Annotated in this window: 51 protein-coding genes and 1 tRNA gene (1 of these 52 cut by a window edge); 24 read left to right on the forward strand and 28 right to left on the reverse strand. The window is 70.2% G+C overall.

The annotated features are described in order from the left end of the window. Positions 1-314 precede the first annotated feature (314 nt). The gene (gene secA / locus ASF71_RS03030; RefSeq protein ID WP_056294568.1) at positions 315-2924 is read right to left on the reverse strand and encodes a preprotein translocase subunit SecA; all 2610 of its coding nucleotides are present in this window, start codon (positions 2922-2924) and stop codon (positions 315-317) included. A gap of 212 nt (positions 2925-3136) precedes the next feature. Between secA and ASF71_RS24465 the strand changes: the two genes are divergently transcribed. Then, positions 3137-4945, forward strand: coding sequence for an N-acetylmuramoyl-L-alanine amidase (locus ASF71_RS24465; protein ID WP_056294571.1), 1809 nt, complete (start codon positions 3137-3139; stop codon positions 4943-4945). A 48-nt stretch (positions 4946-4993) separates the two neighbouring features. Here ASF71_RS24465 and ASF71_RS03040 read toward each other — a convergent pair whose 3' ends face one another. The 3 genes from ASF71_RS03040 to rsmA form a co-directional block, all read right to left on the reverse strand. Beyond that, positions 4994-6541, reverse strand: coding sequence for a gamma-glutamyltransferase family protein (locus ASF71_RS03040; protein WP_082505467.1), 1548 nt, complete (start codon positions 6539-6541; stop codon positions 4994-4996). A 196-nt stretch (positions 6542-6737) separates the two neighbouring features. After that, a complete protein-coding gene (locus ASF71_RS03045; RefSeq protein ID WP_056294576.1) occupies positions 6738-7670 on the reverse strand; it encodes a carbohydrate kinase family protein in 933 nt (310 codons plus the stop codon). A gap of 97 nt (positions 7671-7767) precedes the next feature. Then, positions 7768-8634, reverse strand: coding sequence for a 16S rRNA (adenine(1518)-N(6)/adenine(1519)-N(6))-dimethyltransferase RsmA (rsmA, locus tag ASF71_RS03050; RefSeq protein WP_056294578.1), 867 nt, complete (start codon positions 8632-8634; stop codon positions 7768-7770). A 95-nt stretch (positions 8635-8729) separates the two neighbouring features. On the opposite strand from rsmA, the gene ASF71_RS03055 reads away from it, so the two are divergent. The 3 genes from ASF71_RS03055 (at position 8730) to ASF71_RS03065 (ending at position 12055) form a co-directional block, all read left to right on the forward strand. After that, the gene (locus tag ASF71_RS03055; protein ID WP_056294580.1) at positions 8730-9623 is read left to right on the forward strand and encodes a tetratricopeptide repeat protein; all 894 of its coding nucleotides are present in this window, start codon (positions 8730-8732) and stop codon (positions 9621-9623) included. Between the two features lie 132 nt (positions 9624-9755). Then, positions 9756-11150 (forward strand): NAD(P)H-hydrate dehydratase, encoded by a 1395-nt coding sequence (locus ASF71_RS03060; RefSeq protein ID WP_235514116.1) that lies wholly within the window; start codon positions 9756-9758, stop codon positions 11148-11150. Between the two features lie 182 nt (positions 11151-11332). Then, the gene (locus ASF71_RS03065; protein ID WP_056294583.1) at positions 11333-12055 is read left to right on the forward strand and encodes a DUF4388 domain-containing protein; all 723 of its coding nucleotides are present in this window, start codon (positions 11333-11335) and stop codon (positions 12053-12055) included. A gap of 74 nt (positions 12056-12129) precedes the next feature. On the opposite strand, the gene ASF71_RS03070 is transcribed toward ASF71_RS03065, so the two are convergent. Beyond that, entirely contained in the window at positions 12130-12633 is a 504-nt protein-coding gene (locus ASF71_RS03070; RefSeq protein WP_056294587.1) for a DUF456 domain-containing protein, read from the reverse strand. Positions 12634-12723: 90 nt separating this feature from the next. Between ASF71_RS03070 and ASF71_RS03075 the strand changes: the two genes are divergently transcribed. The 3 genes from ASF71_RS03075 to ASF71_RS03085 all read left to right on the forward strand — a co-directional run bounded on the left by ASF71_RS03075 (position 12724) and on the right by ASF71_RS03085 (position 15405). After that, complete coding sequence (locus ASF71_RS03075; RefSeq protein ID WP_056294590.1) at positions 12724-13905, forward strand: thiolase family protein; 1182 nt, start codon at positions 12724-12726, stop codon at positions 13903-13905. Between the two features lie 4 nt (positions 13906-13909). After that, the gene (locus ASF71_RS03080) at positions 13910-14236 is read left to right on the forward strand and encodes a YciI family protein (protein WP_056294592.1); all 327 of its coding nucleotides are present in this window, start codon (positions 13910-13912) and stop codon (positions 14234-14236) included. 332 nt (positions 14237-14568) lie between these two features. Next, positions 14569-15405, forward strand: coding sequence for a 3-hydroxyacyl-CoA dehydrogenase family protein (locus ASF71_RS03085; protein ID WP_056294595.1), 837 nt, complete (start codon positions 14569-14571; stop codon positions 15403-15405). 94 nt (positions 15406-15499) lie between these two features. Here the strand turns inward: ASF71_RS03085 and ASF71_RS03090 are convergent. Then, positions 15500-15576: transfer RNA gene (locus ASF71_RS03090), tRNA-Met, on the reverse strand. Positions 15577-15768: 192 nt separating this feature from the next. On the opposite strand from ASF71_RS03090, the gene ASF71_RS03095 reads away from it, so the two are divergent. Both ASF71_RS03095 and ASF71_RS03100 read left to right on the forward strand, forming a co-directional pair. Next, positions 15769-16398, forward strand: coding sequence for a molybdenum cofactor biosynthesis protein B (locus ASF71_RS03095; protein WP_056294597.1), 630 nt, complete (start codon positions 15769-15771; stop codon positions 16396-16398). After that, a complete protein-coding gene (locus ASF71_RS03100; RefSeq protein ID WP_056294601.1) occupies positions 16399-17178 on the forward strand; it encodes a hypothetical protein in 780 nt (259 codons plus the stop codon). A 79-nt stretch (positions 17179-17257) separates the two neighbouring features. Here the strand turns inward: ASF71_RS03100 and rpsP are convergent, their stop codons facing one another. The 4 genes from rpsP to ftsE form a co-directional block, all read right to left on the reverse strand. Beyond that, a complete protein-coding gene (rpsP, locus tag ASF71_RS03105; protein WP_056294605.1) occupies positions 17258-17506 on the reverse strand; it encodes a 30S ribosomal protein S16 in 249 nt (82 codons plus the stop codon). A 206-nt stretch (positions 17507-17712) separates the two neighbouring features. Further along, complete coding sequence (locus ASF71_RS25590; RefSeq protein WP_304437944.1) at positions 17713-19251, reverse strand: murein hydrolase activator EnvC; 1539 nt, start codon at positions 19249-19251, stop codon at positions 17713-17715. After that, positions 19248-20111 carry an ABC transporter permease gene (locus ASF71_RS03115; protein ID WP_235514099.1) on the reverse strand — a complete coding sequence of 288 codons (864 nt, stop codon included), beginning with the start codon at positions 20109-20111 and terminating at the stop codon, positions 19248-19250. The genes ASF71_RS25590 and ASF71_RS03115 overlap by 4 nt, the downstream gene beginning before the upstream one ends. Further along, positions 20108-20791, reverse strand: coding sequence for a cell division ATP-binding protein FtsE (gene ftsE, locus ASF71_RS03120; protein ID WP_056294609.1), 684 nt, complete (start codon positions 20789-20791; stop codon positions 20108-20110). Before ftsE ends, ASF71_RS03115 begins: the two co-directional genes overlap by 4 nt. Before the next feature lie 195 nt (positions 20792-20986). Between ftsE and ASF71_RS03125 the strand changes: the two genes are divergently transcribed. Together ASF71_RS03125 and ASF71_RS03130 are read left to right on the forward strand one after the other, a co-directional pair. Further along, positions 20987-22303 carry a S41 family peptidase gene (locus ASF71_RS03125; protein ID WP_056294612.1) on the forward strand — a complete coding sequence of 439 codons (1317 nt, stop codon included), beginning with the start codon at positions 20987-20989 and terminating at the stop codon, positions 22301-22303. Between the two features lie 153 nt (positions 22304-22456). Then, positions 22457-23182, forward strand: coding sequence for a hypothetical protein (locus ASF71_RS03130; protein WP_156372563.1), 726 nt, complete (start codon positions 22457-22459; stop codon positions 23180-23182). A gap of 47 nt (positions 23183-23229) precedes the next feature. On the opposite strand, the gene ASF71_RS03135 is transcribed toward ASF71_RS03130, so the two are convergent. The 3 genes from ASF71_RS03135 to ASF71_RS03145 all read right to left on the reverse strand — a co-directional run bounded on the left by ASF71_RS03135 (position 23230) and on the right by ASF71_RS03145 (position 26715). Further along, positions 23230-23805, reverse strand: a complete 576-nt coding sequence (locus ASF71_RS03135) for a C39 family peptidase (RefSeq protein WP_235514100.1) — start codon at positions 23803-23805, stop codon at positions 23230-23232. A 67-nt stretch (positions 23806-23872) separates the two neighbouring features. Then, entirely contained in the window at positions 23873-25462 is a 1590-nt protein-coding gene (locus ASF71_RS03140) for a peptide chain release factor 3 (protein ID WP_056294617.1), read from the reverse strand. A 335-nt stretch (positions 25463-25797) separates the two neighbouring features. Next, entirely contained in the window at positions 25798-26715 is a 918-nt protein-coding gene (locus tag ASF71_RS03145) for a histone deacetylase (protein ID WP_056294620.1), read from the reverse strand. An 88-nt stretch (positions 26716-26803) separates the two neighbouring features. Here ASF71_RS03145 and ASF71_RS03150 point away from each other — a divergent pair, with 88 nt between their 5' ends. From ASF71_RS03150 to ASF71_RS03160, 3 genes are read left to right on the forward strand one after another with little or no spacing between them, the layout of a single operon-like run. Further along, positions 26804-27274: a hypothetical protein gene (locus ASF71_RS03150; RefSeq protein WP_056294623.1), complete on the forward strand. Its 471-nt coding sequence runs from the start codon at positions 26804-26806 to the stop codon at positions 27272-27274. Next, positions 27271-28329 carry a nitronate monooxygenase family protein gene (locus ASF71_RS03155; protein WP_200939649.1) on the forward strand — a complete coding sequence of 353 codons (1059 nt, stop codon included), beginning with the start codon at positions 27271-27273 and terminating at the stop codon, positions 28327-28329. Before ASF71_RS03150 ends, ASF71_RS03155 begins: the two co-directional genes overlap by 4 nt. After that, positions 28317-28823 (forward strand): GNAT family N-acetyltransferase, encoded by a 507-nt coding sequence (locus ASF71_RS03160; RefSeq protein ID WP_056294626.1) that lies wholly within the window; start codon positions 28317-28319, stop codon positions 28821-28823. The genes ASF71_RS03155 and ASF71_RS03160 overlap by 13 nt, the downstream gene beginning before the upstream one ends. On the opposite strand, the gene ASF71_RS03165 is transcribed toward ASF71_RS03160, so the two are convergent. Then, the gene (locus tag ASF71_RS03165) at positions 28813-29193 is read right to left on the reverse strand and encodes an ACT domain-containing protein (RefSeq protein ID WP_056294630.1); all 381 of its coding nucleotides are present in this window, start codon (positions 29191-29193) and stop codon (positions 28813-28815) included. The two genes, ASF71_RS03160 and ASF71_RS03165, sit on opposite strands and share 11 nt — an antisense overlap. A 96-nt stretch (positions 29194-29289) precedes the next feature. Between ASF71_RS03165 and ASF71_RS03170 the strand changes: the two genes are divergently transcribed. The 3 genes from ASF71_RS03170 to ASF71_RS03180 all read left to right on the forward strand — a co-directional run bounded on the left by ASF71_RS03170 (position 29290) and on the right by ASF71_RS03180 (position 31763). After that, positions 29290-30396: a S1C family serine protease gene (locus tag ASF71_RS03170; protein ID WP_056294632.1), complete on the forward strand. Its 1107-nt coding sequence runs from the start codon at positions 29290-29292 to the stop codon at positions 30394-30396. Between the two features lie 61 nt (positions 30397-30457). Continuing rightward, on the forward strand, positions 30458-31090 hold the full coding sequence (locus tag ASF71_RS03175) for a response regulator transcription factor (RefSeq protein ID WP_235514101.1): 633 nt from the start codon (positions 30458-30460) through the stop codon (positions 31088-31090). A 67-nt stretch (positions 31091-31157) separates the two neighbouring features. After that, positions 31158-31763 (forward strand): HAD family phosphatase, encoded by a 606-nt coding sequence (locus tag ASF71_RS03180; protein ID WP_056294635.1) that lies wholly within the window; start codon positions 31158-31160, stop codon positions 31761-31763. A gap of 3 nt (positions 31764-31766) precedes the next feature. Here the strand turns inward: ASF71_RS03180 and ASF71_RS03185 are convergent, their stop codons facing one another. From ASF71_RS03185 to ASF71_RS03195, 3 genes are all read right to left on the reverse strand, one after another. Continuing rightward, positions 31767-32663 (reverse strand): alpha/beta hydrolase, encoded by an 897-nt coding sequence (locus ASF71_RS03185; RefSeq protein ID WP_235514102.1) that lies wholly within the window; start codon positions 32661-32663, stop codon positions 31767-31769. A 103-nt stretch (positions 32664-32766) separates the two neighbouring features. Beyond that, positions 32767-33885, reverse strand: coding sequence for an acyltransferase (locus ASF71_RS03190; protein ID WP_369814950.1), 1119 nt, complete (start codon positions 33883-33885; stop codon positions 32767-32769). Between the two features lie 214 nt (positions 33886-34099). Further along, positions 34100-34690 (reverse strand): DUF402 domain-containing protein, encoded by a 591-nt coding sequence (locus ASF71_RS03195; protein ID WP_235514103.1) that lies wholly within the window; start codon positions 34688-34690, stop codon positions 34100-34102. A gap of 364 nt (positions 34691-35054) precedes the next feature. On the opposite strand from ASF71_RS03195, the gene ASF71_RS03200 reads away from it, so the two are divergent. Then, positions 35055-36896: an alpha-amylase family glycosyl hydrolase gene (locus tag ASF71_RS03200; RefSeq protein ID WP_056294641.1), complete on the forward strand. Its 1842-nt coding sequence runs from the start codon at positions 35055-35057 to the stop codon at positions 36894-36896. 38 nt (positions 36897-36934) lie between these two features. Further along, positions 36935-37306, forward strand: coding sequence for an NADH-quinone oxidoreductase subunit 15 (locus ASF71_RS03205; RefSeq protein ID WP_056294645.1), 372 nt, complete (start codon positions 36935-36937; stop codon positions 37304-37306). Between the two features lie 41 nt (positions 37307-37347). Here the strand turns inward: ASF71_RS03205 and ASF71_RS03210 are convergent, their stop codons facing one another. The 4 genes from ASF71_RS03210 to ligA form a co-directional block, all read right to left on the reverse strand. Continuing rightward, a complete protein-coding gene (locus ASF71_RS03210; protein WP_056294649.1) occupies positions 37348-37806 on the reverse strand; it encodes a divergent PAP2 family protein in 459 nt (152 codons plus the stop codon). A gap of 143 nt (positions 37807-37949) precedes the next feature. Beyond that, the gene (gene nusB, locus ASF71_RS03215; RefSeq protein WP_056294652.1) at positions 37950-38429 is read right to left on the reverse strand and encodes a transcription antitermination factor NusB; all 480 of its coding nucleotides are present in this window, start codon (positions 38427-38429) and stop codon (positions 37950-37952) included. Next, positions 38426-38776, reverse strand: coding sequence for an Asp23/Gls24 family envelope stress response protein (locus ASF71_RS03220; RefSeq protein ID WP_056294655.1), 351 nt, complete (start codon positions 38774-38776; stop codon positions 38426-38428). The genes nusB and ASF71_RS03220 overlap by 4 nt, the downstream gene beginning before the upstream one ends. Positions 38777-38847: 71 nt before the next feature. Continuing rightward, positions 38848-40935 carry an NAD-dependent DNA ligase LigA gene (gene ligA, locus ASF71_RS03225; RefSeq protein WP_056294658.1) on the reverse strand — a complete coding sequence of 696 codons (2088 nt, stop codon included), beginning with the start codon at positions 40933-40935 and terminating at the stop codon, positions 38848-38850. Between the two features lie 222 nt (positions 40936-41157). Between ligA and ASF71_RS03230 the strand changes: the two genes are divergently transcribed. Together ASF71_RS03230 and ASF71_RS03235 are read left to right on the forward strand one after the other, a co-directional pair. Further along, positions 41158-42255, forward strand: a complete 1098-nt coding sequence (locus tag ASF71_RS03230) for a BMP family protein (RefSeq protein WP_056294661.1) — start codon at positions 41158-41160, stop codon at positions 42253-42255. Positions 42256-42341: 86 nt separating this feature from the next. Further along, positions 42342-43289 (forward strand): nucleoside hydrolase, encoded by a 948-nt coding sequence (locus tag ASF71_RS03235; protein ID WP_056294664.1) that lies wholly within the window; start codon positions 42342-42344, stop codon positions 43287-43289. 15 nt (positions 43290-43304) lie between these two features. Here ASF71_RS03235 and ASF71_RS03240 read toward each other — a convergent pair whose 3' ends face one another. Further along, entirely contained in the window at positions 43305-43751 is a 447-nt protein-coding gene (locus tag ASF71_RS03240) for a Mov34/MPN/PAD-1 family protein (RefSeq protein WP_369814951.1), read from the reverse strand. Positions 43752-43850: 99 nt separating this feature from the next. Here ASF71_RS03240 and ASF71_RS03245 point away from each other — a divergent pair, with 99 nt between their 5' ends. Further along, complete coding sequence (locus tag ASF71_RS03245; protein WP_056294670.1) at positions 43851-47081, forward strand: DNA translocase FtsK; 3231 nt, start codon at positions 43851-43853, stop codon at positions 47079-47081. Between the two features lie 181 nt (positions 47082-47262). Then, on the forward strand, positions 47263-49041 hold the full coding sequence (locus ASF71_RS03250) for a fasciclin domain-containing protein (RefSeq protein WP_056294674.1): 1779 nt from the start codon (positions 47263-47265) through the stop codon (positions 49039-49041). A 190-nt stretch (positions 49042-49231) separates the two neighbouring features. Here the strand turns inward: ASF71_RS03250 and thrS are convergent, their stop codons facing one another. The 6 genes from thrS to ASF71_RS03280 all read right to left on the reverse strand — a co-directional run bounded on the left by thrS (position 49232) and on the right by ASF71_RS03280 (position 54694). After that, positions 49232-51181, reverse strand: a complete 1950-nt coding sequence (gene thrS, locus ASF71_RS03255) for a threonine--tRNA ligase (RefSeq protein WP_056294677.1) — start codon at positions 51179-51181, stop codon at positions 49232-49234. A 248-nt stretch (positions 51182-51429) separates the two neighbouring features. Further along, positions 51430-51822 carry a lysozyme inhibitor LprI family protein gene (locus ASF71_RS03260; protein WP_056294680.1) on the reverse strand — a complete coding sequence of 131 codons (393 nt, stop codon included), beginning with the start codon at positions 51820-51822 and terminating at the stop codon, positions 51430-51432. A 126-nt stretch (positions 51823-51948) separates the two neighbouring features. Continuing rightward, positions 51949-52452, reverse strand: a complete 504-nt coding sequence (locus ASF71_RS03265; RefSeq protein WP_082505336.1) for a DUF805 domain-containing protein — start codon at positions 52450-52452, stop codon at positions 51949-51951. Between the two features lie 31 nt (positions 52453-52483). Further along, the gene (locus tag ASF71_RS03270; RefSeq protein WP_056294686.1) at positions 52484-53569 is read right to left on the reverse strand and encodes a quinone-dependent dihydroorotate dehydrogenase; all 1086 of its coding nucleotides are present in this window, start codon (positions 53567-53569) and stop codon (positions 52484-52486) included. A gap of 95 nt (positions 53570-53664) precedes the next feature. Continuing rightward, positions 53665-54129 carry an Rrf2 family transcriptional regulator gene (locus ASF71_RS03275; protein ID WP_056294690.1) on the reverse strand — a complete coding sequence of 155 codons (465 nt, stop codon included), beginning with the start codon at positions 54127-54129 and terminating at the stop codon, positions 53665-53667. 226 nt (positions 54130-54355) lie between these two features. Then, positions 54356-54694, reverse strand: coding sequence for a hypothetical protein (locus ASF71_RS03280; protein ID WP_056294693.1), 339 nt, complete (start codon positions 54692-54694; stop codon positions 54356-54358). 182 nt (positions 54695-54876) lie between these two features. On the opposite strand from ASF71_RS03280, the gene ASF71_RS03285 reads away from it, so the two are divergent. Next, a protein-coding gene (locus ASF71_RS03285; RefSeq protein WP_056294696.1) for a cytochrome c crosses the window boundary here: on the forward strand, positions 54877-55433 show its 5' portion. Its footprint extends 142 nt past the window's final position; 557 of the gene's 699 nt are visible here — the first part of the coding sequence; the start codon lies at positions 54877-54879; the stop codon falls past the right edge of the window.

A 55433-nucleotide genomic window follows, 5' to 3' on the forward strand; every position in this document is an offset into this window, starting at 1 on the left:
TTGATCCGGGCTGCATACCGCGCTATACTTCCCGTTATCAAGGTCGCTCAGGCGGCCTGTTTTCGTTTGTAATTCGCGTCGGCGACGGCTAAAAACCCGGCAGCTGGGCCAGATGCGTCGCCCACCAGACGATGGTGCTCAGAAAGGCCGCCGCGACGATATACAGCAACAGGGTGTAGAGGTCGCGCTTCATGGCCTCATTGTGAGCATCCACCGCCGGGCGCGTGACCGCATCTGCGGCGCGGCGGCCCCGCCTACGTAAAGCGCCGGACGATCCCACACAGGGAGATCGTCCGGCGCTCCAGGTCCATGGCTCAGCCGGTCTGGCCGAACTGCATCCGGAAGATGAACTTGGTCACGTCGCTCTTGAGATTGTCGATCATCTCGTTGAACATGTTCGTGGCCTCGAACTTGTACTCGGTAAAGGGATCGCGCTGGCCGTAGCCGCGCAGACCGATGCCCTGCCGGAGCACGTCCATACCGTGCAGGTGCTCCTTCCAGTGCTGATCCACGGTCTGCAGCAGCACGTAGCGCGCCAGGCTGTTGAGCATGGTGGGGCTGAGCTCGTCCCGGCGGGCGTCGAACACGTCGGCCACTGCCGCGAGCATCCGGTCCTGCAGCTCGGCCGGCGACACACCGCGCAGCGACTCGAAATCGTAGCCCTCGAGCTGCGGGATGGCGTCGAGCATGGCCGTCTGCAACGCCTCGATATCCCAGGTGTCGGGGCTCTGGTCGGCGGGGGCGTGCGTCGAGAGCTGGAGATCCACGAAATCCGCGATCATGCCCTCGGTCGACTCCTCGACGTCGGCGTCCGGCCCGAGCAGTACCTCGCGGCGCTGAGCGTACACGGTGTCGCGCTGCTTGCTCATGACGTTGTCGAACTCCAGCAGTTGCTTGCGCGTGCTGAAGTTGCGGTCCTCGACACGCGCCTGCGCCCGCTCGATGGCTCCCGTGACCATCTTGGCCTCAATGGGCTGCGAGTCGTCCATGCCCAGGCGGTCCATCATGCCGACCACCCGCTCGTTGGCGAACAGGCGCATGAGGTCGTCCTCGAACGACACGTAGAACCGGCTGCTGCCGGGATCGCCCTGACGGCCCGCGCGGCCGCGCAACTGGTTGTCGATCCGGCGCGACTCGTGGCGCTCGGTCCCCACGATGTGCAGCCCGCCCAGGTCACGGACCCGCTGGCGGTCCTCGACGGTGGCCGCCTGCAGCGCCAGCGCCTGCTGGACGAACTCGGCCGTCACACCCGGAATCTGCAGGCCCAGCGCCTCGGCCTCGGGGTCCTGACGGCTGACCGCCTTGATGAAGTTCTCGACCACCTCGTCGTACCGGCTCAGGCCGAGCTGCGTCTGGATGCTCTCGCCGATGATGTACTCGGCGTTGCCGCCCAGCATGATGTCGGTCCCGCGGCCGGCCATGTTGGTGGCGATGGTCACGGTCCCCGACCGGCCCGCCTGCGCGACGATGCTCGCTTCCTGGGCCTCGAACTTGGCGTTCAGGACCGAGTGCTGGATGCCCGCCTGCGTGAGCAGCTCGCTGAGCTGCTCGCTCGTGTCGATGCTGGCCGTGCCGATGAGGATGGGCCGCCCGGTCGCGTGGATTTCGGCGACCTCGTTCACCACGGCGTTGTACTTGCCCAGGCGCGAGCGGTACACGAGGTCCTCGCCGTCCTTGCGCAAAATCGCCTTGTTGGTCGGGATGACGAGCACGTCGCTGCCGTAGATGTCGAGGAATTCCTTCTCCTCGGTCTTGGCCGTGCCGGTCATGCCCGAGAACTTGCCGTACAAACGGAAGAAGTTCTGGTAGGTGATGGTGGCGAGCGTCTGGTTCTCGTTCTCGATCTTGACGCCTTCCTTGGCTTCGATGGCCTGGTGCAGCCCCTCACCGTAGCGGCGGCCCGGCATTGAGCGGCCCGTGAACTCGTCGATGATAATGACCTCGCCCTCTTTGTTGACGATGTAATCCTTCTCGCGCTGGTACAACTCGCGCGCACGGATCGCCTGGGTGATCATGTGCGCCTTGTCCATGTTCTCGGGGCTGTAGAGGTCGGGCAGCGAGAGCAGACGCTCGATCTTGCTGATACCCGACTCGTTGAGATGAACCTGCTTGCCCTTCTCGTCGATGGTGTAGTCACCGGTCGCCTCGGTCCGCTTGCCGGGTTCGGCCGCTTCGCCCTTCTGGAGGCGGCGGATGAGCTTGGCGTACACGTAGTAGAGGTCGGTGGCCTTCTCGGCCGCGCCCGAGATGATGAGCGGGGTACGGGCCTCGTCGATCAGGATGCTGTCCACCTCATCCACGATGGCGAAGTTCAGCGGGGTGTCGGCGCGCAGCACGAGCGCCTCGCGGCTCTGGGCCATGTTGTCACGCAGGTAGTCGAAGCCCAGCTCCGAGTTGGTGACGTAGGTGATGTCACAGGCGTAGGCGGCCTGCTTCTCGTGCGGCTGGAGCTCGCGGCTCGCCAAGCCCACCGTGAGGCCCAGGGTGCGGTACAGCAGGCTCATCTCCTCCATCCCGACGCGGGCGAGGTAGTCGTTGACCGTCACGAGGTGGCAGCCCTTGCCCTCCAGAGCATTGAGGGCCAGCGCCAGCGTGGCGACCAGCGTCTTGCCCTCGCCCGTGCGCATCTCCGCGATACGGCCCTGGTGCAGCGCCGTGCCGCCGATGAGCTGCACGTCGTAGTGCCGCTTGCCGATGGAGCGCCGCCCCGCCTCGCGGATCAGGGCAAAGGCCGGCACGATCACGTCGTCGAGCGTCTCGCCGCCTTCCATGACGCGGCGGCGCAGGTCCATGAAGGCGGCGGCGAGGTCGGACACCGCCTTCATCTCCTCTTCGAGCGCGTTGACGGGCTGCACCACCGTCTTGACGATGCGCTCGACATCACGCTTGTTGTTGTCGAACATCTGATTCAGCACACGGAACATATGGGCCCGAGTATACCGCGCGTCCATGACAGGCGTCTGGCAAGCTCAGCCGGGCGCGCACAATCAAGTTGAGTGCGCCCGACTCAAGCCGTAGGGCCGGAATCCAGCAGGCGTAGGCAGCGCGGCGGATACACTGCGGCCCATCCCCATCTGCGCCGTGCCGGGCAGCGTGCGCGCCGTGCCCGCACCTCGCCCACCCAGGAGGCCCCACCATGAAGCGACTGCTCCTCACCGCCCTGCTGCTCGCGCCCGCCCCGGCGCTGGCCCAGACGGCGTCCCCCGTCTCCGTGTTCACCCCGGCCCCTGTCAGTGACGAGGCGATCTATGTGGCCTACCCGCCCGCGACCTACGCGGTCGCCTTCGACCACGTGCTGCTGGAGGGCAGCGTGAAGCCTGGCGCGACCCTGAGCATCGGCGGGCGCGCGGTGGAGGTGGGCGCCGACGGCCTGTTCATTGAGTGGGTGCCGCTGACCCGCGGCGAAAACGTGCTGCGGCTGGAGAGCACTCTGGCCGGCGTGACGAGCGCGCGCGAGTTGAAGGTCACGAGCACCCCGCCCACCGCCCTGAGCGGCGCGGCCCAGATCGTCCCTGGGGGCGCGCTGCCCACCGCCGACCGGGTGGCCTACCTGCTGCCCCAGACGCCCGAGGCGCGCGCGGTCCCCCTGGCCTTCAGCGGTACGCCGGGCGCTCAGGCGAGCTTCCGGGTGGGCGACCTCGGCCCCTTCCCGATGGCCGAGACCGCGCCGGGACGCTACGAGGGCACCTTCCTGCTGCCCGAGCGCCTGGCCGCCGCGCCGGTCACGTACACCCTCACGGCTCCGGACGGCAGTACGGCCACAGCCAGCAGCGCGGGCAGGCTGAGCGTGACCGGCACCGGCCCGCGTGTGGCGGAGGTCACAGCGGCCATTCCGGGACGCGGCGTGCAGGCGGGCACCTCCGTGTGGCGCAACGGCGCGGGGCGCAACTACGTGGTCTACCCCCGCACGGGAGCGCGGACGGTCGTGGTGGGCGAGGACGGCAACACCTTCGTGGTACAGGCGAGCGGCACGCTGACCCTCAACGCCCCCAAAACCACGCTGACCCTGCTGCCGGAGGGCACGCCACTGCCCCGCGCGGTGTCCACCAACATCGACGTGAAGCGCTCCGGCGACCACAGCGAGGTCCGGATCGGCCTGCCGCAGAAGGTGCCTTTCACAGTCGAGCAGAACGCCGCGCCGGGCGGTTCGGCCAGCCTTGACCTGCGCCTCTTTCATAGCGTCGCGGACGTGGATTATATCGTCTCGGCCTTTCCGGACCCGGCCGTCCGGGACGTGCGCTGGACCCAGGACGCCGACGGCGTGGCGCGGGTTCACGTGGACCTCGTGGGCCGGCCCTGGGGCTACGACGCCACCTACGAGGGCAATACGCTCGTGCTGCGCGTGCGGCAGGCCCCGGCCGTGGACGACCGGCAGCCGCTGCGGGGGCGCACGGTGGTCATCGACCCCGGCCACGGCGGCGACGAACTCGGGGGCGCGGGGCCGCTGCGGGTGCCCGAGAAGGGAATGACCCTGCCCATCGCGCTGCGGGTGGCCGAGCTGCTAAGGGAAAAGGGCGCGGCCGTCATCCTGACCCGCGAAACCGACGTGACGGTGCCCATCTACAACCGGCCCCTGCTGGCCGAGGAGAAGAATGCCGAGCTGCTGGTGAGCATCCACGCCAACGCGCTGCCGGACGGCGTGGACCCGGCTACCCGGCGCGGCAGCGGCGTGTACTACTACCAGCCGCAAGCCCGCGCGCTGGCCGACGCCCTGCAGGGCAGCCTGGTCGAGAAGCTTCCAGACATCGGCAACGACGGCGTGCATTATCAGAACCTCGCCCTGACGCGGCCGACCACACAACTGAGCGTGCTCGTCGAGACGGCCTACCTGACCGACAAGGGCAACCTCCGGCAACTCATGAGCGGCGCAGGCCGTGAGCGCTTTGCCCAGGCCATCGCGCAGGGCATCGAGCGCTTTTACCGCGGCGCGGCGACCGGACGCTGAACTGTGGGGAGGGCCGGGCAGTTCACGCTACCCCGGTCCTCCCTGCGCTCACCACACCGCGATATGGCCGTCCGTGCGGCTCTCGGTACCGCCTTCCAGCACGCCCGTCTCGGGGTCGCGGCGGATCATCTGGCCCCGGCCGAAGCTGCCGGGGTCGAGCTGCACACTGACCTCGTGCCCCCGGGCGGCGAGCGCCCGGGCGACCGGCGCGCCCAGTCCGGGCTCGACCTCCACGCGGCGGCCCGCGAGCCACTGCCAGCGCGGGGCGTCGAGGGCCTGCTGCGGGTTCATGCCGTAGTGCACCGTGTTCAGGACGACCTGCAGATGTCCCTGCGGCTGCATGAAGCCCCCCATGACCCCGAACGGCCCGACCGGCGTGCCGTCGGCGCGGCCCAAAAAGCCGGGAATGATGGTGTGGTAGGGCCGTTTGCCCGGCGCCAGGACGTTGGGATGCCCGGCGTCGAGATTGAAGTTGTGGCCCCGGTTGTGCAGCGCGATGCCCGTCCCCGGCACGACCACGCCGCTGCCGAAGCCCATGTAGTTGCTCTGGATCAGGCTGACCATGCCGCCCTCGCCGTCGGCGGTCGCCAGGTACACGGTGCCCCCGGTACTCGGCGCCGTGGTGGCAGGGTCGTGGGCCTCGGCGCCCAGGTGCGCGCGGTGGGCCTGCGCGTTGGCGCGCGACAGCATTCTTTCCACATCCACCGGGGCGTGGCGGGGGTCGCCCACATAGCGGTGCGCGTCGTGAAAGCCGCGCTTCATCGCCTCAATCTGGAGGTGCAGGCCCGCCGGGTCGTCACGCAGGGGTGGCAGCTCGCCCGCGTCCAGCACGTTCAGCGCCACCAATGCGGCGATGCCCTGCCCGTTCGGTGGAATCTCGTAGACGCGGTGGCCGCCGTACTCGGCCCAGATCGGCGTGACCCACTCAGAGGCGTGGGCGGCGAGGTCGGAGGCGCGCAGCAGTCCGCCCGTCGCCCGCGCGTGGGCGTCTACCTGCGCGGCGAGGTCGCCGGTATAGAAGGCCTCTCCTCCACTTGCGGCGATGTGTTCCAGCGTTCGGGCGTGGGCCTCGCTGCGCCACAGGGCGCCGGGCCGGGGCGTGAAGCCGTCCGGGGCAAAGACGCGGAACCATTCCTCCATGATTGGCAGCTCCAGCCCACTGTAGATGCGTGTGGCCCGCGCCCAGCCCGCCGCCAGCACGGGCGAGAGCGGGTAGCCCTCCCGCGCGAGGCGGATGGCCGGGGCGAGGACCTGCGCGAAGTCCAGCCGCCCGAACCGCCCGTGCAGGTCGGCCCAGCCGCGCACCGCGCCCGGCACCGTCACCGGAGTCCAGCCGTGGCGGGGCATCTCGCCGCCGTGGCGCTCCTGCAAGGCGTCCAGGCTCAGGGCCGCCGGGGCCGCGCCGCTGGCGTTCAGGCCGTGAAGCTCGCCGCCGGCCCACACGAGGGCGAACAGGTCGCCGCCGATGCCGTTGCTGGTCGGTTCGACAACTGTCAGGGCCGCCGCCGTGGCGATGGCCGCGTCCACGGCGTTGCCGCCCGCCTCCAGCACGCTCAGGCCCGCCTGCGCCGCGAGAGGTTGCCCGGTCGCCACCATGCCCCGGCGCGCGTAGATCGGGCGGCGCACGGTTGGATATTCAGGTTGGAAGGTCACGGGGGACAGGGTAAGCCGCGGGGCGCGAGGAGGGTGTGCGAAAGCTGGCCTGCGGCGTGCCGGCAGCCCAGTTCAGGCGCCGGCCCCGGCCCAAAACGAGGCGTCCCAGCCGAAGCCGGGGCGCGCGGGTCAGCTCGCCTCAGCGGCCGAGTGCCCGTTCCAGGTCGGCGGCCGTGATCTCGCGGCTCTGGGCGCCGACGGTCGTGGCGGCCAGGGCGCCCGCCGCGTTCGCCGCGCGGGCGGCGCGGGGCAGCGGCGCGCCGTTCAGGACCGCGTGGGCGAAGGCTGCCGTGAAGGTGTCGCCCGCCCCGGTGCTGTCCACGACCGGCTTTTCAGGGATGACCGAATCGACCAGTTCGGTCTCCTCGGGCGACCATACGACGCTGCCCATCTTGCCGACCTTGACGGCCACCTGCTGCGCGCCCGCGCGGCCGAGTTGCGCCAGCGCCGCGCTGAGGCTGGTGGTGCCGGTCAGGGCCAGCAGTTCGTGCTGGTTCAGGGTGAGGTAGTCGGCCCCGATCACGTCCTGCACGAGCTTGGTGCCGACCTTGTTCACGGCGCCCGTACCCAGGTCGATGAACACTGGCACCTTCTTCTTGGCGGCCTTGGCGATCTCGATGGCCTTCAGGGCGTATTCGCGCTGCGGCCCCTCGGTCAGGCTGTAACCGCTGACGATCAGGGCGTCGGCCGTCTCGATGTCGCGCTTTTTCAGTTTGGCCGGGTCCAGCAGACGGTTGGTCGCGCCGTCACTGATCATGGCGCGCTCGCCGCCGGGGGTCTGGAGAACGGTGATGGTACTCGTCAGCACGTCGGGGTCGCGCTGGACCGCGCTTTCGGAGACGCCGCTCTCGCGCACCTGGGCCAGGGCGTACTCGGCAAAGGGGTCGTCGCCCACACGCGCAGCCAGCGTCACGGTGTGGCCCAGACGGGCCAGCGTCACGCTGATGGTGCCGCCGGCGCCGCCCGGCTGCATGCTCGCGCGGCGGGGAACGACTTCCGCGCCGGGTTCGGGCAGGGCGTCGAGGTAGTACAGATGATCAACGGTCACGTCGCCAATGACGTAGAACTTCACGGGAATAACCTCCGGGGCGTGGGAAGGAGCCGGCCCCCTGAGCCGAAGACTTGAGAACGCTTCCAGGCCGGAGGCGCTTTGCATTTGGAATGCAGTTTTACCGTATCACGTTCAGCTGCCGGGCAACACCTTCCAGGTCGGCCAGGGACACGTCCTCGGCGCGCACGTCGGGCCGCAGACCGGCTGCCTCCAGCGCGGCGTCAATGGACTCGCCCACGTGGCCGATGAGGCGCAGGTTGTTGCGCAGCGTCTTGCGGCGGTGGTGCAGCGCGGCATCTACGAACGAGATCAGCGCCGGGTCGGGCTGCGGCCGCTCGCGGTCGAAATCGAGCCGCACGACACTGCTCGTCACGTCGGGCGCGGGCAGGAAGGCGCCCTTGGGCACGTCCCGCACGAGCGTCACCGTGCCGTACAGGGCGGCCAGGGCGCTCAGGAAGCCGTAATTGTCGCCTCCTGGCCGGGCGGCTAGGCGGTGGGCCACCTCTTTCTGCACGAGGACCGTCGCGCTGACGATGCCGGGCGCGGCCATGAAGCGTGAGAGCAGCGGCCCCGTGATGTAGTACGGCAGGTTGGCGATAACGCGGGTGCCGGCCGGCAGCGAGGCGTAGTCGAAATCCAGCGCGTCGCCCCACACGACCGCCGCGTCCGTGTCGCCGAGGGTCTCGGCCAGCACGGCGCGCAGCCGCTCGTCTTTCTCCAGCGCCGTGACCTGCGCGCCCCTCGAAGCGATCTCGCGGGTCAGGACGCCCAGCCCAGGGCCGACCTCCAGTACATTCACGCCGGGCGCCGCGCCCCCCGCCGCCGCGATGGCGCGCAGGATGTTGCCGTCGATCAGGAAATTCTGGCCGAGGCTCTTGGTCGGGCGCAGGCCGTGGCGGGTGAGCAGTTCGCGCACCCGCACGGGCGAGTACAGCGGCGGTACGGACGGGTCGGTGGGGGTGGGCGCGGCAGATAGGTCAGTCAAAGTGAGGCTCCAGGCGCGGCGGCGAGTGGACAGGCACGCGGCGAAGGTGACGCTGCGGCCAGAGCCGGCAGCGGGCGCGTCAGTATACTGCCGCCATGAGCGATCCCGCCCGTCAGGGTTCCGTGCTGGACCTGGAACGGCCCGAACCGGAGACGGCCCCTGGCGCGCCGACGCCCGGCGCCCCGGCCAACCCCACCCAGCCCGACTGGAAACCCTTCGCGCGCAGCGGCGAGTGGCGCCGCGCGCAGGCCGCCGCCACCCTGAGCTTCGCGCCCGCCGCCCTGGTCGCCGCCCTGACCTCCCTGAACGCCTTTCAGGAAGATGTCCGTGCGCGGCGCTACTCCGCCGCCCGGCGGGCCCTGGACGCCTACGCGGGGGGCCTGGAGGACACCCAGACGCAGTCGCAGGGTGAGGCGGCGCTGCTGAGAACGCTGGCCGAACCCGAGGTGCTTCGCCGGGGTCTGGCGGCATTGGAGCAGGGCGCGGCCGAGCGCGATCCGGCGGGCCTGCAGACCTGCCTCGCCCCCGCCGAGGCGCATCCGCTGACCCGCGCCGAGGCGCTGAACGTCCTGGGCGTGCTCCATGCCCTGCGCACCGAGGCGGGGGCCGCGCGGAGCTGCTTCGAGGAGGCGCTGCGGGTGGACGCCGGCCACTACCGCGCACGCATGAATCTGGGCAACCTCGCGCTGGAGGCCGGTGACCCCCAGCAGGCCGAGACCGAGTACCGCGAGGTGCTCAAGCTCGCGCCCGACTACGACGGCGCGCACCACAACCTCGGGGTGGCGCTGCGGCGCCAGGGCAAGGTGTACGAATCGGTGGGGTCCATCCGCAAGGCCCAGCGCCTGGGCGTGCGCCGCAGCCAGCAGGAGGGCCGCGAGGAACTGCGTGAACAGTTCCGGGCCAGCCCGAAGCTGCGGCTGGTGCGCGTGGTCCTCATCGGGGCCGTGGTCCTTATCGCCGCTCTGCTGCTGTTCAGCCGGGGGGGTTAGGTTGCGCGGCGACCTCAGCTCGCTGGGCCATGCTCCAGCCCCCCACAGGAGCACGTGGACCCGGTCCTGACCCCGTCGGGCGTGCGGGCGCTCGACGCACGGCTGGAGCGCGCGGGCCTCCTCGAACTGGCGATGGAGGAAGCGGGGCGCGCGGTGGCCGACACCGTCCACGCCGCGTACCCGGCGGGCCGCGTGCTGCTCCTGGCCGGCAGTGGAGCCAACGGCGGCGACGCCTACGTGGCCGCCCGGCACCTGCACGCCCTGGGCCGCGAGGTGGAGGTACGCGGCCTGAGCGCCCGGCACCCCCTGACCCGCAGGAACCGCCGCCGCCTTCTCGCCGCCGGAATCAGGACCGCGCCGCTGGGCGCCTCGTCCGCTGGCCTCGCCGCGCTGCGCCGGTCACTGGAGGGCGCGGCTGTCGTCGTAGATGGGCTGCTGGGCACCGGCTTCCGGCCCCCACTGCGCCCCGCGCTGGCCGGTGTGATCGCAGCCGTGAACGCCGCCGGGCGGCCGGTGGCCGCCATCGACCTGCCCTCGGGCCTAGACGCCGAGACGGCCGAGATCAGCGGTGAGCCGCTGCGCGCCGACCATACCGTTGCCCTGGGCGGCTGGAAGACCGCCCTGCTGTTCGGCCCGGCGGCGCATCTGGCGGGGCGGGTCCACCTCGACAGCATAAGGCTGCCCCCCGGCTGGGCGCTGGAGAGGGCCGAAGCGACCCGCCCCAGCGACGCCGAGGTCGCTGCCCTGCTGCCGGTGCGCGCCGCCGACGCCCACAAGGGTACGGCCGGGCGCGTGTGGATAGTCGGCGGGCACCCCGGTACGGTCGGCGCGCCCGCCCTGGCCGGCATGGGAGCGCTGCGGGCCGGAGCGGGCCTCGTGACGGTCCACAGCGCGGCCGAGGTTCCCCTGGTCATGCCCGAACTGATGGTGCGCCGCCACGACGACCTCGCCGGGGTTCTGGAGCAGACCGGCCCGGACGACCGCCCGGACGCCGTCGCCCTGGGCATGGGCCTGGGTCCGGACGCCCCGGCGCTGGCGCGAGTGGTTCTGGGCTGGCACATCCCCACCGTGCTCGACGCCGACGCCCTCCAGCCCGAACTGGCCGGAGCGGGCCACGGCGCCTGCGTGTGGACCCCACATCCCGGCGAGGCCGCGCGGCTGCTGGGTACCCGGACGCCCGAGATCACCCGCGACCCCATCGCGGCGGCGCGGGCGCTGCAAGAGCAGTACGGCGGCGTAGTGGTCCTCAAGGGTGGGCCGAGCGTGGTCGCCCACGCGGGCGGCGTACAGGTCGCGCGCGCCGGTCACCCCGGCATGGCGAGCGCGGGCATGGGCGACACGCTTTCGGGCGTGATCGCAGCCCTCCTGGGCCAGGGTCTGGGCGCGGCCGAGGCGGCGCTCGCGGGGGTTACGCTGCACGCCCGCGCGGGCCAGCTCGCCGGCGCAGCGCACGGCTACGGCCTGAGCGCCAGCGACGTGGGCGCGCAGCTCGGCGCGGCGTGGCTGGACCTGAGCGCCCACCGCTGAGCCGGGCGGGCGGCCCGGCGTGCCCGGAAACGGCACCTTATCTCTTCTCTGTCTCTCGCCGGCTCAGTGAACCGGCGAGCAGATGCCAGGGTTGCACCCGGTGGCTGCCCCCGACTGCCAGCCGCTTCCCCCCACAGGTTCGGACTTGAAGTCATAACTGAACCGGTACACTGTCGGAACACATGCGCGGCCTCCTCTCCGACCTTCCCCTGCTGGGCCTGCTGGAGCTGGTTCACGAATCCCGCCAGACCGGCGTTCTCAGCGTGGGCGGCGAGCTGCCTTACACCGTCACCTTCTCGCAGGGCGAGGTCGTGGCGGGCGGGGTTCTCGACTGGCTGGGGCTCGAAGCGCTGCAAACCTGTCCCCTCTCGCCGCAGGGGGGCGACTTCGAGTTCGAGTCGCGCAGCATCGCCGGGCGGCCCCTCCAGGCCTACGGCCCGCTGCTGAGCGAGTGGGCCCGGGTCAGCGACGAGTGGGCGCGGGTCTCCCGCACCGTGGGCAGCCCCAGCCGGGTCTTCCGGGGCGAGCTGCCGCTGTTCTCGGAGGGTGAGGGCCGTAGCGTGCGCGCCGCCGCCCGGCGCTCGAATCGTCCCCTCATCGACGTGGCAGCCGAGGTCGCGCAGGCCACGCAGGCGGGCCGCTTGGAGGCGACCGACGACTACGCCTGGTTCGCCCTGGTCCTCAAGCCCAGCCCCGCCCACGGCAAGCACCCCATCTCGGCCTTTCTGGACGGCCAGCGCAACCTCGGCGAGATCGCGCGCCGCAGCGGCCTCGGGGTGGGCGAGGTGCGGCGCTACCTGCTGGGGGCCATCCGGCGCGGCCTGCGGTTTTCCGGCAGCGGCTGGGTCATGCGGGACCTCGTCTGGGAGGAGCAGCTCGGCAGCCAGCTCCAGAAGCCCGCCTAGGGACGCGGAACCTGCGCGGAAAGGGGCGGACGCCCCACCCGGCGCCGCCCCCCTTCAAAGCTGACTGCCCCGGCTCAGGCGCCGAACACGCTGCGCGCCGGGTCCCACAGGCGCCACAGCTCGTAGACCCCGATCATGAGGTGCAGCACCAGCTTGGCCGCAATGCCGGTCAGCAGGCCCACCAGGGTGCCCCAGGCGGCGCGCAGGGCCCCGGTCAGCGGCTTACGGACCACGAACAGCTCGGCGATGAGCGCGCCGGCCAGCGGCCCCACGATCAGACCGAAGGGAATGAAGATGCCCACCAGTCCGCCGATGAGCGCGCCCCAGATGGCCTGCTTGCTGCCGCCGTACTTGCGCGCGCCCCAGGCCGAGGCGACGTTGTCCACCAGGGAGATCAGGACCGTGAGGACTGCGAAGGTAAGCAGGAAGGGCAGGTCCGGCCACACCTGAAAGCCGTCGAGAAGCGTGGCCGCGACCGTACCCGCGAAGATGATGACGGTGGCAGGCAGCGCCGGCACGAAGGTGCCCACCATCCCGATGAGCCAGGCGACCAGAAACACGAGAAAGGGAAGTGACATATCGCCCCCGGATACGCCCCCCGGCGCGGCAACGTTCCCATGTCCGGCCAGAACAAACGCTCGTTAGGCAGCTCGCGCTAAGCTGACCCCATGCAAAAAGCAGTCATCGTGGCGGCGTCGCGCACGCCGACCGGCAAGTTTCTGGGGGCGCTCGAAAGTGTGAGCGCCGTCGAGTTGGGCCGCCTGACCCTGGCCGAGACCCTGCGCCGCAGCGGTCTGGAGGCGGGGGTCGTCGAGGAAGTCATCATGGGCCAGGTCGTGCAGGCGGGCTGCGGCCAGAACCCGGCGCGGCAGGCGGCGCTGCGGGCAGGATTATCCCATGAGGTCGGGGCGCTGACCATCAACAAGGTGTGCGGCAGTGGCCTCAAGGCGGTCATGCTGGCGGCTCAGAGCATCCGCGCGGGCGACCAGTCGGCGGTGCTGGCCGGCGGTATGGAGTCCATGAGCAACGCGCCTCACCTGCTGCCCCAGGCCCGCAAGGGCTACCGCCTGGGGCACGCGCAGGTGCTCGACGCCAACACCCAGGACGGCCTGTGGTGCTCCATCAATGACGAGGGCATGGGCCTGACCGGTGAGCGCGTGGCCGAAAAGTACGCCATCGGGCGCGCGGAGCAGGACGCCTACGCCACCGAGAGCCACCGCCGCGCGGTCGAGGCGCAGGGGGCCGGGCGCTTCGCGGACGAGATCGTGCCCGTGACCGTCAGGGGCCGCAAGGGCGACACAGTGATGGACGCCGACGAGGGACCGCGCAGCGATACCAGCGCCGAGACCCTGGGCCGCCTGAAGCCCGCCTTCAAGCCGGAGGGCTCGGTCACGGCCGGCAACGCGCCGGGCCTGAACGACGGGGCCGCCTCACTGCTCGTCATGAGCGAGGACGCCGCCCGGGCCCACGGCCTGAAAGTGCTGGCCGAGATCGTGGACTACGCGACCGGCGGGCTGGCCCCCGAGTGGGTCATGATGACCCCCGTGCCCGCCACCCAGAAACTGATGCAGAAGCTCGGCTGGGGGGTGGACGACGTGGACCTGTGGGAGCTGAACGAGGCCTTCAGCGTGCAGAGCCTCGCCGTGAGCCGCGAACTCGGCCTGGACCCGGCGCGGGTGAACGTCAACGGCGGCGCGGTCGCGCTGGGGCACCCCATCGGCGCGAGCGGAGCGCGCATTCTGGTCACGCTGCTGCACGCGCTCAAGCAGCAGGACAAGGAACTGGGCGTGGCGACCCTGTGCATGGGCGGGGGCAATGGCCTGGCGCTGGCCGTGCGGCGGGTAGGCTGAGGGCATGACGCAACACGAGACCGCCCCGACCCTGTGGATCATCGAGAGCACCTACCTCAAGTCCGGCGACGCCCTGAGCGCCGTGACGCCCCGGCACCGGGCGTGGCTCGACCAGCACTACGTCTCGGGCGTCTTCCTGACCTCCGGGCGCAAGGTGGACGGCACCGGCGGCGTGCTGCTGGCGCGCGCGGGGAGCCAGGCCGAGCTGGAAGCGATCTTCGCGGACGACCCGTTCGTGCAGGAAGGCCTGTCCGAGTACCGCTACACGGCGTTCACGCCCGTCAAGCGCGGCAAGGGCATCGAGCTGGACGGCGTGCCGCTGGTGGAGTAGAGGTGGTCGTGATGACCGCTTCTGGTCTATAGGAGCACCAGCCGCTGGGCGACGGGCTGGATGACCGCGTCTGAAAGCAGGCCGAGGACCCCCGTACCCCCTCCTTCCCAGTCCCGCCGCACTGACTCGGGCACAGCGCAGGGCTTTCGGCGCCCGTCCCAGGGGTCTGAGCACCGCCTACCGCTACCGCTCAGGGACAGCTAGAGGCCCGGGCAGGGCGCCGCCCCGGCCTCTCTGCGACCTCGCCCCGCCAGAGCTCTGCCTGTTCGTCCCTTCTACTCTCCCGTTTTCCGGGAATGCAATTATCAGCTGGTCAAGCACAAGGAGTCTCTATGAACTTCGGAGTCATCGGCGCAGGACAGATGGGCGGCGGCATCGCGCAGGTCGCCGCGCAGAGTGGATTTACGGTGGTCGTCCACGACCAACAGCAGGCCTTTCTGGACCGCGGCCGCGCCGTCATCGAAAAGAGCCTCACCAAGTTGCACGACAAGGGGCGCCTGAGCGATACGCCGGAAACGGTGCTGGGCCGCATCACCTTCACCACCGACCTCGCGGCCTTTGCCGACTGCGACCTCGTGGTCGAGGCCATCGTCGAGAACGAGGCGGTCAAGGCCGAGTTGTTCCGGCAACTGGGCAGCGTGGTCAAGCCCTCCGGCATCTTGGCGAGCAATACCAGTTCCATTCCCATCACGGCGCTGGCGACCGCTTCAGGCCGCCCGGAACAGTTCATCGGGATGCACTTCATGAATCCAGTGCCCCTCATGGCCTTGGTCGAGGTCATCCGGGGCCACCGGACAAGCGACGAGACGGCCCGCGTCGTCACCGAGACGGCCGAGAAGATGGGCAAGACGCCGCTGTCCTGCAACGACTTCCCCGGCTTCGTGTCCAACCGCATCCTGATGCCGATGCTCAACGAGGCCATCCAGTGCGTGATGGAGGGCGTGGCCGAGCCGGAAGCCATTGACGGCATCATGAAGCTGGGCATGAACCACCCGATGGGGCCGCTGACCCTGGCCGACTTCATCGGTCTGGATACCTGCCTGGCGATCATGGAGGTGCTGCATGGGGGGCTGGGCGACGACAAGTACCGTCCCTCGCCCCTGCTGCGAAAGATGGTGCAGGCCGGGCTGCTGGGCCGTAAGAGCGGGCAGGGCTTCTACACCTACTAATACGGAGCGGGGCCTGGGCCTTCCCAGCTGGGAAGGCCCAGGCCCCCGGTCTAACGACAAAAAATAACTCCCGCCACTTGGACGGGAGTTTCTTTGGTTGCAGGGACAGGATTTGAACCTGCGACCTCCGGGTTATGAGCCCGACGAGCTACCAGACTGCTCTACCCTGCGTTACTCTGGTACTTCTTTTCTCTTGCGCTTGCGTCCGCCCGGAGGCTTTCTTTCGCGCTCAAAGAGAATAGGTCGGGAGAGCGAATTTGTCAAGCGCTGCCGGGAGAGGGGCAGGGACCACCCGGGAATGGCCCCCGCCTTCCGGAGAAGGGCCGCAGTCAGGAGCGGGGTGCAGGCCGTATAACACTGCACATGAGCGACCCCGCCGGCCCCCCCTCGACCATTACCCCCTCAACGGCCACGCCGCAGCATCAGGCGGCGGCGCCGGGCCGGGTCCGGGCAGCCGTGGTGACAATCAGCGACACGCGCACGCCCGAGACCGATACCAGCGGCGGGTACCTGCGCGCGCAACTGCTCGCGGCTGGGCACGAGGTTACCGGGCATATCATCGTGCGCGACGATGCGGTCGAGATCCGCTCGGCGCTCGTGCGGCTCATGCAGGGCTGCGACATCGTCATCACCAGCGGCGGTACGGGCATCGCCGGGCGCGACGTGACTATTCCGGTCGTCGAGTCGCTGATCGTCAAGCCCATACCGGGCTTCGGCGAGCTGTTCCGGATGCTTTCCTACGCGCAGGTGGGGGGCGCAGCCATGCTGTCGCGGGCGCTGGGAGGGCTGACGCGGGGCGCGCTGCTGTTCGCGCTGCCCGGCAGCCTGAACGCCGTGCAGACTGCCTGGGAGGGCCTGCTGCGCGATCAGCTCGGTCACCTCGTCTTCGAGGTCGCCCGCCAGGGGCAGCCGGGCGCCGCCGCGCCGCGTCCGGGCCAGCTGGGCCGCCACGCGAATACGGCCGGCGCGCAGCTGGCCCGGCAGGAGGAGTAGATGGCCCCCCTGACTCCCCTGCTGCCCGGAGTCTCGGGCCTATTCGGACTGAGCCTGCTGCTGCTCGTGGCCTACTGGCTGGGGCGCGTAAGCCGCGAGGCGCGGCAGGGCTTTCGCCCCGGCGTGGCCTGGTGGACCGTTCCAGGGCTGCTCTGCGTGCTGCTCGCACCGGTCCTCGACGTTCCCCCCCTGTTCGGTGTGGGGGCGGGGCTGCTGCTCCTCGCCGAATTCTGGCCCCTCGCCTACCGCCGCGCCCGTACCCGTCCCGGCTGGACCTGGCCGCTGATCGCTGCCCTGCTGGGCCTCGCGCTGGGGTGGTCGGCCCTGAATACGGGCGCGGGCCAGACCCTCCCTCTGATCGCCGGACTCCTGCTGCTGCTCAGCGGGCTGGCCGGCCTGATCGCCAGCGCCGCCTATCCCCGCGCCACACTCACCGAGCTGGGGTTCCAGACCCGCTGGGGCCGCAGCCGCGTGCCCGAGTGGCCCGATCTGAGTGTCACCCTGACCCCCAGCGGCGCGCAGATCCGCAACGTGTCGCGCGCCCCGCTGCGGCTCGCGGGCTGGTCGCCGCGCAGCGTGAACGGCTGGCTGCTCGTGCGAGACCCGCAGGGCCAGCCCCTCAACACCCTGCGCGCCGGTCAGAGCGCCTTCCTGCCCCTGGCCCACCACGAGGGCGGTGTGCGGGTGTGGTACGTCCCGGTGCGCCGCCCGCAGGAGACCCTGCTGTTCCGCGCCGACTGGACGCCGGTGCAGGCTCAGGGCACACGGGTGCTGAACTAGCCTGCTGGGCTTACAGACATCTCCAGCAACAAAAAAAGAGGCCCGCAGGGGCCTCCTTCTCATGTCGTTGGGGGTCCGCTCAGGCGAACTTGATGCCCTGCGACTTCAGCACGCGCTTGGCGGTCGCCGTGGGTTGGGCGCCCTGCGAAATCCAGTAGTCGGCGCGTTCCGCGTTGACCTTGACGTGGTTCTCGCTGGTCTTGCGGGGATCGTAGTGACCCAGATTCTCGATATAGCCGCCGTCACGGGGACGGCGCGAGTCGGTCACGACGATGCGGTAGTGGGGGTTGTGGGCGGAACCGAAACGGGACAGGCGAATCTTGACCATGTGGAAAACCTCGGGGGTTGAATTTTGAGGGTACTGTCTCCGCAGTAGGTATGCACGGAGAACATACGCCCGTCAGCAGCCAGAATCGGAGCGCACCGAAAGAGAGTATCAGAAAGCGCAGAGCCGGAGCAAGCGCGGAGACGACCTGCCGGTGTGGGGATCGCCCGCTCCCAGTCCTGCTCCATCCGGGGAGCTGAGGTACACCCTCAGAACCCCGGCGCGACCGCCTGGGTCCCCTGGCGGAGCTGGAAGGCCATGCGGTCGAGGCCGAAGATGTGGCTGCCTCCGATGACCCCCAGCGGCGCGCCGCGCGCGACCCGGTCGCCGACGTTGACTCCGGCGTTCTGGAGACCGAAATACCCGGTCACGATCCCGGAGCCGTTGTCGAGCAGCACCACCCAGCCCAGCGAGGCGTAGTAGGTCGCGGCGAGCACGTTGCCCTCCAGCGCGGCGGTCGCCTGGGCGCCGCTCGGGCCGCTGAGAATGACCCACTGCGCGCCCGAAGCCCCGAACGGCGCCGCCACCTGCCCGCCGGGCAGCGGAAAGCCCACCGGACTGCTCGGCGCGGCTGCGGGCAGGGGCGCGAGCTGAACCTCGGCGCGCTGCTGGGCCTGCGCGACCTGGGCGCTGCGGGCGCGCAGGGTCGCCTGCTCGCGGGCCAGCGCCTGCTGGCGCTCGCGCTGGGCCTGGGCAGCGGCCTGGGCGGCGGCGCGTTCGCGGGCGGCCTGGGCCTCACGCGCCCGGCGCTCCTGCTCGGCGCGTTCACGGGCCAGGCGCAGCGCCTCCTGACGGGCCCGCTCCTGCGCCTCGCGGATGCGCCTGGCCTCGGCCTCGCGGCGCTGGCGTTCCTCCTCGATCAGGCGCCGGCGCTCGGCCTCGATGCGGGCGCGCTCCTTGACGACCTGCCCGACCAGTTGGTCGATGCTCTGGGCAGTCAAGGCCTGCTGCGCCTGGGTCCGCACCCGCAGAGCGCGCTGTCCCTGCTCGGATGCCTTGAGGCTGGCGAGCAGGCGGTTTTGCTCGGCCCGCCGAGTGCGCAGCCCGACCAAAGTGACCTGACGCTCGCCCTGAAGGGTCTTAAGGCGCGCCGTCTGCTGTTCTTGGAGGACCTGCTGCTGCGCGAGCACGTCGGCCTCACGGTGCAGGGCGCCGATCACGTCCACGTTGCGCCGCCCCGACATGTTGGCGTAGTCGAGCCGAATGAGCAGGTCCGAGAGGTTCTTCGCCTGCGAGAGCAGGGCGAGGTACTGACCGCTGCGCTCACGGTACAGGGCGTTCAGGAGGCTGCGCACGTCGGCCTGAAGGCTCGCCACCCGCGCCTGGGTCAGCTCGCGCTGCGCGCCGAGGTCGTCCAGTTGCCGCTCGGCCAGGGCCACACGGGCCGTCACGCGGGCGAGGTCGTTTTCCAGCTCGGCCACGCTGTCGGCCAGCGCGTCAAGCCGCCCAAGCGTCTGCCGCTGCTGCGCCGTGAGGCCCTGAAGACGCCCCCGGATGACGTTCAGGCGCTGCACCTGGTCGCGCCCCAGGCTGCGCTGCTGGCTCAGGTCCCGCCGGAGCTGTTCGAGCCGCTCGCTGGTGGTTGGCAGTTTGACGGGCGGGCGCGTAGACGGCACGGGACTGGCCGCCGAAACGGCGTTCTGCGCCGCCGCCCGGCCGTTCCCGACACTCTGGGTGGTGGCCAGCGCGGCGGCCAGCAGCAGCGTCGCCACGGCGGGGCCGCGCCCCCGACCCCCGCGCCGGGTCACTCCAGCTCCCGCAGATAGCGGCCGGTGGCGAACAGGCTGCCCACCAGTCCGATGATCAATCCCAACGCCGCTACGCCGCCCAGAACCGGCGCGATGGTCTGCCAGTCGGTGATGACCGGAAAGACCGGCACGAACTGGGCTACCCGGCCCGCGAGCTGGATATAGGTCAGCCCCAGCAGCCCAGCCGAGATGACGGCGGCCAGCAGCCCCACGAGCACCCCCTCGATGAGGTGCGGCATCCGGATAAAGGCGGGAGTGGCGCCCAGCAGGCGCATCACGCCGATCTCGTTGCGCCGGGCGTACATGGCGACCCGCACCGCGTTGAGGATGTTGAACAGGGTGCCCAGCAACAGCAGCGCCACGAGCGCGTAACCGGCGGCGCGCACGGCCGTCAGGGTCCGCACGGCCGGGTCCACGTAGCCGGCGCCGTACTCGACGTCCTCGACGCCGGGCAGAGCCGAGACCGCGTCGGCGACCCGGCGGGAGTCCTCGACCCGCGCCACCCGCATCCGCAGGGTCTCGGGAAAGGGGTTGCCGGCCAGGGCCGCCGCCTCGCGGGCGTAGGGATAGTCGCGCGTCATCTCGCCCAGCACCTGTTCGGGGCTGACCAGCGTGGCCGTGCGCACCTGCGAATAGCTCTGCACCCGCGCCAGCAATGCCTCGCCGTCGGCCTCCGCGGTCAGGTAGGCGGCCACCTCGACCTGCGACTCAAGCTGCGAGAGGGTGCGGTTGACGTTCAGCGTGAGCAGCAGCACCGCCCCCAGCACGAGCAGCGTGATGGTCATGGTGGTGAGGGTCGAGAAGGTCGCCGTGAGGTTGGCGCGCATGGCGAGCAGCGCCTGCCGGAAGTGATAACTCACAGCGCGTAGCCCCCCAGGGCGTCGTCGCGGACCAGTTTGCCCTTGCGCAGCGTCAGGGTACGGTGCCGGAAGGTCTCGACGAGGTCGCGGGCGTGGGTCGCCACCACGACCGTCGTGCCGCGCAGGTTGACGTTCTGCAGCACCTTCAGGACCTCGCGGCTGTTGTCGGGGTCGAGGTTACCGGTCGGCTCGTCGGCGAGCAGCAGCGGCGGGTCCGAGACGATGGCCCGCGCGATAGCCACCCGCTGCTGCTCGCCCAGCGAGAGCTGCATGGGCAGGGCGTGTTTCTTGTGCTCCAGGCCCACCGTGCGCAATGCTCCCGAGACGCGCGCCGGCCACTCGCGGGCAGGCACGCCGGTCACACGCAGGGCAAAGGCTACGTTGTCGTAGGCGCTGAGGTGGTGCAGCAGCAGGTTGTCCTGGAACACGGTCCCCATGCGGCGGCGCAGGAGCGGTGTGCGGCGGCCCCGGTAGCGTGAGAGCGGCTCGCCGGCGACGCGGACCTCGCCGCGCGTGGGCAACGCCCGCTTGAGCACGAGATTCATGAAGCTGCTCTTGCCCGCGCCCGAGTGGCCCACCAGGTACACGAACTCACCCTTGGTGACGTGCAGACTGAGGTTGTCGAGCGCCAGCGTGCGCGTCACCGGATATTCGAGCGTGACGCCCCGGAAATCGATCATGCTTCTGGCCTCTGAGAGGGCCCGGACGCGGCCTGACGTGCGGCGAGAAGAAAAGAACTGTGCATGCCTGACACGCAGCATAGCCCAGGCCCGCCCCACAACGTGAAAAAGCGGCCGGGCGGGTTCTCATCTTCCCTATGCGCCTGTCACTTGCGTTTCAAACGCCCCTGAGGTGGGCGCACTATCCTTCGGGACGTGAACCGCAACCGTCTGTTCGTCGTGGCCGGAACCCTGGCCCTGACCGCCGCTGTCGCCTACGCACAGATGGGCGGCTACACCGCGCAGAATCTGGGCAACTCCTCCGAGGGCAAGACCCTCCTGACTGTCTTGAACGACCTGAACAAGTACTACCTGTACCCGGTGGACCAGGACAAGCTGCTGCGCGGCGCGATCAATGGCGCCATCGGCAGCCTGAACGACGAGTTCACCTACTACACCGAGCCGTCGAGCAACGAGATCGACGCCGAGAACCTCAGCGGCTCCTTCGGCGGGATCGGCGTGACGCTCGTCGGGGTCAACGGCGACGGCACGGGCGGCAAGGTGGACAACGTCTACAAGGGCAACGCAGCCTCGAAAAGCGGCGTGCAGATCGGTGATGTGTTCGTCAAGATCGGCGACAAGGACGTGACGGGCGCCAAGCTCGACGACATCGTGAAACTCGTGCGCGGCCCGGTCGGCTCGGCCGTGGACGTGACCTTTGCGCGCCAGGGCAAGCCCTTCACGGTCAAGCTCACGCGCGACAAGGTGAGCATCGTCAGCGTCGAGAAGACGGTGCTGCCGGGCAAGATCGGGTACATCGCCCTTAACACCTTCTACAACGAGCAGGCCAGCGCCCAGTTCCGTGCGGCGGTCGCCGACATGAAGAAGCAGGGCGTGCAGAAGCTCATTCTGGACCTGCGCGACAACGGCGGCGGCCTGCTGAGCGCCGGGGTGGACGTGGCCGACCAGTTCCTGCAGAGCGGCCCCATCGTGAGCCTGCGCGAGCGCGAAGGCAAACCGCAGGTCTACGGTCAGGCCCGCAACCAGGCCAGCGACTACACCGGCAAGCTGGTCGTGCTTGTCAACAAGAACAGCGCCAGCGCCAGCGAGGTCGTCTCGGGCGCCCTACAGGACGCCGGGCGCGCGACCATCATCGGCGAGCAGACCTTTGGCAAGGGCGTTGCCCAGATTCCGGTGACGTTGCCGGACGGCGGCAAGGTCGCCATCGTGAACAGCGCGTGGCTGACCCCCAAGGGCCGCGAGATCCACAAGAAGGGCATCACGCCCGACGTGGTGGTCACCGACACGCGCTACACCCTGCCCCTGAACTTCACGGGCGGCGGCGCGACCCCCGGAAGCAAGCTGACGATCACGGTGGCGGGCAAACCGGTGACGGTCACGGCCGACAAGGACGGCAAGTTCACCTACACGGCCGAGGTCAAGCGCCCCGAGCGCAGCTCGACCCAGGGCGAGGCCGTCGTGGATACGCAGGGCGACGCGATCCTCAAGCGCGGGATTCAGGCGCTGCAGTAAGCACCACGAGCAGGACCGAGCGGCCCCCGACAGGTGGGCCGCTCTTTTCGTGCCCTAGGGCAGGCTGACCTCCGGCTGACAGGAGCGGCCGACGATGGGGGCACCACCGAAGACACCGCACACGAAACGCTGAAACACACCCTGGAGGCAACGATGACCATCCAAAGCGGCAGACCGACCCCCAACACCAGCCTCAATACCTGGCCCTTGCCCGCCGGCCTGCGCGCCCGCCTGATGCGCGAGCACGGCTGGACCGAGGCGTTCGCAGTGCAGGCCGAGACCGAATACCGCCGATTCGTGTACCTCGCCACGCTGGGCCGGTCCGTGACGCCCTCGCCCGCCGTGGACGAGGTGTGGCACACCCACCTGATGTTCACCCGCGATTACTGGGGCGGCTTTCAGGCGCTGCTGCCCGCCCCACTGCACCACGAGCCCGGTACGGATACGCCGGGCGACGCGGCCCGGCTGCGGGAGCAATACCTAGATACTCTGTTGCTGTATGAGCGGACCTTCGGCGAGGCGGCGCCGGCCGACTGCTGGCCCCGCCCGGCGCTGACCGAGGCGCAGGCCCAGCGTCCGACGCCAGCGGCCGGGCTGTGGGGCTGGGTCGGCGCGGCGCTGCTGGGCTTCGGAGGCACCCTGCTCACGGGCACGCCCCTGTTCCTTCTGCTGACCGCGCTGGTCTTCGGACTGCTGGCTGTCCTGCTCGGCCGCCAGAAGGGTCACGTCACTCCTACCGCCACCGCCGGAGCCGGAGGCCTGTTCTTCTTCATGGGGGCAGACAGCGCGGGGACAGACACTGGGTCAGGCGGCAGCGACAGCGGGGGGTCGGACGGTGGAAGCTGCGGTAGCAGTTGCGGCGGAGGATGCGGCTCCTGACCGGGCAGGGACCACGCCGCGCCTTCCCTACCGCACCCCTCTGGCCTTTACCCCACCGTCGCCCCCACCCGCACCCGCAGGTGCGGGGGGTACAGCACCGCGAACTGCCCCCTGTGGTCGGCCCAGACACGGGCGAAGTCGGCGTAGCCCATCGCCACGTGGCCCAGCAGCGGGTCCATGAGTTCGACTTGGGCCGAGGCGTCATCGTAGCCCACGACCACGCGCCAGTGGGCGATGACGGTGCCCGCACGCGGAATGTGCGACTGCAGGGCGATCAGGGGCAGACCCTGGCGGATGGCCGCGCGCACAGTGGCGAGCGAGCCGCCCGAGTACAGCCGCGCCTCCATGCCGACCTGCGGCGCGAAGTCCACGATGGCCTGGGCTGTCATGTACGAGCGCTCGGTGGGGCGGGTCAGGCGGCTCACATCGGCGAGCGCGACCCTCAACCCGAAGTAGCCCAGCACCTGCGTGATGCTGGCCGGGCCGCAGGCGTTGTAGGTCTGGCGGATGAGCGGCACGCCCTGAAGGGTGTAACCGGTGGGGGCCGGAGCCGCCGCAGAGGCGGCCGGTCCCAGCAGGGCCAGCAACGCGGCGGCAGAGTATAGGAAACGCGGAAGGCGCACCCGCCGAGGATGCGCCTGTGGGCGTCACGTCAGTCTTTCAGCGGCCGGGACGCCGCGCCGGGCCGGCTCAGACCCGCGTGAGGTCGCGGGGCAGCGGCAGGAACTCGATTTCGGGGTGCTGCTCGGCGGTGTATTCGAGGTCGTACTTGCTGCGGAACAGCATGACCGGGCGGCCCTGGTCGTCCTCGACGTGGCGGGCGAAACGGGCAACGTTGCTGGGGTCCCCCGCCAGCCAGCGCACGAGCGCGTAGCTCGTGACGTTCATCTCGACCTCCACGCCGTACTCCTCGGAGAGCCGCGCCTGGAAGACCTCGAACTGCAGCGGCCCGACCGCGCCCAGGTAGGGGTCGCGCGCGCCGTCGGTCGGGTAGAAGACCTGCACCACGCCTTCCTCGGCGAGCTGGGTCAGGCCCTTCATGAACGCCTTGCGCTTGCCCACGTCCTTGAGGGCCAGCGTAGCGAAGGTCTCGGGCGTGAAGCGCGGGAAGCTGGGCAGCAGCACCTTGCCGTCCACACTGACCACGTCCCCGATCTGAAAGACACCGGGGTTCACGAGGCCCACGATATCGCCGGGGTAGGCTTCCTCGACCTTCTCGCGGTCCTGGGCGAACAGGGTGTGCGCCTGCGAGAGCCGCAGCTTGCGCCCGGTGCGGGTGTGGGTCACGTCCATGCCGCGCTCGAAGTGCCCCGACATGACGCGCATGTAGGCGGTGCGGTCGCGGTGCGCACGGCTCATGTTGGCCTGGAGTTTGAAGATGAAACCGGCAAACGGCGCCTCGGGGTCGCGCTCGCCCTGGTTCGTCTCGACCGCGCCGGGGGGCGGCGCGAGTTCGACGAAGTTGCTCAGGAAGTGCTCGATCCCGAAGTTGTTCATGGCCGACCCGAAGAACACCGGGGTCAGTTCGCCGGCCCGGAATGCCTCAGCCTCGAACTCGGGCATGGCCCCCTGGATGAGTTCCACGTCCTCGCGCAGCTTGGCGGCGAGGTCGTGTCCGACGAGATCGAGCAAGCGGGGATCGTCCAGGCCGGCGGTCTGCATGGGCGCGCGGTGCTTGCCCCCCGAGGTGCGCTCGAAGGCCAGGACCTGCCCGGTCTGAAGGTCGTACACGCCCTTGAAGTCGGGGCCGTCGCCGATGGGCCAGGTCAGCGGCACCACCGTGATCTTCAGGGTCTCCTCGACCTGCGCGATGAGTTCGAAGGGGTCCAGGGCAGGGCGGTCCATCTTGTTGACGAAGGTGAGGATGGGGATTTCGCGGTTGCGGCACACCGCAAACAGTTTCTCGGTCTGGGTCTGCACGCCGCGCGCCGCGTCGAGGACCATCAGCGCGGAGTCGGCGGCCGTCAGGGTGCGGTAGGTGTCCTCGCTGAAATCCTGGTGGCCCGGCGTGTCCAGGAGGTTGACGTGTCTCCCGGCGTATTCGAAGGTCAGCGCCGAGCTGGAGATGGAAATTCCGCGCTGCTGCTCGATGCTCATCCAGTCGGACTTGGTGTGGCTGCGGCCTTCCTTGGCCGTCACGCTGCCCGCCTCCTGAATGGCGCCTCCGTACAACAGCAGCTTTTCGGTGATCGTGGTCTTCCCGGCGTCCGGGTGCGAGATGATGGCGAAGGTGCGGCGGCGGGCAATCTCGGTTTCGAGTTGGGCGGCAGGTGCAGTCATGAACACTCCGGCGGGCCTGGAGATGGCCCGAGATGGCTTGGATTCTGGGAAAAACACGCGTTCTCGACTCTCGCTAGGGGGGCGTGAGGAGAACGGTCATGGCCCCAGTGTACCGCGTCCGACCCCTGAGTTCAGTCGTCGTACACCTGTCCTTCCTGAAGAGGGGATGCACACAGGAACGTAAGCGGATGGTCCTCCTCTCTCCAGCTCGCCGGCCAGAGCCGGAAGCGCCGGCCCACCTGAACGCCCCACACCCTGATGTTCCCGGCCAAGTAGTCCGACAGAACTTCCTGTGCACAACCGCCTTCCGGGTCAGGAAACCCGTCCTCCTCTGGCTACCGGGCGTAGGCCTCCAGCGCCGCCCCGAACGTGCCCAGTCGCGCCTGCACGAGCTGCATAGGATCGCGGTGGTAGCCTCCGGCCGTCACCATCACGAGGGGAAGTCGGGCGCGCGCCGCCCAGCGAAACACCCGCTCGTCGCGCCGGCGCATTCCGTCCAGGCTCAGGGCCAGCCGCCCGAGCTGGTCGCCTGCCAGCACGTCCGCCCCTGCGAGGTAGTACACGAAGTCGGGCCGGAAGGCAGCCACCACCGGGGCGACCCGGGTGTCCAGCGCGGCGAGATACTCGGCGTCCCCGGTACCGTCGGGCAGCCCCACGTCCAGGCCGCTGGTTTCCTTGTCGAACGGGTAGTTATGGGCCGCGTGGACGCTGACGGTCAGCACGCGGCCTTCGCCCGCGAAGAGACTCGCCGTGCCGTTGCCCTGGTGCACGTCCAGGTCGAGAACCAGGATGCGGCTCGCCCGGTGGCCGTCCAGCAACCAGCGCGCCGAGATCGCCACGTCGTTCAAGAAGGAAAAGCCCTCAGCGTGCCCCGCGTAGGCGTGGTGGGTGCCGCCGCCGAGATTCAGGCCCAGACCGCCCGCCAGCGCGTCACGGGTGGCGGCCAGGGTCGCGCCGCTGCTGCCCAGGCCGCGCGCCACGACGCCCGGTGTCCACGCGAAGCCCATCGCCCGCTCCTCGGCCCGCGTCACCTCCCCCGCCCGCCAGCGGCGCAGGTATCCGGCGTCGTGAACCCGCTCGGCCAGCGCCCAGGGCAGGTCGGGGGCGTCGAGAAGAGGCAGGCGGTCCTCGACCCGGCTCAGCAGCTCCCGCAGCACCTCGCGCGGCAGAAATTGTCGGCGGGGCGACGGCCCGGTCAGGTAGGCCGCGCGGCGGTAGGCGGTCCAGGCTCGGGGCAGGTCGGGGAGGGTCATGCTCGCCGCGCAGGCTAACGCTCCCGGCCGCAGGTCTGCCGGAATTGGGCGACAGACTCGCCGCTCGGCGCCCGGATAGGATGCGCCCGTGTCCGCGCCGCCCGCTCCTGCTGCCACCTCGCCTCTGCGGCTGACCGCCGCGCGCTGGCTGGGCATCTACCCGGCCATTACCCTGCTGCTCACGCTGCTCGAGCCCCTGCTGCTGGGCCGGGTGCCCACGCCCCTGAGCGCCCTGATCCTGACGGCGATTCTGGTGCCGCTCACGCAGTTCGTGGTCTTTCCCCTCGTCGAGCGGCTGACCGGGGGCCACTGGGTCCGCTTTCCGGTGCTGCACGGCCCGGCGCGCTACCGTACGGCGCTGATCGTGTGGGCCTGCACCTACCCCCTCATCACGGCCGTGCTGCTGGCAACGCTGCCGCTCCTGCTGGGGCGCGTACCCCTGCCGGTCGTGACCCTGGTCGTCACCCTGATCGCCGTCCCGCTGCAGTCGCTCGTCGTGCTGCCGCGCGTGATGCCCCGGGCAGCGAGGTGGATCAGGGGCGGGGGTGCGCGGGCATGAACGCCCCTGCCCCAGCTGCACAGGCCCTAGGCGGCCTGACGCGCCGCCTGGGCCTCACGCGCCCGGTGGTCCTCGCGCCGATGGCCGGGGGGATCGGCACGCCCGAGCTCGTCGCGGCCGTTTCGGAGGCGGGCGGACTGGGAAGCCTGGGCGCGGCGTATCTGACGCCCGAGCAGATTGCGGCGGCGGTAGCCGAAGTGCGCGCACGCACCGCACGGCCCTTCGCCGTGAACCTCTTCGCGCCGGGGTCGGAGCTGCCGGTCGCCCCCACCGCGGCCCAGATCGCGGCCGCGGCCGCCGAACTCGCCCCCTTTCACGCGGGGCTGGGGCTGCCCCCTCCGGCGCTGCCCGCCCGGGTCGCCGAGGACTTCGGAGCCCAGTTCGCGGCGGTGTTGGAGGCCCGGCCCGCCGTCTTTTCGTTCGCCTTCGGGCGGCTGGACGCCGGGCACCTCACGGCCCTGCGCGGCCGAGGGATTCTGAGTATCGGCACGGCGACCGGGCTGGCTGAGGCGCGGCAACTGGCTCAGGACGGTGTGGACGCCGTGACGGTGCAGGGCGGGGCGGCCGGCGGGCACCGGGGCGGCTGGGGAAGCGGGAGAGACGACGAACTGGCCGGGACCCTGGACCTGACGCGGCGCGTGGCGGCCACCCTGGAGGTGCCCGTGATCGTGGCCGGCGGCCTGATGACACGCGCCGACGTGCAGGCTGCACTGGACGCCGGGGCCAGCCTCGCGCAGTGCGGCACCGCCTTCCTGCGGGCCGCCGAGGCAGGCACCTCCGCGCCCTACCGCGCGGCGCTCGCGGCGGGCACGGCCCCCACCGGCCTGACCCTCAGCTTCAGCGGGCGGCCGGCGCGGGGACTGGTCAACGCGCTCGGCGAGGCGGTCCACTCGCCCCTGCCCTACCCCTACCAGAACGCCCTGACCCGTGAGCTGCGCGCCGCCGGAGCCCACGCGGGACAGGCCGACGTGCTCAGTCTCTGGGCGGGCGAGGGCTACCGCCTGGGCCGGGAGGACAGCGCGGCCGGCATCCTGGATACCCTGTGGCCGCGCTGACCCTGCGTCCCCTGCGCTCCGGCGACGAGGTGACGGCCGCGCGCTGGGGCCAGAACCGCGACTTCTGCCTGGCGAACGGCTGGACCCCCGGCCTGAGCGAGCGGGTGCTATGCCGCCACTGGCTGGGGGTCATGGCAGGCGTGGGGCCGGGCTTCCTGCGCCTAGGCATCGAGGAGGAAGGCCGGCTCATCGGGTACACGGACCTCGCGGACCTCACGCGCCTCTCCGGCGAGTTTGGGATTGCGCTCGGCGAGCCCGCCACCTGGGGCCAGGGCCGGGGCACGCGCGCCGGGCGGCTCATGCTCGCGCACGCGTTCGGGCCGCTGGGACTGCGCGAGGTCCGGGCCGAGGTCCACGCGCCCAACACCCGTTCGCACGCCCTCCTGCGCCGCCTGGGTTTCGTGCGCGCCGGTGAGGGCGAGCCGGAACCGTACCGGGGCGAAAGGGTCGCGGTGCTGCGCTACCGGCTGACCCGCGACTCTTTCATTCCCTGACCGTGTGGCCCGCCGAGTGCAGGGCGGCCACGGCGTCCGGCAACCGCTCCTGCGCGACCAGCACATAGTCGGTGTCGAAGGTAGATAGCGCGAAGATACCCACCCCGGCGTCCCGCAGCGGGTTCAGCACGCCCGCCAGGATGCCGGTCAGCGTGAACTCGAAGGGGCCGTGCAGCCGCAGCGCCGCCCAACCCCCCTGGGCACGCACCCCGGCCGGCACCTGCGCGGCGGCGCAGACCACCGACAGCTCGCCGGGCGCGCGGGTCAGCGACCACAGTTCGCCGGACAGGGCCCAGGTGGGCGGCGCGGCGTCACCGGGAAGCTGGCATACGGCGTACTCGCCGCTCAGGACCGAGAGGGTCAGGGACATGGCCTCACCCTAGCGGACCCCCCCCCCATCCGGCCAGGGCCGGGGCCTCTCCATTTGCCGGGCGCGGTTTTTGCCGGCGCAGCGCACTCTATTGGCATGACGAATCTTTCCGAATTTTCCAGCCAACTGGCCGATACCGCAGAAGCGGTGGCTGCCAGCCTCGTGACCGTCCATGCCGCGCGCCCCATCAGTGGCAGCGTGGTGGGCGACGACCTCATCCTGACCGTGGCCCACGTCCTGAACGGCGACGAAGTGACCGTGAGCACTCCGGACGGCCGCCACCTGACGGCGAGCGTGGTGGGCCGCGACCCCGGCAGCGACCTCGCCCTGCTGCGCGCGGGGGGCCTGAGCCTCGCTCCCCTGAGCCCCGCTCCGGCCCCCCGTGTGGGGGAGCTGCTGCTGGCCGTCGGCCGCCCCGAACGCGGCCCCCAGGCGTCGCTGGGCCTGCTGAGGCAATCGGGCCTGGAACGCGGCTGGCTGCCAGCCGGCGCCGAGCCCTTTCCGGGGGTGAGTGGGGGCGCGCTCGTGGACGTGTGCGGCGGCCTAGTCGGCGTGCTCAACGCCGGAACCCCCCGCCGGGGCCTGCTGGCCGTGCCGGCCGCCCGCGCGCTGAAGGTCGCCGAACTGCTCTCGCAGACCGGCCGCGTGCCGCGCGGATATCTGGGGCTCGCCACCCAGCCGGTCGTGCTGCCGGGCACCGGGGCGGTGGGCGACATGCAGGACACGCCGCAGGACGGGCGCCCACCGCAGGAAGACGGGCGCAGCCCGCGTGGACCCTGGGACCGTGCCTGGGGCCCGGAAGGCCGGGGACCGTGGGGCGGCCGTGGGCCGTGGGGCAAGCCGGGGCCCCGGGGGGGGCAGGGTCCGCGTGGGCCCTGGGACCGGGAAGGCGGCGACCCCCGCTCGGCCGGACGCGGCCGGGGCCGTGACGAGGACGGCCGGGCTGGAGGCTGGGGCCGCGGGCCCCGCTGGCCCGAGGGCACCCGCCTGGGCCTGACAGCCGTGCAGGTCGAGACCGGCAGCCCCGCCGCGCAGGCTGGCCTGAAGGTCGGCGACATCCTCCTGAGCCTGGACGGCGAGGGCGTGCGGCACCCGCGCGAGTTGCTCGAGCGCGTCCAGAGCCGCGCCGGCGACACCCTCACGGCCCGCATCCTGCGCGGCGGTGAGGAGCAGGACGTGGCCCTGACCGTCGGAGAACGCTGAGATGACGGGCGCGGCGCTCCCTGCCATGGCCGGAGGTGGGCCGCGCCCCTTAGCATCGGGCATGGCTGCCTCCACCCCTGCGCCCGCCTCCCCCAGCCCTGAGGCCAGTGGTCTGCCCAGCGTGCGCATGGCGATGCGCCCCGGCATCGGCGCGGCGGGCGCGGCAGCCCTGCTCGCCTCGGCCGGGGTGCGGGTCGTCACGGACGCCCAGGAGGACGCCGACGTCCTAATCATCGACGACAGCTGGCTGGCCGAGCCGCACGCCCTAGCGACAGCGGCGGCCGTCGTGGCGCTGGGATCGCCCGTGTGGGCCGCGCTGCTCACCGAATGGGCGCCGGGGGGCTTCGCGGCCCTGGGGCAGGAGGCCACCGCCGCCGAACTCCTCGCGGGCGTGCTCGGCGCGGCGGCGGGACTGGCCGTGCTGCCGCCGGGGGTGCTGGGAGAGCTTGGCCCGGAGGACGAGGACGACCTCGACGACCTTGCGGGCGCCGGGGACATCGCCCTGACCCCCCGCGAGCGCGACGTGCTGGCGCAGCTCGCGGCAGGCCTGAGCAACAAGCGGGCGGCCCGCGAACTGGGCGTGTCGGAAAGCACCGTCAAGTTCCATGTGCAGGCCATCTACGCCAAGCTCGGCGTGCAGAGCCGCGCGGGAGCGGTGGCGCGCGGCATCGCCCTGGGGCTGGTGAGCGTGTAGGCGGCTTTCCGGGTATCTCCGGCCCGGCCGCCACTCTCCTGCCGGGCTTCTGGACTACCCTGGGCACATGACCATCAAGGCGCTGTTCTGGGATATCGGAGGCGTGCTCCTCACCAACGGCTGGGACCGCGAGCAACGCGCGCAGGTGACAGCCAGTTTCGGCCTCGACGCGGCCGAGTTCACCGAGCGCCACAAGCTCGCCGCGCCCGAGCTGGAACTGGGCCGCATGACCCTGGCCGAATACATGGATCAGACGGTGTTCTACGAGCCGCGCGACTTCTCGCCCGCCGAGTTCCGCGCGGCGATGGAGGCGGTCAGCCGGCCCTACCCCGACTCGCTGGCGCTGGCCCGCGAGCTCTCGGCACAGATACGGATGTACTCGCTGAACAACGAGGGCCGCGACCTCAACGAGTACCGCATCGCCACCTGCGGCCTCCAGGAGTTCCTGCTGGCCTTCTTCTCATCGTGCTATCTGGGGGTTCTCAAGCCCAGCCCGGCCATCTACCGCCTGGGCCTGAGCTTCGCGGGTGTGCGCCCCGACGAGGCGGTCATGATCGACGACCGCGCGCAGAACGTGCAGGCGGCCCGCTCGGTGGGGATGCACGCCGTGCAGTTCCGGGACGCGGCGGGGCTCCGTCAGGACCTCGCAGCTCTGGGCGTGGGCCAGCCCTGAAGGTCAGAAGCCGTACTGCGGCGGCGTGCGGGCCTCAATCTCTCCAAAGAAGTCGGCCAGGCGGCGGGCGAGTTCGGGCGTGAAGCGGTTGCCCCCCAGGTGCGGACCGGTCACCCGCAGGTGCTCGCTGAACCCCGGCTCGGCGTGGGCGTACACCAGCTCAGCGTTGCTCGCCTGCGGCACGAGGCGGTCGTCGGGGCTGGAGACCACGAACAGCGGCAGCGGCGGCCGTTGGGTCAGACCGCGCAGGGGGTCCAGGCCCGGGAGCGGCGGCGTGCTCAGGCCGTAGGCCGCGCGAATCTCGGCCTGGCGGTCGGCTGAGGCGCGCCACGCCGCCTCCAGGTTGACCCAGCCGTCAATGAGGGCCACGCCCTCCACGCTGTAGGGGCTGCCGGGCAGGGCGCTGCGCAGCGCCAGCAGCCCGCCCATGCTCAGGCCCAGGGCATAGGTGTGCCCGTTCCAGAAAAAATGGCGGGTGGCCTCGGCGTGGTCGCGCGCGGCCGCCTCCAGCGCCGCCGGACTGCCCCAGGTCGTAGGACCGCCGTCCCCACTGAGCAGAACCGCGAACCCCGACTCCAGCAGCCTGCCGGTCAGGACCGACACCCCCACGCTGTCACGCAGGCGCAGCGGCGACTGGGCACGCGGATGAGACACGACCACCAGCGCGCAAGCTTCGGCATGGCAGCGCGGCGGCACCTGAAGGAGCGACCCGGCCACCGGAGCTGCCCCTGCACCTGCCTCCAGGCGGCCCAGATCGAGCCACCGGTCCGGCTCAGGCACTGCGTGGGCGGGCAGCGGCGCCGGCGGGGGCAGAACCGGCACGGCCCGCGCCGCGCCCAGGCACAGGGCGACGAGCAGCGGGGCGAGGGCGAGAAGGCAGGTCCGGGCGGGCAGCTTCACTGCCCCGCACTGTACGGCACGTCCGCGGCGCAGGTCAGACGTGACCTGCTGGGAGGTCGCTGTAGACAGGGCAGCTCCGGTGACTCCGGCCCCCGCTCCTGGGTCAACGCCCGAACAGCAGCGGGCTCAGGGGGGTGCGGCGCAGCAACCGGGCGAGCAGCGCGGGCAGCAGCAGCGCCAGCAGACCGTAGCCGGCCGACACCCACAGCCGCTGGGCGTCGGACCCGGCCGGCGCCTGCCAGCGTTCGAGCAGTTGCAGCGCCACCGGATGCAGCAGATAGATCTGCAGGCTCACCGTACCCAGCCACCCAAAGGCGCCGCGCAGCCGGGGCGCGAGGTCCTTCCAGTGAAAGGCCGCGCCCAGCAGGGTCAGGGCCGTCAATGAGGTGTATAGCCAGCTGCGCAGGTTGTAGCCCGCGCTGCTCGTCAGGTCGCCGCTGAGGTAGTCAAGCGCCGTGGGCAGGTAGGCGGCGTAGGCCACCGCCGTCAGGAGCAGCAGCGCGGGCCAGCGCCGGCGCCACCACGCCGGAAACTCGGCGAAGCGCGCGCCCACCCCTACCCCCAGCAGCACCGGCAGCAGATACCACAGCACCGTACTGGCCGGAAACTGGAGCCGCCAGACCCCCCGGTTCAGTTCGTAGGCGCCCCACTGCGCCAGCAGCCCCAGCCCCAGCGCCACCGTGATGTAGGGCTTCCTGCGCGCCAGGGGCAGCAGCAGCGGCAAGAGCAGGTAGACCTCCAGCGCCACGAGCAGAAAATACAGGTGGTAGCTGGCCTTGCCGTACAGCAGATAGAAACTCCACTTGTCGGGGTCGGTGAGCACCTCGGAGGGGCGCTGCCCGGTCCACACCGACCACAGCACGTACAGGGCGCTCCACAGCAGGTAGGGCCACAGGCCGCGCGTCAGTCGCCGCCAGAAATAGCGCCGCGCGTCGAAGCGCTTGAGCAGGCTGTTGGTCAGGATGGCGACCGACAGGAACACGAAGGCAGGCACGGCGAAATGCAGCGACCGGTTCAGGATGGAGAGGAACTCGTGTTCTGGCGTGCCAGGAGAGGCGTAGCGCAGCGCCATTCCCGAGGTGTGGTGCCCGACGACCTCCGTGATGGTCAGACCCCGGAACACGTCTACGGCGCTGAGCTGCCCACTGGCCGGAGGAACCGCCTCGCTGGCGGGCGTATCCGTCTGTACCGGAGGCAGGACGCCGGGCGCCTCGCCGGTCAACCCCCGGCCCTTCCGGCGCCGTTGTCCTGATCGCCGGGTTCGGCCCCCCGGTCCTGCGTGCGCCTCATTCCGGGCACCGTAGCACGGAGGGGGCGAAAGTCAGGTAAGGAGGCCGGAGCGCCGGGCGACCTCTCTTCATCTGAACTGCGGTCCTGTCGGCGAAATTCGGGCCGGGGTTACGGCGATCAGGGTCGGCCCGGACCTCCCGGCCTTCTCAGCAGCCCACGAGCCGCGCGCCCGGCGACCCGGTGGGAACGGGCGCGCCGCACCAGTCGAGGCGCAGGCCGCAGCCCCCCAGCCACTCGTCCAGGCTGTAGCCCGCGCGGGCCAGGCCCGACAGGGTGTGGTGGGCCACCATCACGGCGTGGTGCACGTCGGCCTCCCCGATCAGGCCCGCCCCTCTGGCCGCGAGCAGTTCGTCGGTGTCCAGGATCTCGGCGCCCAGGCCGTCGTGGACGACCACGTCGAGGTACAGGTCGCGCACCGTCCAGACCCCGCCGCCGCGCGAGATCTGCGCCACGTCGATGTAGTAGTCGTGCTCACGCGGGCCATGGAAGTCGTAGCGGCACACCACGAGGTCGAGGTCGGGCAGCAGATGCGCCTGCCAATGCCGCACACGGGGGTGCCCGGTGAAGTCGCGCGCCACGAACAGGCCATGCGGGCGCTCGGCATAGGTACGCACAGCGCGCACGCCCGTGTTCGTGTGATGTTCCATGCGGGCCGGATCGTGCCGCTCGGTCTTGACCGGATGCGGACGCCCGGGGAGGCCACAGTGCAGGCCACGCGGCTCGGGAAGAGCGAACATGCGTCAGCATATCCGGGTCCCGCAGGCAAGAGAAAGGGGCAGGTCATACGAGCTGTGGGCCCGCGGCCCGCCTCCCCGGTCCGGCCTCGGCCAGGACAGGTCCACGCGGTCTCTGGCAGCCACCGGGCCCCTGCCAGAGACTGCGCCGCCTTGCCTTGACCCCTCCACGGCCAAGCGGCAGACTGGGCGGCGCAGCCCCGCATTCAGGGTTTTTCCCGGCAGTCCACCCACCCGTAGGCAACGTTTGTCCCCGTGACACGACCTCTTTCCCGCCTCGCGCCGGAAACGTCCGTGACCGGGGACACGTGCCCGGCCGTTCCACCCCCGATTTGCCCCCATTTCGCCGCGCCCCGGAGGTCCCACCATGTCCATGCCTACCGCGTCACTTCCGCTCCAGGCCCCTGTGGCCCAGCACGACCACACCCCCGCCTACACCGCCCGCCTGGGCACGCCGCAGGGCGAGTCCGTGACTGTGCGGCTGCGCTGTGAGTTGCCCGTCACCTCGGTGCTGCTCAAGTACGTGCATATCGGCGAGGTCGAGACGGTGGATGCCCGTGAGGTCGCCACGCCGCCCGAGAGCCGCAGTGGGGGCCGCTGGTTCGAGGCCGAGCTGCCCCTGGCGGGCCACCGGGTGCGCTACGCCTGGCAGCTGAATCTGGAGGGCGACCACCTCAACCTCACCCACTTGGGCCTGCACCACTCGCGCCGGGGCTTCCGGGGCTGGTTCCAGTACCTGCCGGGGCACGTGGCCCCCGAGTGGGCCTGGAGCAGCGTCTTCTATCAGGTCTTCCCCGACCGCTTCCGCAATGGCGACCCGGGCAACGACGTGCAGACCGGCGAGTACGTCTACAGTGGCCGCCCGGTCGAACACGTCAAGTGGGATACCCCGGTGGACGCCCACAACGACATCCACGGCCACTACGGCGGCGACCTGAACGGGGTGACGCAGGCGCTGCCGTACCTGCAGCAACTCGGGATCACGGGGCTGTGGCTCACGCCCATCTTTACCTCGCCCAGCAACCACCGCTACGACGTCACCGACTACCGCGCCGTGGACCCCCACCTGGGCGGCGAGGCGGCCTGGAACGAGCTGACGCGGGCGGCCGATACGGCCGGCATCCGTATCGTGCTCGACGGCGTGTTCAACCACACCGGCGACGAGAACGCGCTGTTCCGGGCGGCGCAGGCGAGCGAAGCGGCCCCCGAGCGCGAACTGTTCACCTGGCGCGCGGCGGAGCTGAACTACCACGCCTTCATGGACGTGCCCACCCTGCCCAAGATCGACTACGGCAGCCCCGCCGCCGTGGCCGAGTTCCTGAACGGCGAGCGGAGCGTGGTGCGGCACTGGCTGCGCCGGGGCGCGGCGGGCTGGCGGCTGGACGTGGCCCATATGATCGGCTCGGGCGGCACCGACGACGACAATCTGCCGCTGCACCGCGCCCTGAAGGCGGCGGCCCGCGAGGAACGCCCAGACGCCTACGTGTTCGGCGAGCGCTTCTTCGACCCCGAGCACGCGCTCGACGGCCAGGGCGAGGACGGCGCGATGAACTACCACGGCTTCGGGCTGCCGGTCATGCAGTGGGTCAGCGGGGGCACGCATTTCGGAGCGCCGAGCCGGCTGGACGGCCACGAACTCGTGGATATCCTGCACGACGCCTACCACGCCCTGGCACCGCAGGTCGCGCTGAGCATGTTCAACCTGCTCGAATCGCACGACATCGGCCGGGCGCTGTTCCGGGTCGGGAACGACCGCACCCGCTTTCTGGCGGCCTTCACACTCCTGATGGGCTACGCGGGCGTGCCCTGCACCTATTACGGCACCGAGGTCGGCGTGACCCAGAGCCGCAGCGGCAACATGCCCTGGTGCCGCGAACCGATGCCCTGGAACGAGGCCGACTGGGACCTGGGGCTGCTGGAGCGGGTACGCGCCCTGATCCGCGTGCGGCGGGAGACCCCGGTGCTGCACGCGGGCCACCTGCGTTTCGTGCACGCCGAGGCCGACGCGGTGGCCTACCTGCGCGAGTACACCCGCGCGGACGGCCACGCCGCACGCGCCGCCGTGGTCGCCAGCCGGCGCGCCGGGCCGCACCCCGTCACCCTGACCCTGCCGGCCGGCGAGTGGCGCGACGCCCTGAGCGGCGCGGTCCTGAGCGGCGGCGAGGTGACGCTGGACGCGGCGGGCGGGCGGGTGCTGGTTCAGGGCTGAGTGCCCTACTCCGGCCGGCCGGGCTATGCTGGGGGCCAATGACACATAGCGACTCGGCGTTGTACGCGGGGTGGACGGAACTGCTGGGCTGGCTGGAGGCCGAAGCGCACGCGCGCGGGCTGGCATACGGCAAGGTCGCGGATTTTCCGGACTACATCTACCGCATGGAGCGGCCCTACGACCTGCCCACCACCGTCATGAGCGCGGGCGTCAGCGCGGGGGGTCAGCCGCTGCTCGTCGCGGCCGTCAGTCCGCGCCACGCCGACCTCAAAGCCGTGTCGCTGCGCCTGATGGGCGGCAGCAAGCACTGGCACCTGCACGCCGGCACGCGCGGGCTGCTCGAGGGCAAGCGGCCCTTCACGCGCGAGCGGCTGGGCGCGGTACTCGACGGAGCGCTCCAGGGGTTGTAGGTGGAGGACGGTGGAGGCGGGAAGGCCCGCTTCCACCGTCCCTACAGCACCCGGAACGCCAGGAATCCCACGCCGATGCCCAACAGCAGGCCCGCGAGCATCTCCAGGTAGGTGTGCCCCAGCAGCACGCGCACCGGCTTGGGCGCGAACCCCTCCCGCACGACGGCCCCGAGTTCCTGAATGAGCTCGTTGAGCAGCCGGGCCTGCACGCCGCTGCTGTGGCGCACGCCGGTCGCGTCGTACATGACGATCAGGGCAAAGACAGCGGCGATAGCGAACAGGGGGCTGCCGACCCCCTCGCTCAACGCGACGCCCGTCGTCAGGGCCGCGACCATCGCGCTGTGGCTGCTGGGCATACCCCCCGTCTCCATGAACGCTTCCGGCCGCCAGCGCCGGTCGAACAGCAGGATCAGAAAGACCTTGAGCAACTGGGCACCGGTCGAGGCCAGCACCGCCGTCCACAACCAACGGTTGGCAAGAAGTTCGGCCAAAGAATTCACGCGGGGCTCAGTCTAGAGCATTTGCCAAACGGCGCTGGATCCGATTCTCCGCAGAGACGCCGGAAATCGTCAGCGGCGCCGCTCTGCCCGTCCGCAAAGCCGCGGGGGCTCTGGATTACGAAGACCCGGCCCCCCGCGAGAATTCAGGACTCGGCGCTGCCCTGCGCGGCCATATTGCGCGACAGGTTCGCCAGCACGCCGTTCACGAAGCGGCCCGAGTCGTCGCCGCCGAACTTGCGCGCGATGCGCACAGCACTCTCGATGACCGGCGGATGCGGTTCGTCCGTATGCAGCATCTCGAAAGTCGCCAGGCGCAGCACGTTCAGGTCGGTCTGGGCCATCTGGTCGAAGGTCCAGCCCCGGATGGTGCGGTGCAGCACGTCGTCGATCTCGCCGAGGTGCTCGCTCAGACCCCGCACGAGGTCGCGCGCGAAATCCAGCGCCTCGGCGTTCAGCGCCGGGAAGGTGTCGTCGCCCTCACGCATGGTCCCCTCGGCGCGGGTGAACACGTCTCTGAGCGGCAGGTCGCCCCGCTCGGCCTCGAACAGCGTGCGGAAGGCGAACTCGCGCGCGGCGCGCCGGGTGCCCACCGGCTGCGCGGCCTTGTCACGGCGGCGCGTCACGACGCCTGCCCCTTGGGCAGACACACGCCCTGTACGGCGACGTTCACGGCCCGGACCTTCAGGCCGGTCATGAGTTCGATGTTCTCGCGCACGGCCCGCTGCGCCTGCTGCGAGATCGCCAGCAGGTTGCGGCCGTAGTCCACGTTCAGACCGAGGTCCACGGTCACGTCCTGGCCTTCGCGGGTGACGCGCAGCGCGCGGGGACGCCGGGCACCGGGCTGGTTGCGGATCACTTCGCCCACCTTGATGGACGCCGCCGCGATCTCCGTGCCCTCGATGCCCTCGAGGGTGGTGGCGGCAATATCGAGCAGAACGCTCTTGCTGATTTCGACTTCGGGTGTTGCCATGAACTGTGCCTCCGGGCGGGCCGGAACGGGGCCGCGCCAACAGGCCCCAGTGTAGGGGTTCGCCGCGCCGCTCAGGCGTCGGCGGCCGGTTGCGTAGCCGGTCCCTGCGGCGCGCCGCCCACGCCCTTCTCGGCCAATAGCGCCGCGAGTCCGGCCTCGTCCAGCACCACCACCCCGAGTTCCTGGGCGCGCGCGAGCTTGCTGCCGGCCTCCTCGCCCGCCACGAGGTAGCTCGTCTTGCCGGTCACGCTGCCGGTCACGCGGCCCCCGGCAGCCTCCAGCCGGGCCTTGACCGCCTCACGCGGCTCGCCCAGAGTACCGGTGAGCACGAAGTTCAGGCCGCGCAGTTGCTCGCCGCGCGTCACCGCCTCTTCCTGGGGGTCGACCCCCGCTTCACGCAGGCGGCGCAGCAGGTCCTGCATGGCGGGGTCGGCCAGTGCCGCCGTCACGCTCTGGGCAATCACGCCCCCCATGCCCGGTACGGCCGCCACCTGTTCGGGGGTGGCCGCGAGCAGCGCGTCCAACGACCCGAAAGCGCGGGCCAGCGCCTGCGCGCCGCGCTCGCCCACGTGGCTCATGCCCAGGGCGTTCACCAGCCGCCACAGTGGACGCGCCCGGCTGGCCTCCAGCTGCGCCAGAACGTTGGCGGCCTTCTTGTCGCCGCCGCGTTCCAGGGCCGCGAGCTGCTCGGCGGTCAGTCCATAGAGGTCGGCCGCGTCCTTCACCAGTCCCTGCGCGAGCAGTTGCGCCACGAGCTTGTCCCCGATGCCGCGCACGTCCATCGCGCCGCGCGATACGAAGTAGCGGATGCGCTCGAAGTTCTGTGCCGGACAGGCGGGGTTGGGGCAGTAGGTGTTGGCGTCTCCCTCGGCCCGCACGGCTTCATGACCGCACACCGGGCAGTGGGTCGGGAAGGCGAAGGGCAAGGCCCCCTCGGGGCGCTTTTCGGGCAACACGCGCATGATCTGCGGAATCACGCCGCCCGACTTGCGCACGACCACCGTGTCGCCCACCCGCAGGTCGAGGTCGGCCACGAAGTCCTCGTTGTGCAGCGTGGCCTTGCTGACCGTGCTGCCCTCGATGAGCCGGGGAGCAAGGTGCGCCAACGGCGCGAGCTTGCCGGTGCGCCCCACGTTGACCGTGATGCTCTCCAGCGTCGTCTCGACCTCCTCGACCGGGAACTTGTAGGCGATGGCCCAGCGCGGCGCGCGGCTGGTGAAACCCGCCTCGCCCTGGAGGTCGAGCGGGTCGAGCTTGAGCACGGTGCCGTCGGCATCGAACTCGAACGCGGCCCGCCCAGCGATCATGCGCGCGTGGTAGTCGGCGGCGGCGGCGATGCCCTCCAAGCGTTCGGAGTAGCGGCTGGTCGGAAAGCCCTGCGCTTCCAACCACGCCAGCACCTCACCCTGGGTGCGGGCAGGCACACCGTCGCGTCTGCCCAGCGCGTAGAAGATCGCCTTCAGGTTGCGGGTGCGCGTCACCTCGGGGTCCTTCTGGCGCAGCGCCCCGGCGGCCCCGTTACGGGGGTTCTTGAGGAGGGGGGTACCCAGCTCCTCGGCCTGCGCGTTGAAGGCGGCGAAGTCGGCGCGCGACATGTAGACCTCGCCGCGTACTTCCAGCTCACCCGTCAGCCCCTCCAGCTTCCGGGGCAGCCCCGGAATGGTGAGCACCTGGGCGGTCACGATCTCGCCCACCCGGCCGTTGCCGCGGGTCGCCGCCCACTTCAACTCGCCGTTTTCGTAGTACAGGTTGACGCTCAGGCCATCAATCTTGAGTTCACCCGTAAAGGCGAAGCCGTCATAGTCGGTCGGCAGGTTCAGCGAGCGTGCCAGTTTCTCTTGCCACTCGCGCAGTTCCTCGTCACTGAACACGTTGTCGAGGCTGGTCATGGGCGTGGGGTGCTCGACCGGCACGAAGGCTGCGCTCGGCGCGCCGCCGACGCCCCCGGTGGGGGTGTCCGCCGTGACCCACTCGGGATGCGCCTCCTCCAGCGCGCGCACCTCGCGGGCCAGCGCGTCGTAGGTGTCGTCGGCGATCTCGGGGGCGTCCTGCTCGTAGTACGCGCGGTTGTGGCGGGCCAGGTCGTCCCGGAGCGCGAGGTAACGGGCGTGCGGATCGGCGTTTTCCTGTGCGTGGTCTGGGGAGGCGGCCTGCGTCATGGCCTCAGCCTAGCACCCGGTCAATCTCCGAAATCTCGGAGATTTTTTAACCTTCGGCAGAATATTCGGCACATTCTGGGCTGCCTGAAGTGCAGCTTAAGCCGCCTGGGGGCCGCATTCTCACGCTCGTCAGGTGAATGGAGGGTTCATTCATCCTTGACCATCCCAAAGTTGCATATACTGTGAAGACGTAGTCCCCTGTACCCAGTCCAAGGAGTTTCCATGAAGAAGATCATGATGCTGGCCCTCGCTGTAACGACCTCGCTCGCCGCCGCACAGACCGTGCGCGTGGGCATGGCCTACGACGCCGGCGGCAAGGCCGACAAGAGCTTCAACCAGAGCGCCTACGAGGGCGCCGTGCGCGCCACCAAGCAGCTCGGCGTGCAGATGAAGGACTTCGAGCCCAGCGACCCCAGCCAGAACATCCAGGGCGTGCGCTCCTTCGCCAAGGAAGGCTTCGACCTGACCATCGGTGTGGGCTTCGCCAACAATGCCAGCATCTCGACCGTCGCCAAGGAAAACCCCGACCTGTACTTCGGATTGATCGACGACGTGAGCACGGTGCCCAACGTCACCAGCCTGGTCTTCAACGAGGAACAGGGCAGCTACCTCGTGGGCTACCTCGCCGCCCTGAACAGCTCGACCGGCGTGCTCGGCTTCGTGGGCGGCATGGACATTCCCCTCATCCACAAGTTCGAGGCGGGCTACACGGCCGGCGTCAAGGCCGCCAACCCTAAGGCCCGGGTCGTCGCGCAGTACGTCGGCACCACCCCGGACGCCTGGAACAACCCGGCGAAGGCCAAGGAAATCGCGGCCAGCATGCGCGGCCGCGGCGCCGACATCATCTTCGCGGCTGCCGGTGGCTCGGGTGGCGGCGTCGTGGACTACATCCGCCAGACCCAGTGCCTCAAGGCCGCGCAGCTGCCCTCGGGCGTGAAGTTCTCCAGCGACAACTTCAAGAACATCGCCAAGAGCACCGGCTACAAGACGGCCTGCGCCGGCAACACGCGCCCGATGTTCTTCATCGGTGTGGACAGCAACCAGAACTACCTCGGCGACTTCGACAAGAACCCAGCCACCATGAACCACGGCCTGACGAGCATGCTCAAGCGTGTGGACAACGCCGTCTACGCCCTGATCAGCGACGTGAAGTCCAACAAGTTCAAGGGTGGCGAGCGCCGCTTCGGCCTCAAGGACGGCGGCGTGGGCTACGCGGTCGACGCCTACAACAAGGCCCTGATCAGCAGTGCGCAGGTCGCCAAGGTCGAGGCCGTCAAAGCCAAGATCATCAGCGGCGCCATCAAGGTCCCCACCAAGTAAGCTCTTCTCTTCGGGGGCGGCTCCTACATGGGGCCGCCTTTTTTGCTGCCTCGCCCCGGTACTGCCCCCGCCCCTACACTGGCGGCGTGACCTCTTCTCCCCTGCCTGTGATCCTCGACGGCGACCCCGGCGTGGACGACGCCGCCGCGTGGCTGCTGGCCTTCGCGAGTCCGGAACTGCGCGTGCTGGGCGTGACCACCACCCACGGCAACGTGGCCCTCGCCCAGACCACTCACAATGCCGGCGTCCTTCTGGCGCTCGCCGGCGAGGCGGCGCGGGACGTACCTCTGTTCGCGGGTGCCGACCGCCCACTGCTACGCGTGCCAGAGGAAGCCCACGACGTCCACGGCCAGAACGGCCTGCCCGCCCATGACCTGCCCGCGCCCCTGCGACCACCAGCGGACGAACACGCCGCCCTGTTCCTGATCCGGGCGGCGCGCGCTGCTCCCGGCGAGATCACGGTCATTGCCACCGGACCACTGACCAACTTGGCTCTGGCCCTGCGGCTGGCCCCCGACCTGGCCGGGCTGCTGCGGGAGATCGTCTGGATGGGCGGCGGCACGGCGCAGGGCAACCGCACCCCAGCCGCCGAAGCCAACGCTCTAACCGACCCGCACGCGGCCGCTGTCGTGTTCGGGTCCGGCATGCCCCTGCGGATGGTGGGGCTCAACGTCACCATGCAGTGCATCGCCGATCCGCAGCGCGTCGCGGCCCTGCGCGCTCCGGGCAACCGGGCGGGCGCGGTCACGGCCGAACTGCTGGAGTTCTACGCGGGCTTCTACCACCGGCGCTATGGCCTGAGCGGCGGCGCCATGCACGACCCGCTGGCTGTGGCGGCCGCCGTACGCCCCGACCTGCTGACCTGGCAGGCCATGCCGGTCACGGTCGACACCGCCGAAGGACCCAACCTGGGCCGCACCGTCTGTGACCTGTACGGCGTGACGGGCGCGCCCGCGAACGCGCGGGTGGCCGTCGGGGTGGACGCCCCCGCCTTCTTTGAGCTGTTCACCGAGCGGCTGGCCCGGCTGCCCTGAGCCGGACCCCCGGCGTCACTCCACAGACACGGCGACCGGCTCACCGCCCGGAAGCAGGAAAGCAAGTAGCTCGCCCGAGGCCAGGTCGGCGATGAGGTAAGGCACGTCGTAGGCCGCGCGGCGGCGATCGGTGTCGCTGGGGCCGGCCGGGCCGCACGGGTGGCTGTGGTACAGCCCAGCAAGGTCCAGCCCCGCCGCGGCCATGGCCCGCAGCGCCCGCAACAGCGCGCCGGGATCGGCCAGATATTCGCTTTCGGGCCGCGCCGAGACGTTCGGCAGCGGATACAGCGCGCGCGCGTGCCACACCGGTCCGGATTCCCCCTCACGCCACAGGCCCCCCAGGGCCCCCACGCACTCCCGCGGGGCTTCCTGCCGGGCGTGGGCCCACAGCTCGGCCGCCACCTGCGCGGGCAGGTGCAGGGCCGGAGAGACACCGGCGTGGGACATGGAGCGGCGGGACACGGGGCAGTGTAGTGCCCACAGGGACAGGCCGGCACGCAGGCCCCTGGCTCTCGGCCCAGCGCAGCAAAATCCCCGCGCGCATCCGCTAAACTGCCCGGTATGGCGAAGGCGGTGAAGGCTCGGAAGGCAGCTCCCCAGGCAAGCCGGTTTGACGGGGAAGCCCTGGGGCTGGTGCTGTTCGCACTGGGTATTTTTCTGGCGGTGACGGTGCTGCTCCCGTCCCCTGTTCCCGACGAGAGTACCGGTCCCGGGGTGATGGACCGGGCACGCGAGTTCCTGCTGGGCTGGCTGGGCTGGGGCGCCTACGCCCTGCCGGTCATCCCGGTGTCCTACGGCGCGCTGGTGTTCGTGGGGCGCGGCGTCCGCGGTCTCACGCGGCGGGTGCTGGGCGGCGTGGTCGTGGTCCTCTCGCTGCTGGCGCTGCACGAGGTGGTGCAGCCGGGCGAGGCGGGGCGGCTCGCGGCCCTGGCCATGGGGCCGCTGGCCGGCGCCGTCGGGTACGTGGCGGCGCTGCTGCCGGTGATCGTGCTGACCCTGGGCCTCGAGATCATGCTGCGCTACGCCCCCCTGACCCTCCTCAAGTCCTTTTTCCGCTGGCTGAGTGTGCTGGCCGGTGGAGCAGGCACCCACGCGCAGGGCCTGATCGAAGCGCGGCAGGGCGGGCGCGACTCGGCCCGCGCGCGGCAGGGCGCCCGCCTGGGCTTCGCGGCGGCGCTGCGAGAACTCGACGCCCTGAGACGGCTCTACCCCCAGGACACTGTGCTTGAGCGGCAGTGGGAGGACATGCGGGCGGCCCAGCGGGGCCTGCGCGGTCAGGACGAACAGGCCCTGGGCAGCGCCGTGCACGACCTCGAAAACTGGGAGGCCATGACCCGGCAGTACGTCGCCAGCGCGGCGCGCGACCTGCGCTCGGCCATCGCCGCCGAGGCCACCCCCGCCGGCGCCGAGGCCGAGGCGATGCAGAAAGAGGTCACGGCCGGGCGACACGAACTCAGTGTGCCGCTGGGCAGCACCCAGGCCAGCGGCGAACTCGAAGTGCTGCGCCGGCGCGCCGTGCAGGACCTCCAGCGCCTCGCCTTCCGGGCCGGGCGGCTGGAGCGCGAGCGCAGGGCCGCCGAAAAAGCCCTGGACAAACCCGACGTGGCCCTGCTGGCCCGCGAGACGAGCGCGCAGCAGACCCGCGCCGAGGGCTGGAGCGAGTTGCAGGCCGAGTGGAGCGCCTGGGCGCAGCAGGCCCGCAGTTACCCGGGCTGGCCGGACCTCGCCTCGTCCTACGACCGCGCGCCCACCGAGGCGGCTGCCGCCCTGGCGCAGGCGCTGCGGACCCGCCCCGAAGCCACGCTGACCGATCAGGCGAACTGGCAGGCGCGCCTCGAAGACGTGCTGGCGGGTCTCCCGATGGACACCGGCCGCAAGACCGGCATCTGGCCGGCCCTCTCACCGGCCCAGCCCAAGCCGGCCGCCGTGGTGGCGACCGCCGCGCCCACCCCGCTTCCCCCTGTCCTCGACTTCGATTTTGCGCTGGGTGATGCGGCTGTGCTCCCGGTTCCTGCCGAAGCCCCGCCGAGGCGCGCTTCCACCTCCAGCCCGCGCCCAGGCGTTCGGGTGACCTCCGCCGCGCCGCTGGGCAGTCTGGAATCGCTGGAACCCGGCGATCTGGGCGACTGGGACGATGACGAGGACATGCCCTTCGGTCCAGTGGGCCGGTCCCCCAGCCCGAACCGGCCGGCGTCCGTCTCCCCCAGCGCGCCCCGCGCTGCCCCGCATGCGGCCCCCTGGGAAAGTGCGGAGCCCGAGGCCCGTCCCCGGCCTACGCCGGGAGCCGCCGTCCAGACGCAGGCTCCCCCGGTCCGGTCCGCCCCCCGCCAGGGCGCGCTACCGCTGGCCCTGCCGCACGACGGCCTGCTCGACCCCCTGCCGCCCACCGCTCTCAACACCACGGCGCTGGACGTGTCGGCCCGTCAGCGCGCAGGCCTCATCGACGAGACGCTGCGGCACTTCGGGCTGTCAGCGCGGGTCGTGGACTTCGCACGCGGCCCCACCGTCACCCGCTACGAGATCGAGCCGGCACCCGGCGAGAAGATCAGCCGCATCGCCTCGCTGTCCAACGACCTCGCCCGCGCGCTGGCCGTAGGCGGCGTGCGCGTCGAGGCCCCGGTGCCCGGCAAGAGCGTCATCGGCCTGGAGGTCCCCAACGCCGAGCGCGAACCGGTGACCTTCCATCAGGCGGCCGACGCGCCGACCTTCCGCACGACGCGCGCCAAACTGCCGATCATCCTGGGCAAGAGCATCGACGGCGAGCTCATGGTCGGCGACCTCGCCAAGATGCCGCACCTCCTGGTCGCGGGTTCGACGGGATCGGGCAAGTCGGTATGCGTCAACACCCTCATCACCAGCCTGCTGTTCAAGTACCTGCCCACCGAACTGCGCTTCTTGATGATCGACCCCAAGATGGTTGAACTGACGCCGTACGACGGCATTCCGCACCTCGTGCGTGCGGTCGTGACGAATCCGGTGGACGCAGCCGGGGTGCTGCTCGGCGCGGTCGCCCACATGGAGCGGCGCTACAAGATGATGAGCCAGGTCGGGGCGAAGAACCTCGAGCAGTACAACGCCAAGATGCGCCAGGTGGGCGAGGTCGAGCTGCCGCACCTCGTGATCATCATTGACGAGCTCGCCGACCTGATGATCACCAGCCCCAAGGAGGTCGAGTCGGCCATCATGCGCCTCGCCCAGATGGCGCGCGCCACCGGGATGCACCTCGTGCTGGCGACCCAGCGGCCCAGCGTGGACATCCTGACCAGCCTCATCAAGGTGAACGTGCCTGCCCGCATCGCCTTCGCGGTGAGCAGCAGCCACGACTCGCGGACCATTCTGGACAGCGTGGGTGCCGAACGCCTGACCGGTCTGGGCGACATGCTGTTCTACCAGCCCGGCCTCGTCAAACCGCTGCGCCTCCAGGGACCGTACATCTCGGAAAACGAGTCGGCGCGCATCACCGAGGAACTGCGCCGGCAGGTCTTCGAGGACGACTTCGTGGAGGCCTACGGCACCGACTTCGACGGCGGTATCGAAGCCAGCGGTCCCAGCGTGGGCGGGTCCAACCTGGATTTCAGCGATCCGCTGCTGCGGCAGGCGGCCCAGATCTGCATCGAGGAAGGCCAGGGCAGCGTGTCGCGCCTGCAGCGCCGCCTGTCGGTGGGGCACGCGCGCGCCGGCAAGCTGATGGACCTGCTCGAAGCGATGGGTATCGTCTCCAAACATCAGGGCAGCAAACCGCGCGAGGTGCTGGTGGGTGAGGCGCAGCTTCCCGAGTTCTTCGGGCGCTGAAGTCGCCTCACGGCTCGTCATCATTTTCGCCGGTGGCTTTATGAGAAAGACATAAAGGCACCGGCGAAAGTCATTTACCAGTTCTGCGGCAATCCCCACCAAAGTTGCAATTTTGGGGCGGGTGGTGTCAATTGAGTGGCGCAGATTCAAAACAGTAAGTTCAATAGAAGAGGTGACGTTGATGAAAAAGCACACTGGCCTGATGACCCTGAGCCTGATGCTCGCCACGCCGGCCCTGGCGGGTGGTGCGGGCGCGCCCGTCAAAGCTCCCGCCGCGACCTGCCGCAGCATCGCGCAACTCGTGATGGCTGACCCCCAGCTCAGCACCCTGGCGACCGCGGTTCAGGCCGCCGGCCTGGGCGCGACCCTCAGCGGACCCGGCTCCTACACCGTGTTCGCCCCGACGAACGCGGCCTTCGCCAAAGTCCCCAGCGACCAGCTCGCCGGCCTGCTCAACGACCCGGACATGCTCAAGAGTGTGCTGCTGTACCACGTGGTCGGCGAGAAGGCCACGGCGGCCCAGATCCGCAGCGTGCGCGCCGGCACCACCGTGCAGGGCGCCGACATCGCCATCATGGTGAACGGCACGCGACTCATGGTGAACAACGCTACCGTCACCAAGGCCGACATCCAGGCATGTAACGGCATCGTCCACGTGATTGATACGGTGCTGATGCCCCCCATGGAAGCGGCGGCCCCGGCCCCCGCACCCGTGGCGGCGCCTGCGCCCGCTCCGGTCGCGGCCCCCGCTGCCGCTCCGGCGCCTGCTCCCGTGCCCGCGACGCCCGTCGTCATTCCCGCGCTGCCCCAGGGCGTGACTACGGCGCCCGCCCCGGTGGCTGCTCCGGCCGAAGCCCCTGCCGAAGCCCCCGTGGCCGAGGCTCCGGTGGAAGCGCCCGTAGTCGAGGCCCCCGCTGCCGACGCCCCGGCCGACACGGCCGAAACCGTCGTCGCCGCGAACACGGTCTATGACGTGCTGGCTGCCGACGACCGCTTCAGCACCCTGCGCGACCTGCTCAGCGACGCCGGCCTGACTGAAACGCTGACCACCGGTGACTACACCGTCTTCGCACCGACCAACGAGGCGTTCGACGCGCTGCCCGAAGGCGTCCTGACGGCTATCGCCAGCGATCCCGAAGCCCTGAAGCAGGTGCTGCTGTACCACGTCGTGCAGGGCCGCGTGACCGCCGAAGCGGCGCAGGCCGGCACCCTGAACACGGTGCAGAGCACGGCGCTCTCGCTGGGCTCGGCCACCCTGGGCGCGGCCGTCGAGAGCGACAACGGCGTCATCTTCCCGATCGATGCTGTGCTGCTGCCCGAAGGCTTCACCATTCCCAACCCGCCCGTGATCCCCGAAGGCACGACGCCGGCACCTGCCCCCGCGCCGGTTGCGGCGGCTACGACTACGGCGACCGCCACGGTCACGACCACTCCCGCTGCTCCAGCGGCGACGGCCACTACCGTCACCAACCCAGCGACTGCGACGGCCGGCACCTCGGCGGGCGGCGCGATCTCGGGTGGTACGTTGGCCCAGGCCCCTGCGGCGACCAGCGTCACGGCCCTGCTCAATAGCGACGCCCGGTTCAGCACCCTGCGTGACCTGCTGGTCAAGGCCGGACTGGCCGACATGCTCGCCAGCGGTGAGTACACCATCTTCGCGCCGACCAACGACGCCTTCGCCAAGCTGCCCCAGGCCACCCTGGACGCCGTGAACGCCGACCCGGCCAAGCTGCGCGCCGTTCTGCAGTACCACGTTGTGGCGGGCCGCCCCAGCACCGACGCCCTGATCACGCAGCAGCTCACGACTGCTGAAGGCACCACGGTGGCTGTGACCCGCAGCGCGGCCGGCCTGAGCATCGGCGGCATGGCGAGCACTCTCGACGGCGGCACGGCCGTCGTGGCGGGCAACAGCAACGTCTTCCCCATCGACACCGTCCTGATTCCCCCCAGCCTGCGCTGAGTCGGATCAACAAAAAGCTCCCATGCCTGAATTTCCAGGTATGGGGGATTTTTTCAGATGTGTCCGGTTCGATACCGACTATGCTCACGGTACGGCCAGATGAGTCCCACACGCTTCCACGTCTTGTCAGAGTTCACAGGAAGAAGGCCGCCTCCAGTTATCGGGGCGGCCTTCTGCTGGAATAGGGTGTTCAGGCGCGGGTGCGGTAGCGCTCCAGCAGCTCGGCCTGAAGCTCGGCGAAGGACACGGCCTTGCGTTCCTTGAGGCCCTCGGGGGTGCGCTCGCGGACGCTGACCGTGCGGTTTTCCTGTTCTTGGTTGCCCACGATGAGCATGACGGGAATCTTGCTCAGTTCGGCGGTGCGCACCTTGGCGTTCATGCGGTTGGACGTCTCGTCGACCTCGGCGCGCAGTCCGGCAGCGTGCAACTCGGCGCGCAGGTCCTGGGCGTAGGCGTTGAACTTGTCCGAGATCGGAATGATGACGATCTGCCGGGGCGCGAGCCACAGCGGGAAGTCCCCGCCGTAGTGCTCGATCAGGATGCCCGTGAAGCGCTCGATGCTGCCGAAGGGCGCGCGGTGGATCACGATGGGGCGGTGGGGCGCGCCGTCCTCGCCGGTGTAGGTCAGGTCGAAGCGCTCGGGCAGGTTGGGGTCCACCTGAATGGTCCCGAGCTGCCACTCGCGGCCCAGCACATCCTTGACCACGAAGTCCAGCTTGGGGCCGTAGAAGGCCGCGTCGCCCGGCTCGACCGAGTAAGGCAGGCCCACCTCATTCACCGCCTCGATGATCTGGCCCTCGGCCATCTCCCAGTAGCTGTCCTCGCCGACGTACTTCGAGTTCTCGGGGTCACGGGTACCCACGCGGAAGCGCACGTCGTTCATGCCGAAGGTACGCAGCACGAGCACCGTCAGGTCCAGCACACTCAGGAACTCGCTCTTGAGCTGATCCGGACGGCAGAAGATGTGGGCGTCATCCTGCGTGAAGCCGCGCACGCGGGTCAGGCCGTTGAGCTCGCCCGACTGCTCATAGCGGTATACCGTGCCGAACTCGGCCAGACGCACCGGCAGGTCGCGGTAGCTTCTGGGCTTGCTGGCGTAGATCCGCATGTGGTGCGGGCAGTTCATGGGCTTGAGCATGTACTCTTCGTCGTCCACCGTGATGGGCGAGAAGTTGGAGTCGGAGTAGTTCTGGTAGTGCCCCGAGGTCTTGTACAGCTCCAGGTTGCCGATGTTCGGCGTGATGACGCCCTGGTAGTCGCGCGCGAACTGCTGCTCCTTCATGAAGCGGGTCAGCTCCTCGCGCAGCACCGTGCCGTTGGGCAGCCACAGCGGCAGCCCCTTGCCCACCAGCGGGTCAATGGTGAAGAGCTCAAGCTCACGCCCCAGCTTGCGGTGGTCGCGCCGCTTGGCTTCCTCGAGGCGCTCCAGGTACTCGTCGAGTTCCTTCTGGGTGGCGAAGGCCACGCCATACACCCGCTGGAGGATCGGGTTGTTCTCGTTGCCGCGCCAGTACGCGCCCGAGGTGCTCGTGAGCTTGAAGGCGCCGGGCAGGCGGCCCGTGTTGGGGAAATGCGGCCCCCGGCACAGGTCCACGTAGTCGCCCTGCGTGTAGAAGGTGACCGGTTCGTCGTCGGGCAGGCCCGAGATCAGCTCGACCTTATAGGGGTCGTAGCCGAACTGTTCGAGCGCGGCAGCCTTGCCCACGTCCCGGCGCGTGATGTCCAGGCCGCGCGAGATGATGTCGCGCATGATCGCCTCGATCTGCGGCAGTTCCTCTTCCTTCAGGGGCTCGGGCAGGTCGAAGTCCTGGTAGAAGCCGTTCTCGATGGACGGCCCGACGCCGCGCTTCACGGCTTCGGCCGGGTAGCCCTTGGCGACGTAGTATTCGCCGACCGCCTGCGAGAGCGCGTGGCCCAGCGAGTGACGGAACAGCGGCGCGGCGTCGGCCGGGTTCTTCTTGGTGATCAGGGTGATGGCCGCGCCGTCAGGCAGCGACGTCATCAGGTCCATGAGGTCGCCGTTGGCGGTGGCCGCCACGGCGTCCTGCGCCAAGCGCGGGCCGATGGCCTGGGCGGCGTCGAGGGCGGTGGCCCCCTGGGCCAGTTCGAGTCGTTTTCCGTCGGGCAGGGTCACGTGCATGGGGGAACACTCCTTGAAAGCATGAAAAAAGCCCGGTCTGACCGTTCTCTGTGGCTGCGGAGCAGCACAACGCCTGAAAACCGTGCGTGGGTTCTCAGGCGCTGGGAGTTCGGGTCAGACTGGGCACAGCCGGATGTGGAGACCACGCGCGGCGCATCACCAGATTGGAGTGATGGGGCGCGTTCTTCATGGCCCCAGGATAGCGGTTCGGCGCGGAGCGGGCAAGGCGGCGCGCCAGAAGGCAGTTCTCAGCGCAGTTTGCTCACCTGACAGCCGCTGCTGGCACACTCACGCAGGCGGTCGTTCAGGAAATTCAGGCGCGTGGTCGTGAACTCCACCGCGCAGTCGGAGAACACCACGCTGCCGCGCTGCGGGTCCACGTCCACACAGTCGCGGTTGCGCTGCGCGAGCCACGCACGTTGGCCCTGGCGCAGAAGCTGCTGCCCGGCGGCGTTCAGGCGGCCCAGCAACTTCTGGTAGGCCACATTGAGTTCGTCGTCGGCACGCACGAGCACTTTGGCGTCGCAGTACACCCGGTCGAAGGACCCTTTCGGAGAGTTGCAGCTCTGCTGCGCATAGGCAGGCGCCCCCAGCGCGAGCAGAGGAAGCAGGGCGGCGGCGGGCCACAGGATTCTGGACATGGTCGGACCTCCTGCCTCTCATTTTAGGGTGCCGGTTCGTGCAGCGCCCATGAAAAACTGCTCCGGCCGTGCCGCTTCCGACTCCTCCGGGACGCCCTTGACCCGCTCCGACAGCACCTGGCGTTGTCAGGCCACAGACGTCACCGGCCCGTCTCTGGCTCTGGGGTTGTCGCCCCAGCGGTTGCGGCCCAGCACACTCCTCTGCGCGAGACTCACGGGAGTTACGATCAGACCAAACAGAAACAGTAGACCCGAGAAGACTCCGGCAGGCGTTCCCACGCTCAAGACGCAGGCCATCAGAAACGCCGCATAGCCCAGCAACCACCAGCCGCTGCGGCCCGTGTCATGCAAACGGCGCACCGTCACGGCCATGGTGGGCAGGGCTATCGCTACCATAAAAAGCCAATACAGCACGGTGCCGACGTTCAGCGACGGTCCCTGGACCTCGATGTCTGGACTCAGGTGACCAGCCAGACGGGCCAGCCCGAAACCCACCAACGCGTTGACGAGCACGAAGGGCCAGTATGCATGGCGGCGGGCACGACCCCCGAATTTGGCGTACTGGCGCAGGACGTTCAGATAGGCGTTCCTGCTCTTCTCCCTGCGGGGGGCGTCCGGTTGTCCGGCCAGCGGGAAAACCCTCCGGCTGCGCGCGGTCCTATCAGGCGTCCACCCCCACGATCTCGGCCACGTTACGCACGCCGTCGCGTTCCAGCAGGGCGTCTAGCCCCCGGTTGATCCGGCGCACCAGCCCGGGTCCCTCGTAGATCAGGGCGCTGTAGACCTCGACGAGGCTGGCCCCGGCCCGCAGCTTGGCGTAGGCGTCCTCTGCGGTGAAGATCCCCCCGACCCCGACCACCGGGACCTGGCCCCGGGTCAGGCGGTACGCCCCGCGAACGAGTTCGGTGCTGCGGGCCGTCAGGGGACGCCCGCTCAGACCCCCGGCCTGCTCGCGGTGCGGGTGGCTCAGGCCGTCACGCGCGAGGGTCGTGTTGCTCACGATCAACCCGTGTGCGCCGGCACCAAGCACCGCGCCCACGCTCGCCTCGAAATCGGCGGGGTGCAGGTCGGGCGCCAGCTTGACCAGCACGGGCGGGCGGCCCAGGCTGCGCACGCGCCCGGCTTCGACCTCGGCCACCACGGCGCAGACCAGCGCCCCCAGTTCGTCCGCCGCCTGAAGTGCTCGCAGGCCCGGCGTGTTGGGGCTACTGACGTTGATCACGAAGGCGTCGGCCACCGCCTGCACGGCCCGCACGCACTTCAGATAGTCCTCTGCGGCGGCCTCGTTGGGGGTGACCTTGTTCTTGCCGATGTTCACCCACACTGGCACCGGCCGCTGGCCCAGGCCTTCGAGCCGTGCCCCCAGGGCCTCTACTCCCCCGTTGTTGAACCCCATACGGTTGATGAGTGCTCCGTCCTGCGGGAGCCGGAACAGGCGGGGGCGGTCGTTGCCGGGCTGCGCGAGGGGCGTGACCGTTCCGACCTCCAGGAACCCGAAGCCCAGCGCGGCGAAGGCAGGCACGGCCACCCCGTTCTTGTCGAGACCCGCCGCCAGACCCAGCGGAGAGGCGTAGGTCTGTCCCCATATCTCCTGACGCAGTCGGGGCGCGGCAGGTGCGCTCAGGGGGCGGGCCAGGGCCGGCCAGCCCGGCACGGCCGACGCCAGCTCCAGGCCGCGCAGGGTGAGATGGTGGGCATCCTCGGCGTCCAGCCGGAACAGCGCGGGCCTGAGCAGATGGCGGTACATCCCTCGCAGGATAAGGCCTGAAGCCACAAAAAACCGCCCCGTGGAAGAGGCGGAGGCGCACCGGGCCCGGCGACCCAGAGAGGGAGGTCTCCGACCTAACGGCTCAGGGGCCCCGCGTACGATGGGTCGATCTGGACGAGTCGGGCGTGCTGGGCACGGTCACTCTCGGCAATCAGGTCAGCGAGGGTGGTGCCGCCCAGCACGTCGCGCAGGGCCGTATCCACCCGCTGCCACAGGTCCTGGGTGCCGCACACATTCTGGTTGTCGCAGACGTGGTCGTTCTCGACACACGACACTGGAGCAATGCTGCCTTCCATCGCCGTGACCACGTCGTAGGCGTTGATGTCGGCGGCCGGGCGCGCGAGGCGGTAGCCCCCATGCGCTCCGCGCACGCTGCGGATGAACCCCGCGCGGCGCAGGTTGCTGGCGATCTGCTCGAGGTAGTGCTGGCTGATGCCCTGGCGCTCGGCCACGTCCTTGAGCGGCACCGCCTCGTCGTCACGGCGGGCGATCTCGATCAGGGCTCGGAGGCCATACTGCGCTTTGGTCGACACCCACATAAGCCCAGTCTACCGGAGAAATCCCGGCAGAATGTGGGGAATTAAAGTCTTCTGTGGATTGGCGGCCCCCGTTGGAGCAGAACCCGCGACGGGAAGACTGCGATTAGATGGGTGGTAATCAGGGACTTGGATTATCTGGAAAGCATCAGCGCCCCGGCCGGGTCCCTTATACCCAATAGGATCACCCAGCACTGAGACTCGGTTCTGAACAAATAACCGGAATGGGTCAGAGCAGCGCGTAGAAGCCCACGTACATGACATCGGCGGCCTGCTGTACGGCCCGCTGCGTCGCCTCGAGCCGCGCGAGGTCGCCGCGCAGATGAGCGAGCATCCGGGCCTGTGCGCGCGTCTGCTCATCGTTCTCCGGATCAAGGGTACTCAGGAGCCCGACCACATCGGTCAGGTCACGTGACATCTCGCTGAACAGGCGGTCGAGCTCCGTCTGGCGGTCCAGCAGGCCGCGCAGGATGTCGGACACCGCGCGGCCCTCTACCGGCGGAACACGGGCGGCCTCCAGGACGGCCAGAACGTCCTGCAACTTTTGTTCTTGCTGGCCCAGAGTCATATGTCAACTTAACCCCTCCGGTGCGGCCCGGCGGGCCTGTCTAAAGATTTGTTCTGTTCGGCAGCCCCTAGAGCTCCGGCAAACAGGGGCCGGCCGCCGCACCTTTTCCAGTGGCTAACAGCAGGGGCGCGGCGCGTGCAGGGCGGGCAAACGCCCCCTGACCGTATGGTAGGCTCGGGAATATGAAGAACACGTTCGCCGTCACCATGACCCTGTTGGTGGCCCTGACTTTGGGGGGCTCCTTCCTGGGCTTCCGGAATGCCACCCACCACGAGGAAGCGGCGGCCGAGGGTCCGGCCAATCCCGGCGCGGCCAGCGCCCCCAGCGAAGAAGCCCCCAGCGCCCAGAGTGCCGCGACCGGTGAGGCCGGCGCTCCCGGCGCGCAGGGCGATGTCAAACAGGAGAACCAGGGCGGCACCCAGGGCGGCGCGAACGGGGCCGTGGCGGCCAGCGGCGGCGCCCAGAACGCGGGCAGCACCGCCCAGGGCAGCGCGGCCACCGACGGCACGAACAACGTCGGGTCCGACCAGGCCACCACCGACAACGCCGCCGGAGCCACCGGCCAGCCCAACGACGACAAGGCGGCGGCCCAGGCCGACACCAACGCGGCGGCGGCGACCGGCGACGCGGGCGCGGGGCAGCAGGTCTTCGCGGGCAACTGCGCGGGCTGTCACGGGCAGGAGGCGTCGGGCGGCATCGGCCCGGCCCTGAAGGGCGAACTGAACCCCGGCAACTGGAC

Source organism: Deinococcus sp. Leaf326, from assembly GCF_001424185.1.
Lineage (GTDB): Bacteria > Deinococcota > Deinococci > Deinococcales > Deinococcaceae > Deinococcus.

What these genes read in the sequence shown, in the direction of transcription:
- secA (WP_056294568.1), bottom strand. Translation starts at nt 2,924, where the DNA reads ATGTTCCGTGTGCTGAATCAGATGTTCGACAACAACAAGCGTGATGTC.
- ASF71_RS24465 (WP_056294571.1), top strand. Translation starts at nt 3,137, where the DNA reads ATGAAGCGACTGCTCCTCACCGCCCTGCTGCTCGCGCCCGCCCCGGCG.
- ASF71_RS03040 (WP_082505467.1), bottom strand. Translation starts at nt 6,541, where the DNA reads ATGGTGGCGACCGGGCAACCTCTCGCGGCGCAGGCGGGCCTGAGCGTG.
- ASF71_RS03055 (WP_056294580.1), top strand. Translation starts at nt 8,730, where the DNA reads ATGAGCGATCCCGCCCGTCAGGGTTCCGTGCTGGACCTGGAACGGCCC.
- ASF71_RS03060 (WP_235514116.1), top strand. Translation starts at nt 9,756, where the DNA reads ATGGAGGAAGCGGGGCGCGCGGTGGCCGACACCGTCCACGCCGCGTAC.
- ASF71_RS03065 (WP_056294583.1), top strand. Translation starts at nt 11,333, where the DNA reads ATGCGCGGCCTCCTCTCCGACCTTCCCCTGCTGGGCCTGCTGGAGCTG.
- ASF71_RS03070 (WP_056294587.1), bottom strand. Translation starts at nt 12,633, where the DNA reads ATGTCACTTCCCTTTCTCGTGTTTCTGGTCGCCTGGCTCATCGGGATG.
- ASF71_RS03075 (WP_056294590.1), top strand. Translation starts at nt 12,724, where the DNA reads ATGCAAAAAGCAGTCATCGTGGCGGCGTCGCGCACGCCGACCGGCAAG.
- ASF71_RS03080 (WP_056294592.1), top strand. Translation starts at nt 13,910, where the DNA reads ATGACGCAACACGAGACCGCCCCGACCCTGTGGATCATCGAGAGCACC.
- ASF71_RS03085 (WP_056294595.1), top strand. Translation starts at nt 14,569, where the DNA reads ATGAACTTCGGAGTCATCGGCGCAGGACAGATGGGCGGCGGCATCGCG.
- ASF71_RS03095 (WP_056294597.1), top strand. Translation starts at nt 15,769, where the DNA reads ATGAGCGACCCCGCCGGCCCCCCCTCGACCATTACCCCCTCAACGGCC.
- ASF71_RS03100 (WP_056294601.1), top strand. Translation starts at nt 16,399, where the DNA reads ATGGCCCCCCTGACTCCCCTGCTGCCCGGAGTCTCGGGCCTATTCGGA.
- rpsP (WP_056294605.1), bottom strand. Translation starts at nt 17,506, where the DNA reads ATGGTCAAGATTCGCCTGTCCCGTTTCGGTTCCGCCCACAACCCCCAC.
- ftsE (WP_056294609.1), bottom strand. Translation starts at nt 20,791, where the DNA reads ATGATCGATTTCCGGGGCGTCACGCTCGAATATCCGGTGACGCGCACG.
- ASF71_RS03130 (WP_156372563.1), top strand. Translation starts at nt 22,457, where the DNA reads ATGACCATCCAAAGCGGCAGACCGACCCCCAACACCAGCCTCAATACC.
- ASF71_RS03140 (WP_056294617.1), bottom strand. Translation starts at nt 25,462, where the DNA reads ATGACTGCACCTGCCGCCCAACTCGAAACCGAGATTGCCCGCCGCCGC.
- ASF71_RS03145 (WP_056294620.1), bottom strand. Translation starts at nt 26,715, where the DNA reads ATGACCCTCCCCGACCTGCCCCGAGCCTGGACCGCCTACCGCCGCGCG.
- ASF71_RS03155 (WP_200939649.1), top strand. Translation starts at nt 27,271, where the DNA reads ATGAACGCCCCTGCCCCAGCTGCACAGGCCCTAGGCGGCCTGACGCGC.
- ASF71_RS03165 (WP_056294630.1), bottom strand. Translation starts at nt 29,193, where the DNA reads ATGTCCCTGACCCTCTCGGTCCTGAGCGGCGAGTACGCCGTATGCCAG.
- ASF71_RS03170 (WP_056294632.1), top strand. Translation starts at nt 29,290, where the DNA reads ATGACGAATCTTTCCGAATTTTCCAGCCAACTGGCCGATACCGCAGAA.
- ASF71_RS03175 (WP_235514101.1), top strand. Translation starts at nt 30,458, where the DNA reads ATGGCTGCCTCCACCCCTGCGCCCGCCTCCCCCAGCCCTGAGGCCAGT.
- ASF71_RS03180 (WP_056294635.1), top strand. Translation starts at nt 31,158, where the DNA reads ATGACCATCAAGGCGCTGTTCTGGGATATCGGAGGCGTGCTCCTCACC.
- ASF71_RS03195 (WP_235514103.1), bottom strand. Translation starts at nt 34,690, where the DNA reads ATGTTCGCTCTTCCCGAGCCGCGTGGCCTGCACTGTGGCCTCCCCGGG.
- ASF71_RS03200 (WP_056294641.1), top strand. Translation starts at nt 35,055, where the DNA reads ATGTCCATGCCTACCGCGTCACTTCCGCTCCAGGCCCCTGTGGCCCAG.
- ASF71_RS03205 (WP_056294645.1), top strand. Translation starts at nt 36,935, where the DNA reads ATGACACATAGCGACTCGGCGTTGTACGCGGGGTGGACGGAACTGCTG.
- ASF71_RS03220 (WP_056294655.1), bottom strand. Translation starts at nt 38,776, where the DNA reads ATGGCAACACCCGAAGTCGAAATCAGCAAGAGCGTTCTGCTCGATATT.
- ligA (WP_056294658.1), bottom strand. Translation starts at nt 40,935, where the DNA reads ATGACGCAGGCCGCCTCCCCAGACCACGCACAGGAAAACGCCGATCCG.
- ASF71_RS03230 (WP_056294661.1), top strand. Translation starts at nt 41,158, where the DNA reads ATGAAGAAGATCATGATGCTGGCCCTCGCTGTAACGACCTCGCTCGCC.
- ASF71_RS03245 (WP_056294670.1), top strand. Translation starts at nt 43,851, where the DNA reads ATGGCGAAGGCGGTGAAGGCTCGGAAGGCAGCTCCCCAGGCAAGCCGG.
- ASF71_RS03250 (WP_056294674.1), top strand. Translation starts at nt 47,263, where the DNA reads ATGAAAAAGCACACTGGCCTGATGACCCTGAGCCTGATGCTCGCCACG.
- thrS (WP_056294677.1), bottom strand. Translation starts at nt 51,181, where the DNA reads ATGCACGTGACCCTGCCCGACGGAAAACGACTCGAACTGGCCCAGGGG.
- ASF71_RS03260 (WP_056294680.1), bottom strand. Translation starts at nt 51,822, where the DNA reads ATGTCCAGAATCCTGTGGCCCGCCGCCGCCCTGCTTCCTCTGCTCGCG.
- ASF71_RS03270 (WP_056294686.1), bottom strand. Translation starts at nt 53,569, where the DNA reads ATGTACCGCCATCTGCTCAGGCCCGCGCTGTTCCGGCTGGACGCCGAG.
- ASF71_RS03275 (WP_056294690.1), bottom strand. Translation starts at nt 54,129, where the DNA reads ATGTGGGTGTCGACCAAAGCGCAGTATGGCCTCCGAGCCCTGATCGAG.
- ASF71_RS03280 (WP_056294693.1), bottom strand. Translation starts at nt 54,694, where the DNA reads ATGACTCTGGGCCAGCAAGAACAAAAGTTGCAGGACGTTCTGGCCGTC.